The 57,671-nt window shown below is 36.7% G+C and carries 51 protein-coding genes and 1 pseudogene (1 of these 52 running past the window's edge); 19 read left to right on the top strand and 33 right to left on the bottom strand.

Annotated elements, in window-relative coordinates:
• Both ACFQU5_RS17965 and ACFQU5_RS17960 read right to left on the bottom strand, forming a co-directional pair.
• Window positions 1-1,358, bottom strand: partial view of a bifunctional diguanylate cyclase/phosphodiesterase gene (locus ACFQU5_RS17965; RefSeq protein WP_390290985.1) — the 5' portion only. The gene continues 670 nt to the left of window position 1, outside the view; the window shows 1,358 of its 2,028 coding nt (coding positions 1-1,358); it begins with the start codon at window positions 1,356-1,358; its stop codon lies off the left edge, out of view.
• Between the two features lie 250 nt (window positions 1,359-1,608).
• A complete protein-coding gene (locus ACFQU5_RS17960; RefSeq protein ID WP_390290982.1) occupies window positions 1,609-1,833 on the bottom strand; it encodes a DUF1540 domain-containing protein in 225 nt (74 codons plus the stop codon).
• Window positions 1,834-2,245: 412 nt separating this feature from the next.
• Between ACFQU5_RS17960 and ACFQU5_RS17955 the strand changes: the two genes are divergently transcribed.
• Window positions 2,246-2,785: an ECF transporter S component gene (locus ACFQU5_RS17955; protein ID WP_390290979.1), complete on the top strand. Its 540-nt coding sequence runs from the start codon at window positions 2,246-2,248 to the stop codon at window positions 2,783-2,785.
• Between the two features lie 202 nt (window positions 2,786-2,987).
• Here the strand turns inward: ACFQU5_RS17955 and ACFQU5_RS17950 are convergent, their stop codons facing one another.
• On the bottom strand, window positions 2,988-3,596 hold the full coding sequence (locus ACFQU5_RS17950) for a GNAT family N-acetyltransferase (RefSeq protein WP_390290976.1): 609 nt from the start codon (window positions 3,594-3,596) through the stop codon (window positions 2,988-2,990).
• 255 nt (window positions 3,597-3,851) lie between these two features.
• Between ACFQU5_RS17950 and ACFQU5_RS17945 the strand changes: the two genes are divergently transcribed.
• The 3 genes from ACFQU5_RS17945 to ACFQU5_RS17935 all read left to right on the top strand — a co-directional run bounded on the left by ACFQU5_RS17945 (window position 3,852) and on the right by ACFQU5_RS17935 (window position 9,205).
• Entirely contained in the window at window positions 3,852-5,072 is a 1,221-nt protein-coding gene (locus tag ACFQU5_RS17945; protein WP_390290973.1) for an ATP-grasp domain-containing protein, read from the top strand.
• A gap of 15 nt (window positions 5,073-5,087) precedes the next feature.
• Window positions 5,088-7,130: a hypothetical protein gene (locus ACFQU5_RS17940; protein WP_390290970.1), complete on the top strand. Its 2,043-nt coding sequence runs from the start codon at window positions 5,088-5,090 to the stop codon at window positions 7,128-7,130.
• 251 nt (window positions 7,131-7,381) lie between these two features.
• On the top strand, window positions 7,382-9,205 hold the full coding sequence (locus ACFQU5_RS17935; protein ID WP_390290968.1) for a hypothetical protein: 1,824 nt from the start codon (window positions 7,382-7,384) through the stop codon (window positions 9,203-9,205).
• Between the two features lie 206 nt (window positions 9,206-9,411).
• Here ACFQU5_RS17935 and ACFQU5_RS17930 read toward each other — a convergent pair whose 3' ends face one another.
• From ACFQU5_RS17930 to ACFQU5_RS17920, 3 genes are all read right to left on the bottom strand, one after another.
• Window positions 9,412-11,013: a gamma-glutamyltransferase family protein gene (locus tag ACFQU5_RS17930; protein ID WP_390290965.1), complete on the bottom strand. Its 1,602-nt coding sequence runs from the start codon at window positions 11,011-11,013 to the stop codon at window positions 9,412-9,414.
• Window positions 11,014-11,351: 338 nt separating this feature from the next.
• Window positions 11,352-11,630 (bottom strand): DUF2564 family protein, encoded by a 279-nt coding sequence (locus ACFQU5_RS17925; protein ID WP_390290962.1) that lies wholly within the window; start codon window positions 11,628-11,630, stop codon window positions 11,352-11,354.
• Window positions 11,631-11,930: 300 nt separating this feature from the next.
• Window positions 11,931-12,545 carry an NUDIX hydrolase gene (locus tag ACFQU5_RS17920; RefSeq protein ID WP_390290959.1) on the bottom strand — a complete coding sequence of 205 codons (615 nt, stop codon included), beginning with the start codon at window positions 12,543-12,545 and terminating at the stop codon, window positions 11,931-11,933.
• A gap of 362 nt (window positions 12,546-12,907) precedes the next feature.
• Here ACFQU5_RS17920 and ACFQU5_RS17915 point away from each other — a divergent pair, with 362 nt between their 5' ends.
• The gene (locus ACFQU5_RS17915; RefSeq protein WP_390291077.1) at window positions 12,908-14,344 is read left to right on the top strand and encodes an anion permease; all 1,437 of its coding nucleotides are present in this window, start codon (window positions 12,908-12,910) and stop codon (window positions 14,342-14,344) included.
• 341 nt (window positions 14,345-14,685) lie between these two features.
• On the opposite strand, the gene ACFQU5_RS17910 is transcribed toward ACFQU5_RS17915, so the two are convergent.
• The 3 genes from ACFQU5_RS17910 to ACFQU5_RS17900 form a co-directional block, all read right to left on the bottom strand.
• On the bottom strand, window positions 14,686-15,168 hold the full coding sequence (locus ACFQU5_RS17910) for an LURP-one-related/scramblase family protein (protein ID WP_390290956.1): 483 nt from the start codon (window positions 15,166-15,168) through the stop codon (window positions 14,686-14,688).
• 189 nt (window positions 15,169-15,357) lie between these two features.
• A complete protein-coding gene (locus tag ACFQU5_RS17905) occupies window positions 15,358-15,975 on the bottom strand; it encodes a hypothetical protein (protein WP_390290953.1) in 618 nt (205 codons plus the stop codon).
• Window positions 15,976-15,987: 12 nt separating this feature from the next.
• Window positions 15,988-17,160 (bottom strand): Alp7A family actin-like protein, encoded by a 1,173-nt coding sequence (locus tag ACFQU5_RS17900; protein WP_390290950.1) that lies wholly within the window; start codon window positions 17,158-17,160, stop codon window positions 15,988-15,990.
• 656 nt (window positions 17,161-17,816) lie between these two features.
• On the opposite strand from ACFQU5_RS17900, the gene ACFQU5_RS17895 reads away from it, so the two are divergent.
• Entirely contained in the window at window positions 17,817-18,119 is a 303-nt protein-coding gene (locus ACFQU5_RS17895) for a GNAT family N-acetyltransferase (protein WP_390290947.1), read from the top strand.
• Between the two features lie 136 nt (window positions 18,120-18,255).
• Window positions 18,256-19,209: a UV DNA damage repair endonuclease UvsE gene (gene uvsE / locus ACFQU5_RS17890; protein ID WP_390290944.1), complete on the top strand. Its 954-nt coding sequence runs from the start codon at window positions 18,256-18,258 to the stop codon at window positions 19,207-19,209.
• A 216-nt stretch (window positions 19,210-19,425) separates the two neighbouring features.
• Here uvsE and ACFQU5_RS17885 read toward each other — a convergent pair whose 3' ends face one another.
• The gene (locus ACFQU5_RS17885) at window positions 19,426-19,791 is read right to left on the bottom strand and encodes a carboxymuconolactone decarboxylase family protein (RefSeq protein WP_390290941.1); all 366 of its coding nucleotides are present in this window, start codon (window positions 19,789-19,791) and stop codon (window positions 19,426-19,428) included.
• Between the two features lie 156 nt (window positions 19,792-19,947).
• Between ACFQU5_RS17885 and ACFQU5_RS17880 the strand changes: the two genes are divergently transcribed.
• The 6 genes from ACFQU5_RS17880 to ACFQU5_RS17855 all read left to right on the top strand — a co-directional run bounded on the left by ACFQU5_RS17880 (window position 19,948) and on the right by ACFQU5_RS17855 (window position 27,136).
• Window positions 19,948-20,199, top strand: coding sequence for a transcriptional regulator SplA domain-containing protein (locus ACFQU5_RS17880; RefSeq protein ID WP_390290938.1), 252 nt, complete (start codon window positions 19,948-19,950; stop codon window positions 20,197-20,199).
• The gene (gene splB, locus ACFQU5_RS17875; RefSeq protein ID WP_390290935.1) at window positions 20,196-21,224 is read left to right on the top strand and encodes a spore photoproduct lyase; all 1,029 of its coding nucleotides are present in this window, start codon (window positions 20,196-20,198) and stop codon (window positions 21,222-21,224) included. The genes ACFQU5_RS17880 and splB overlap by 4 nt, the downstream gene beginning before the upstream one ends.
• 335 nt (window positions 21,225-21,559) lie before the next feature.
• Window positions 21,560-22,123 (top strand): alkyl hydroperoxide reductase subunit C, encoded by a 564-nt coding sequence (gene ahpC / locus ACFQU5_RS17870; protein ID WP_301138417.1) that lies wholly within the window; start codon window positions 21,560-21,562, stop codon window positions 22,121-22,123.
• Between the two features lie 15 nt (window positions 22,124-22,138).
• Complete coding sequence (gene ahpF, locus ACFQU5_RS17865) at window positions 22,139-23,668, top strand: alkyl hydroperoxide reductase subunit F (protein ID WP_390290931.1); 1,530 nt, start codon at window positions 22,139-22,141, stop codon at window positions 23,666-23,668.
• Window positions 23,669-23,983: 315 nt separating this feature from the next.
• Window positions 23,984-25,249: an S-adenosylmethionine decarboxylase related protein gene (locus ACFQU5_RS17860; protein WP_390290928.1), complete on the top strand. Its 1,266-nt coding sequence runs from the start codon at window positions 23,984-23,986 to the stop codon at window positions 25,247-25,249.
• Between the two features lie 702 nt (window positions 25,250-25,951).
• Window positions 25,952-27,136 carry a NupC/NupG family nucleoside CNT transporter gene (locus tag ACFQU5_RS17855; protein ID WP_390290925.1) on the top strand — a complete coding sequence of 395 codons (1,185 nt, stop codon included), beginning with the start codon at window positions 25,952-25,954 and terminating at the stop codon, window positions 27,134-27,136.
• A gap of 87 nt (window positions 27,137-27,223) precedes the next feature.
• Here ACFQU5_RS17855 and ACFQU5_RS17850 read toward each other — a convergent pair whose 3' ends face one another.
• The 6 genes from ACFQU5_RS17850 to fabF form a co-directional block, all read right to left on the bottom strand.
• Window positions 27,224-28,072 carry an MBL fold metallo-hydrolase gene (locus tag ACFQU5_RS17850; protein ID WP_390290922.1) on the bottom strand — a complete coding sequence of 283 codons (849 nt, stop codon included), beginning with the start codon at window positions 28,070-28,072 and terminating at the stop codon, window positions 27,224-27,226.
• A gap of 368 nt (window positions 28,073-28,440) precedes the next feature.
• A complete protein-coding gene (locus ACFQU5_RS17845; protein ID WP_390290920.1) occupies window positions 28,441-29,193 on the bottom strand; it encodes an amino acid ABC transporter ATP-binding protein in 753 nt (250 codons plus the stop codon).
• A gap of 3 nt (window positions 29,194-29,196) precedes the next feature.
• Window positions 29,197-29,862 carry an amino acid ABC transporter permease gene (locus ACFQU5_RS17840; RefSeq protein WP_390290917.1) on the bottom strand — a complete coding sequence of 222 codons (666 nt, stop codon included), beginning with the start codon at window positions 29,860-29,862 and terminating at the stop codon, window positions 29,197-29,199.
• Between the two features lie 32 nt (window positions 29,863-29,894).
• Window positions 29,895-30,677 (bottom strand): transporter substrate-binding domain-containing protein, encoded by a 783-nt coding sequence (locus ACFQU5_RS17835; RefSeq protein ID WP_390290914.1) that lies wholly within the window; start codon window positions 30,675-30,677, stop codon window positions 29,895-29,897.
• A 186-nt stretch (window positions 30,678-30,863) separates the two neighbouring features.
• Window positions 30,864-31,805, bottom strand: a complete 942-nt coding sequence (locus ACFQU5_RS17830; protein ID WP_390290911.1) for an ATP-grasp domain-containing protein — start codon at window positions 31,803-31,805, stop codon at window positions 30,864-30,866.
• 454 nt (window positions 31,806-32,259) lie between these two features.
• Entirely contained in the window at window positions 32,260-33,495 is a 1,236-nt protein-coding gene (gene fabF, locus ACFQU5_RS17825) for a beta-ketoacyl-ACP synthase II (RefSeq protein WP_390290907.1), read from the bottom strand.
• 119 nt (window positions 33,496-33,614) lie between these two features.
• Between fabF and ACFQU5_RS17820 the strand changes: the two genes are divergently transcribed.
• Complete coding sequence (locus ACFQU5_RS17820; RefSeq protein ID WP_390290904.1) at window positions 33,615-34,469, top strand: helix-turn-helix transcriptional regulator; 855 nt, start codon at window positions 33,615-33,617, stop codon at window positions 34,467-34,469.
• A 98-nt stretch (window positions 34,470-34,567) separates the two neighbouring features.
• Here the strand turns inward: ACFQU5_RS17820 and ACFQU5_RS17815 are convergent, their stop codons facing one another.
• Both ACFQU5_RS17815 and ACFQU5_RS17810 read right to left on the bottom strand, forming a co-directional pair.
• Window positions 34,568-35,695 carry a M24 family metallopeptidase gene (locus ACFQU5_RS17815; RefSeq protein ID WP_390290901.1) on the bottom strand — a complete coding sequence of 376 codons (1,128 nt, stop codon included), beginning with the start codon at window positions 35,693-35,695 and terminating at the stop codon, window positions 34,568-34,570.
• Window positions 35,696-35,699: 4 nt separating this feature from the next.
• On the bottom strand, window positions 35,700-37,118 hold the full coding sequence (locus ACFQU5_RS17810; protein ID WP_390290898.1) for a sodium:solute symporter family protein: 1,419 nt from the start codon (window positions 37,116-37,118) through the stop codon (window positions 35,700-35,702).
• A 137-nt stretch (window positions 37,119-37,255) separates the two neighbouring features.
• Here ACFQU5_RS17810 and ACFQU5_RS17805 point away from each other — a divergent pair, with 137 nt between their 5' ends.
• Window positions 37,256-37,636 (top strand): LysR family transcriptional regulator, encoded by a 381-nt coding sequence (locus ACFQU5_RS17805; RefSeq protein ID WP_390290895.1) that lies wholly within the window; start codon window positions 37,256-37,258, stop codon window positions 37,634-37,636.
• Entirely contained in the window at window positions 37,637-38,152 is a 516-nt protein-coding gene (locus ACFQU5_RS17800) for a LysR family substrate-binding domain-containing protein (protein ID WP_390290892.1), read from the top strand.
• 348 nt (window positions 38,153-38,500) lie between these two features.
• Here ACFQU5_RS17800 and ACFQU5_RS17795 read toward each other — a convergent pair whose 3' ends face one another.
• Window positions 38,501-39,061, bottom strand: a complete 561-nt coding sequence (locus ACFQU5_RS17795; RefSeq protein ID WP_390290889.1) for an LOG family protein — start codon at window positions 39,059-39,061, stop codon at window positions 38,501-38,503.
• A gap of 52 nt (window positions 39,062-39,113) precedes the next feature.
• On the opposite strand from ACFQU5_RS17795, the gene ACFQU5_RS17790 reads away from it, so the two are divergent.
• Window positions 39,114-39,428 carry a MazG nucleotide pyrophosphohydrolase domain-containing protein gene (locus ACFQU5_RS17790; protein ID WP_390290887.1) on the top strand — a complete coding sequence of 105 codons (315 nt, stop codon included), beginning with the start codon at window positions 39,114-39,116 and terminating at the stop codon, window positions 39,426-39,428.
• Between the two features lie 111 nt (window positions 39,429-39,539).
• Here ACFQU5_RS17790 and rlmH read toward each other — a convergent pair whose 3' ends face one another.
• The 9 genes from rlmH to ACFQU5_RS17745 all read right to left on the bottom strand — a co-directional run bounded on the left by rlmH (window position 39,540) and on the right by ACFQU5_RS17745 (window position 49,329).
• Window positions 39,540-40,019, bottom strand: a complete 480-nt coding sequence (gene rlmH, locus ACFQU5_RS17785; RefSeq protein ID WP_390290884.1) for a 23S rRNA (pseudouridine(1915)-N(3))-methyltransferase RlmH — start codon at window positions 40,017-40,019, stop codon at window positions 39,540-39,542.
• A gap of 231 nt (window positions 40,020-40,250) precedes the next feature.
• Window positions 40,251-40,415 (bottom strand): CxxH/CxxC protein, encoded by a 165-nt coding sequence (locus ACFQU5_RS17780; RefSeq protein ID WP_390290882.1) that lies wholly within the window; start codon window positions 40,413-40,415, stop codon window positions 40,251-40,253.
• A 179-nt stretch (window positions 40,416-40,594) separates the two neighbouring features.
• Complete coding sequence (locus ACFQU5_RS17775) at window positions 40,595-41,884, bottom strand: S1C family serine protease (RefSeq protein WP_390291074.1); 1,290 nt, start codon at window positions 41,882-41,884, stop codon at window positions 40,595-40,597.
• 131 nt (window positions 41,885-42,015) lie between these two features.
• Window positions 42,016-42,804, bottom strand: coding sequence for an MBL fold metallo-hydrolase (locus ACFQU5_RS17770; RefSeq protein WP_390290879.1), 789 nt, complete (start codon window positions 42,802-42,804; stop codon window positions 42,016-42,018).
• Window positions 42,805-42,808: 4 nt separating this feature from the next.
• Window positions 42,809-43,681 (bottom strand): two-component system regulatory protein YycI, encoded by an 873-nt coding sequence (locus ACFQU5_RS17765; RefSeq protein WP_390290875.1) that lies wholly within the window; start codon window positions 43,679-43,681, stop codon window positions 42,809-42,811.
• On the bottom strand, window positions 43,668-44,969 hold the full coding sequence (locus ACFQU5_RS17760) for a YycH family regulatory protein (RefSeq protein WP_390290872.1): 1,302 nt from the start codon (window positions 44,967-44,969) through the stop codon (window positions 43,668-43,670). Before ACFQU5_RS17760 ends, ACFQU5_RS17765 begins: the two co-directional genes overlap by 14 nt.
• Window positions 44,966-46,792 (bottom strand): cell wall metabolism sensor histidine kinase WalK, encoded by a 1,827-nt coding sequence (gene walK / locus ACFQU5_RS17755; RefSeq protein WP_390290869.1) that lies wholly within the window; start codon window positions 46,790-46,792, stop codon window positions 44,966-44,968. The genes ACFQU5_RS17760 and walK overlap by 4 nt, the downstream gene beginning before the upstream one ends.
• A 5-nt stretch (window positions 46,793-46,797) precedes the next feature.
• Entirely contained in the window at window positions 46,798-47,508 is a 711-nt protein-coding gene (gene yycF / locus ACFQU5_RS17750; protein ID WP_390290866.1) for a response regulator YycF, read from the bottom strand.
• Between the two features lie 342 nt (window positions 47,509-47,850).
• Window positions 47,851-49,329, bottom strand: coding sequence for a peptidoglycan DD-metalloendopeptidase family protein (locus tag ACFQU5_RS17745; protein ID WP_390290863.1), 1,479 nt, complete (start codon window positions 49,327-49,329; stop codon window positions 47,851-47,853).
• A gap of 540 nt (window positions 49,330-49,869) precedes the next feature.
• Between ACFQU5_RS17745 and ACFQU5_RS17740 the strand changes: the two genes are divergently transcribed.
• Complete coding sequence (locus tag ACFQU5_RS17740) at window positions 49,870-50,685, top strand: YitT family protein (protein ID WP_486395323.1); 816 nt, start codon at window positions 49,870-49,872, stop codon at window positions 50,683-50,685.
• A 93-nt stretch (window positions 50,686-50,778) separates the two neighbouring features.
• On the opposite strand, the gene ACFQU5_RS17735 is transcribed toward ACFQU5_RS17740, so the two are convergent.
• From ACFQU5_RS17735 to ACFQU5_RS17715, 5 genes are all read right to left on the bottom strand, one after another.
• A complete protein-coding gene (locus tag ACFQU5_RS17735; protein WP_390290857.1) occupies window positions 50,779-52,065 on the bottom strand; it encodes an adenylosuccinate synthase in 1,287 nt (428 codons plus the stop codon).
• 258 nt (window positions 52,066-52,323) lie between these two features.
• Window positions 52,324-53,685 carry a replicative DNA helicase gene (gene dnaB, locus ACFQU5_RS17730; protein ID WP_137730452.1) on the bottom strand — a complete coding sequence of 454 codons (1,362 nt, stop codon included), beginning with the start codon at window positions 53,683-53,685 and terminating at the stop codon, window positions 52,324-52,326.
• 12 nt (window positions 53,686-53,697) lie between these two features.
• On the bottom strand, window positions 53,698-54,144 hold the full coding sequence (rplI, locus tag ACFQU5_RS17725) for a 50S ribosomal protein L9 (RefSeq protein WP_390290852.1): 447 nt from the start codon (window positions 54,142-54,144) through the stop codon (window positions 53,698-53,700).
• Window positions 54,141-56,114 carry a DHH family phosphoesterase gene (locus ACFQU5_RS17720; protein ID WP_390290849.1) on the bottom strand — a complete coding sequence of 658 codons (1,974 nt, stop codon included), beginning with the start codon at window positions 56,112-56,114 and terminating at the stop codon, window positions 54,141-54,143. The genes rplI and ACFQU5_RS17720 overlap by 4 nt, the downstream gene beginning before the upstream one ends.
• Window positions 56,115-56,126: 12 nt before the next feature.
• Window positions 56,127-57,068 carry a YybS family protein gene (locus tag ACFQU5_RS17715; protein ID WP_390290846.1) on the bottom strand — a complete coding sequence of 314 codons (942 nt, stop codon included), beginning with the start codon at window positions 57,066-57,068 and terminating at the stop codon, window positions 56,127-56,129.
• A 348-nt stretch (window positions 57,069-57,416) separates the two neighbouring features.
• Here ACFQU5_RS17715 and ACFQU5_RS17710 point away from each other — a divergent pair.
• Window positions 57,417-57,566: pseudogene (locus ACFQU5_RS17710) on the top strand (TerC family protein); the annotation flags it as partial.
• Window positions 57,567-57,671: the final 105 nt, after the last annotated feature.

Below are 57,671 nucleotides of genomic sequence, written 5' to 3'. Positions count from 1 at the left end.
CCAGACACTTTTTTTGTATGGGATTGCACTTTTGGTTGATAAACTAAAAACAGCTCGTTATTGACCATCGCTTTTTCAATATCTTCAACAATTTGCCTATCCATATTATATGTATGTATTTCCGGATTGAATTCAATTACATTTTGTTCATAATTACTGGCAGGATCATGCAGTACAGCTAGATTATTTGATAAAAGTCCTAAGACACTTTCTTTATTCCTTGAAGAAGAGATTGCACAAACTATATCTACCACTATTGGATAATCGTCAATTTGGAGCGGCGATTTCAAATTAGCAGTGATGCTTTCCATTAAATCCTTTAATATCTCTATACGCTGGTCATTAAAAGCATAAATAGCAAATCGATTTCCTTCTATTCGATAAACTTTGTAAGAATGCAGTTTGTTCTTCTCGATGACCTTCCCAACGGCTTTAATCACCTTGTCACCAAATACATATCCATACTGGTTGATCCATTTTTCAAGATCTTGTATTTGAAGAATCGAAAGACTCCCTGTTGTTTTTAGATTATTTGTATCCTTTTCGAACTGACGCTGGTTCGGGAATAACGTTAGGGCATCATAATATTTCAAGCGGTAATCTACAAACCGCTCTAGTAGACCCGTCAATCCTACTATAACAAATAAAATGCCAACAGCAACTAACACAACAACCGATAAATCCATATGGAAAAAATGATTATGGTCAACCGCCTTTAATGGTCCTTCTACATAGAAAACCATTGCTGCCATTCCTGTATAGTGCATACTGGAAATTGCAAAACCTAATATTATGGCTGTAATGATTCTGATTAACTGATTGCTCATATATTTTTGTAAAGTAGCAAACACATACATTGCAATCATGGACACTACAATTGCAATGACGATAGATAGGATAAATAAACCTGGTTTATAATAATACTTTGCTTCGGTTTTCATGGCCGCCATTCCTAAATAATGCATGGCAGCAATCCCTAAACCCATAACACTTCCCACAAAAGAATAGGGTAGAGCGGATTGTTGTGATTTATTAGCAAAATCAAATGCGATATAAGATGCAATAATAGCAGGCAGAATCGAAATAATTGTTAACAAGGGGTCATTTTCCATTGGTAAAGGGAGCATAAAAGCACTCATGCCTATGAAGTGCATCGACCAAATCCCTAGCCCCATAGCTACTGAAGAGAGCAATAACCAAAATGCCTTTGGGAAAAATCCATTCTCTTGTATTCTTTTGTTCATAAATAATGCAGTGTAAGATGCACAACATGCGATTAAAACGGATAAGACTACTAAAAGGACCGAATACTCACCATGCAAGATGGAAATGTTCTGGGAATCAGGTATAGAAAACATGATAGAACCTCTGCTCTTCTTTAATTTGTTCTTAAATTATAGCTGAATACGACGAATTTTAATATATTAAGTTACTTTCCAATAAAAGTAATAATTTTCTGTAAATGAGGGATTTACCACAAAATTATGCATAAAGACATAGACTAAAGGGTACCCTTTAGTCCATGTCAGGTAACAATCATATGGTTCAAACAGCCTTGCCTTCATGTCTTAGCATTGAACAAATAACCTACTTGAATAGTTAAATTATTTATTCACCACGTTCATCTTGAGGTTTGAACGTTTTACAGCACGTATCTCGGGAATTGCTTGCTTCTTCCGAAACTTTCTCGAAATCAAAATCCGAAGCAAACTCTGTATTTTTGTTTTTAGAGTGGTAATCCATATCTATCTGGATTTTATCAGCTCCACAAAAGTTCCCCTTTTTATGGAAAACACAGTTCGATACAGCACAGCCTACTTCTACATTTGGCATAGCTATCCTCCTCATGGATTGTCATGAAAAGTGGCATTGAGAATATGCAAAGTCCTCAATAGCACTCTTCGGCTTTTATTCTGTCCAAATTACAGAATTTTATTTGAATGGATATGAAGTTTAATAACTAACCCTGTAAAATTCGAAAATGCTTGTCTTCCAAGGTACTTAGATACGTTTAGGTAAGGAGATAAGTGAGGCGGGATAAGCTACAAAAAAATTTTTTGAGGGTTTCAACTCGGCAATTACCTTAAGTCCTTTTAACCATATGGTTCGTTTAAGAGCCTTCTAGTGATTAAGCAGCTTCATTCCAAACTGGCCCCTAATTTTTTTAAAAATGTGATACTTTTTTAAATACCAGCCCTCTGCTATTGTTATCTTTAAATTCTTAATAGTAAGGAAGGTATTTTAAATGCAAAAAACACAAAGTTATTCAAGCCCCCGCACTCAAACCTTTGATTTAATTGTTTCCGCATTACTAATCGCGCTCGTATTTGTTGCTACAGTCTTTTTAAATATTAAGTTACCGATTGGCGGAAATGGCGGTCTAGTTCATCTTGGTACTGGCATGCTCTTTATTGCTTCCATTTTGTTTGGCCCAAAAAAGGGTGCAATTGCAGGCAGTTTAGGGATGGCATTATTTGATTTAATGTCAGGATGGACAATTTGGGCACCGGGTACATTTATCGCTCGGGGTCTGATGGGATATATCGTTGGGAAAATTGCTTGGTCAAATGGCAAAAGTGGTAATAGTGCTGGATTAAATATACTTGGAATGGTCGTTTCAACTCCTGTGATGTTAGTAGTCTACTATCTTTATGAATCAATTATTTTTGGCAACTGGATTGTGCCCCTAGGTTCAATACCCGGAAACCTTATACAAATCGCTGTAGGTATGATTGTAGCAATTCCTGTATGTATCGTCTTAAAGAAAACTCCGCTATTCAAATAAGGGTGGGACAAAACCCAAAATCACCATTCTCCTCAAGTAGGAAAATGGTGGTTTTTTTGATGTAGCTAAAATTAATTTCCTTTGCAAAAAAAACATTCCTCTGTAGCGAAAGGCAAAGCCGACAGCTACTCGACCTGGAATGAAAATCAATTCATGAGAATTAATTTCTTAATAAGAATTCTTCTACTTCTTTCTGCCTCGCTTAATTTACGTTTTGTAAACTCTTTCTTAACCAAAGCACCTCGGCTGCTGATTGAGGTTCTACTCCGTATAATTCTTGCGTTCTATAAGCATGGACATTTGTATAGATTTCGCTCATTTTCTCCAATACCCAGTCTTCGGCCGGCTTTGCCCCAGACCAGCAATAGACATCCATTTTATTTAGTTCCTTAGATACATTATGAATTCTTTCATAGCCGATATTTTCCATTTTGACGAAACCATGTCGTTCATAAAAACGGATTCTCTTCTCGGAGTCAGGATCCTCCATCGTAACTGGTTCCACTTCCAGGATAATTGCCTTCCCTTCCTCTTTGAACAGATCCAGCACCTTACCCCCAATTCCCTTGCCTCGGGTATTTCCCGACACTAAAATATAATCTATAAATATATAATCCAGTTGTTCAAAATAAACAACTACGTAATCATCTGCTTCCATTACTTGATACATTTTGTATTTATCTTTGAGAAGTGTATCAAAATGTTGTTTCGTTTTCATTTCTCTTTCTGGAAAGTATTCCTTTAACCTTTCATACCAATCTTTTTCCCCAAATAACTCTCCAACAATACTTTCTCTTCTCTGAATTAGCAATTTAAATTTCTCCCTTAGTGTCAAATTTTTTCTCTATTCACAGAAGCCTGAAATTTTAGCCATTCACATTTTATCATTAGGACCATCGACAAATACATAGGATATAATGTAAAAAATGTTAATGTTTTTAAAATATTTAGAATATTTTGTCGAAACGATTTCAATTCCTATTTTTTCTAGTAAAATAAAGTTCGCAAAGATTTCTTTTGCCTTAGCAAGGAAAAATATTTTCAAGAGACGGGAGATTTACGGAGAATGAATGCAAATCACAACCAAACAACTGCACTACTTGGATGGAGTCTACAAGCAATCGAAGCAATCGATAAAATGGGGCGTCCATATGTTGTCGTTGGACCACCTGAATTTCAATCTTTTGCTGATAAAAACGATATCCTATTTGTACCATGGCAGTTCAATGTCCCAATTGAACAATCATTTGAACTATACGAAAAGTTAAAAGAATTGAATGTCAAACTGACGGTTCCAATATATGAGGAAACCGTGGAATGGGCTGGCATGATGAATTCTTTACTCTTAGAAAATCCTAAACTATTTAATAAATCCCTACTATTGCGTGATAAAGGATTGATGAAGCGACGTGCACACTTAGCAGGTCTGCGAGTAGGCATATTTGAAGAAGCCTATAGTAAAGAAGATATCGCAAGATTTTTCAAAAGAATCAATCAAGCACTAGTAAAATTAGATGATGATCAACTTGAACCAATCCACGTAAAACCTTTTGATAAGGCTGGTACTGTTGGACATCGAATGATCAGAGAAGAAAAAGATATCGAAGAAATTGACGATGAGGAATTCCCGCTTTTAATGGAAAGTCATTTAGAGGGACAGGAGTTTTCATGTGAAGCCTTCATCCATAATGGCAAAGTGAAATTTTTAAATATAACTGAATATGTAAAGCTTGGTCACTCTAACTTTGTTCCTGCCTCACCTACACTTGAAAAGTGGAGACCTCAAATTAGAGAAGAGATCGAAAAGCTTGTAAATGCTTTTGAAGTAAACCACGGCATTATTCATCCTGAATTTTTCATCACTCCGACTGGCGAAATCTTCTTCGGGGAAGTAGCGAATCGTATTCCAGGTGGCCATATCTTTGAGCATATCGAAAGAGCCTATGGTTTTAGCGCATATCAAGGACAAATTCTTTGCTGTGACCCTGATACTACAGAAGAAGAGCTGAATGCCTTTTTCCCGGAAGAAGTCGTATCAGCAAAAGGACATTCTGGTAATCTAATGGTTTACCCAAAAGTAAAAGCTATTTCAAGACTAAATATCCCAAGTGAGCTAAAAGAACACCCTTATTTTGTAAAACATAATATGTTTATTCCTGCCTCATCTAAAGTAGCTGAACGCGTTGGTTTTGGTAACCATTACGGTTCTATAAACTTTTTCGGAGAAGATGCTCATGAAATGAGAAAGCTTTTAGAAGAATTTGAGAAACATAATTTCTACTTATAAGGAGTGAACAAAAGGATGAGTCCTACTTTAACAACGGAAAAAAAGACAACTACCAATGCGAGAAAAAGAGCAGCTGGTACCTCTAGAACAAGAAAAACAACGAAACCAATCGACCTTCTCGAAGTTAAATTTGAAGGTGCCTTAAACATTCTGAATCAGGCAAAGCCTTTTGCTAAAAGTCTTTATCAAACAGACGTTTTCCAACTAGCAAATGAACTAGCATGCACAGATGGAGGAATGGCTATTCTTGATAAATATGCCCATCAATTTGACCAAGCAGGGGTTTTCCTTTCTGGTGACTGGGAAGATCCAACTAAACTACAGCCTCCATTCGTTGGAAATTCTTTAAGATTAAGAGGCATTTATTCGATTCTTGAACTACTAAGTGAGATGCGTATGCTTGCTATTGCCAAGGGAACTTATACACATGAAAGCATCAGCAAAGAGGAAGCTTGTGCATTTTTAAATGAGGTAGTCGCACTAAATCTGGACCTTTTATCCCCTCAAGAAACAGCTGACGAAACGACTCCACCGGAAGAACATCTAGTTCGAGCACACAATTTATTTACGTATCTTGGTCAGGAACTATCTTTTAAAGAGGTAGCTGACCAAATGATTATCGAGATTGACCGTTTAGCCGTGCAACGTCCAATCATTACTCGTCGCATTTTAGAAATGATTCATTTATCGCAGCAATTAACAACAAGCGAGCTTGATGAAAATACGCGAGAGGCTCTAGAAAAATATACACAAGCTGTTGATGCTCCAACACCATTAAGTAAAGAAGCAACCAATCAAAGGGATTATCGCCTGAAATTAGAGCAGGCCACGGTGGAGGAACTTACTGCAGAGGCAAATTTGTTCGCTCAATCGATGAACGAGACCGGTCTTGTTTCACCTTTCCATGCAGTGCTGCTTCGCTTTTTGAATCGAAAAAATCCTGATGTACTTCCAGCTGCCCTTTCTTTAGCAGAAGCAGGCAGTGTGAGCTTTAATGATAATAAAAAAACAATTCATGATATGATCCAGATTGCAATTTATCCCGAAACAAGACAGGCTATTTACGGTCTTTCAAGAATGTTAAATCGCGGTGTATTGAAGATTGATTTTCTAGCACCTTCTATTCAACAATTATTTGAGCTTCCAATTCACGCTGAAGTACGAAAAGCTCTTTCTATTTTTGCAAATGAACAAAGTGGAATCAGTATGAATGGACTTCTTATTGCTGGAGCAATAAGTGTGCTCGGACAACCGCTAGGGGTAGGTCAAGGGCAAAATCCAATTTGCCAATCCGCTAGAGCAATCTCACTTTGGGCACAATTTGAGCCTGTTCAATTGTTAAATTATATAATGCACGCCGCACAAAATAACAATATCGAGATGACATTTGAAGGTGAACCAATCCATTCCAACCTACTAATTGAAGGGATTGCCAATGATATTCAACGGGACTTAGATATCGTTTCAATCCTGCTGGTCCCACATCTTGATAAAGTTTATAACGAGATGGTTAAACGAACACTTCTTCGTGGTGAGGATGGCCATAAGTGGGTAAATCGCGAGTTTTATGGTGAGTGGATTCCGAGCGGTTTCATTAATATCATCGATCAACTTACATTAAACGTTACAAATTATTCAGCATTTGTAAAATTGTTTTATGCCACACATCATCCTGAGTATAACGAAGGTTCAAAGTTGATCCACCCAAATCCAGTAGGCATTTTCCTTACAAACGTTCACGGGGAACTCCTTGGCCTTCATGCCGTTTCGATACAAAGAATTGAAAGTGACCAAAACGGGGATTACCGAGTTTACTTCTATAATCCAAATAATGATAGTACTCAAAATTGGGGGCAAAGCATTAAAGCAAGTGTTTCAGGCTTTGGCGAATTAGAGGGTGAATCTTCCCTGCCATTCCACGAATTTGTATCTAGAATGTATGCCTACCACTACAATCCTTATGAACAAGGTGACACTTATATGGTGGAAGATTGCTTAGTTGAAAAAATTGAGGCTCTTGCTAAGGTTAGTTGGGGCAAAAGCTACGTTTGGGCATAGCTCTACAGATGCGTCCTAATAAAAAGCAATAGAAAACTTGACTTATCGAAAGACCCGAAATTATTTTTCGTGGTCTTTTACTTTTGAGCATATGCTCTATAGTAATAATTTTATTTTCATGGTACATTTATCAAAATTTTAAATATTCTAATAATAATACACCTGCACCCTTTTTTCACCATAAATGTTTAAAAACCGTCATTTATGTTAATTGTAATTTATAGGAAATACGCTGAAAGGAGTATGAATTTATGGGACTATACCTTTTCTCATCAGAGAATGCATTTCAAAAAGCCTTTCAACAATTATTACAAGCACCCTTATTTAGTAAAAAACTATATCAGGAAACGGTTTTAAACGAAGCCATCAATCTTCTTACAGAGCCTAATGGTTTAGACAAACTTTATCAATATGCCCCTCTTTTAGATCAAGCTGGCCTATTCTTGGGGAAACCTTGGGAAAATGTCCGAAAACTTGATGCCACTTTAGTCAGAGGGACACTTCATGCAGGAGGCACCACTGCTATGGCGGAATCGTTAAGTGATTTAAGAATCCTTGCTATTGCGAAAGGTGATTATGTGCACCCCAATCTGTCATCTTATGAGGCTGCAGAGTTTTTAACAAAAGTTTTGGCTTTGAATATTGATTTATTGATTATGAAGGAAACAGAGGAAAACCGAGTCAAACAACTTTATAAAGACGAACAGGCATCTAAGCTCTTATATTTTATCTCCGAGCATTGTTTTTCATCTCGCGTTTTTGAAAACCTCTATCAAGAGGTGGATAATCTTGCTGTTCAAAGGCCCATTGTCACAAATAAAATTTTGAAGCTTATTGCCAGTGCACAAAAGTTAGCTGGAGGATTGGATGAAACAAGTTCAAAGCTAAAAGAATATGAGAGAGCTGTTTACTCCCCATCGGATTTGGCGACAGGTCCATTAGAAAGCTATGAGCAGAAATTAAAAACCTGCAATGATGCGACTTTAACGAAAGAAGCAGAACAATTCCGTTTTACTATGGTACAAACTGGGTTAGTTTCTCCTTACCATGTTGTACTTTTACACTATCTTAATAATGAAAAGCCACATCTGTTAAATGAGATGCTTGCTGTTGATGAAAAGGCAAAAAGTAATTTACAGTTGAATTTAGCCCTGGTATCTTCATTGATCAATTCTTGCATTACCATAAAAAATAGAAGAGCCATTTATGGTTTGCTTCGATTTTTACAAAGAGATGTTTTTACTCCTGAGCTTATAAAGGAATTAGGGGATTTAATGAAGGCACCTATTCTCGAAAATGTTGAAAACAGCCTTTCTTCGGTTCATCAATTAACAAATAAAGAGGCTTTATCCGCTCTTTTAATATCCGAAATGGTGAATATATTAGGAACGCCTTTAGGAATTGGGCAAGGTTTTAATCCTACATGCCAATCTACAAGAGCTATTAGTTATTGGGCACAAAAGGAGCCGGTTCTGCTCCTGAAAATGTTGAATGCTTTTTTAAGGTCAGGTACGCTCACCTTTACTTTTGAAGGAAGAGAGATTTCCACTAACACGATTTATCCGGTTCCACTTGAAGATACAACGAATATCGATGCCATCTCCTTACTGTTAGTACCACACCTAGATGCAATTTATTTTGAGTTGTTAAAATTGGCCGACGGTCGCGGGCAAGATGCCCATAAATGGATTAATCCCGCCTTCCATATGACTGGCGTATGGTCCGGTTTTTCAGATGTATATACGGATTTAGAGTTTCAAACGAATTTCCGTCGTTACTACCATCCAATATACAACCCGAACGTCAATGAAGGCCTTCCACAACCAGCAGGGATTACTATTTACAATCGTTCAGGTCAAGTGCTAGGGGCTCATGCCATTCTCATTCAAAGGGTAGCTGTTGATCCATCAGGCATAATGCGCGTCTATTTTTACAATCCAAATAACGACAGTCTCCAAATTTGGGGGACTTCGATTCAAACGAGCGTTACAGGAAATGGAGAGCAAGAAGGCGAGTCGTCCCTTCCTTTTGAAGAATTTATAACGTTTTTATATGCATTTCATTTCCCGGTATAGCTTTAACATCTTAGAGAGTGGGATTTATTGGGTTAGAATATTGGGTCTAAATAGATCCCACTAATTATTTTAAATACCTTGTTTAGATGGATTAAATTCTCCCTTAATACATCTAAATGAGGTATTTTTCATTTAAAGAAGCTAAAAGGAAATGAATATATCACATTCCCTTCTGCTTTAATTTTTTGCTAATTGTGGAGCTTGGGCTACCAAGCTGCAACCATGCCGTCTGTTCTTGATTCAGTTCCTCCTGCGAGCACTCCAGTTTGCGCATTTCTCCATATAATTTGCCCACGCCCGAAGCTGCCACCGTCTGTTTGAACTTGAATTTCATGCCCTTTTCTTTCCAGTGCTTGAACTAAATAACCTGGAAACTCCGGCTCAACATGGACTTTCTTTCCACCAACCCATTGCCATCTAGGGACGTCCAAAGCAGCTTGTGGGTTCAGAAGATAATCGATTGTATTTATGACTACCTGGAAATGCCCTTGGGGCTGCATATAGCCACCCATTACACCAAATGGCCCGACTGCTTCTCCATCCTTTGTTAAAAATCCTGGGATAATTGTGTGATAAGTTCGTTTTCCAGGTTTTAAATAGTTAGGATGACTTTCGTCCAAGGAGAAATCAGCCCCTCGGTTTTGCATACTAATACCCGTTCCCGGAATGACAATTCCCGAACCGAATCCCATATAGTTACTTTGGATGTAGGAAACCATGTTCCCTTCATCATCTGCAGTGGCTAAATAGACTGTTCCACCCTTCGGTAACTCATAAGGAATCGGATCAATTGCCGTTTCATTAATCTCTTTTGCGCGTTGTGATGCATATTCCTTCGAAAGTAGATGTTCAACACGGATTGGCATTTCATTCATTTCTGTAATATATGCCTGTCCATCTGTAAACGCTAATTTCATGGCCTCGATTTGCTGGTGATATGTATCGACATTCTGCCATTTAGGTGTGTCTTGCTGTTCGAATATATTCAAGGCCATTAAAGCTACCATTCCTTGACCATTCGGCGGTATTTCCCATACATCGTAACCACGATAATTCGTGGAGATTGGTTTTACCCATTCAGGTTTATAAGAAGCTAAATCGCCTTTTCTTAAGAATCCTCCATGCTCGACCATAAAGTCTTCAATTCTTTGAGCTAATTCACCTTCATAAAAATCTCGAGCATTCGTCTTAGCAATGGTTCTCAACGTGTCTGCATGAGCCTTTGAGCTCCAGATTTCTCCGATTTCAGGAGGACGGCCATTGGGTGCAAATGTCTCAAACCAATGTTCAAATTCTTTTCCCTCTAATTTTTTATAGGCATTATAGGCTTTGCGCCAATACTTTCCGAGAATCGGTGATAAAGGATAACCTTCCTCAGCATAAGTAATGGCAGGCTGCAGCGTCTCTTCTAGCGATAATCTACCAAACTTTCTAGAGAGCTCCGCCCAAGCAGAAGGTGCTCCAGGAACTGTAATTGGTTCGAGTCCCAACTTTGGCATCTTGTCATAACCAAGAGCTTTGACTGCCTCAGCAGTCAATAATTCAGGAGAGGGACCTGAAGCATTTAATCCATGAAGTTCTCCCTTTACCCACACCAGGGCAAAGGCGTCCCCACCAATTCCATTTGAAGTAGGTTCCAATACAGTGAGTGCAGCTGCAGTTGCAATGGCTGCATCAATGGCATTACCGCCTTTTCGAAGTATTTCTAGCCCGGCTTGAGCTGCTAGTGGTTGTGATGTTGCAACCATTCCTTTTTTCGCAAAAACTGTATGTCGTTTTGATGTAAATGGATGATTTAAGTAATCCACCTGAATCTCTCCTCCCTAGATTAACGGCTATCTATCTATGTTTCTATTAGCGCATAACTGTACATATTTCGAATTACGACAGATATGCTAGTAACTTTTCCTTTATTTGCTATCGTATATGATGATAAACACCCAAAATCCCTGTACTACATTATTTCGACTTCCTAATTACTTTTTCCTTTATTTTGATGAATTTCGAATTCTATTCCTGTAGGCTATTTAAAATCACAGCTCATCAGACTGTTTAAATTTGCAGGTTTTTGATTGATATACCGAAGATATTATCAGAAAAATCAAATAAAAATAACCCCCAAAAATTATGGGGGTTATTGATTATATTACTGCTCGTCTACTATTTGTTTGACTTCGTTTAATTGTTGCTTTGCTTGCTCTAAGAGCTCTTTATTTTGCTCTACAGTGTCCATATGTTCATTATGTTGCTCTGCATTTAACAATGCATTTTCTGCATGTTCGATTGAATTGAAAGCATGCTCAACAGCTATTTCCTGTGGATGGGACATCGCTTGTTTAACAGCACGATCTGCCCTTTGAACAGAATTACTAAATAACGTACTTGGATGGTCTTGCTTCCAACTTGTATCTGAGTGCTTAGCCAATTTTGCATCTTCCCTTCATAAGGATTCGATAACACAATGTTTATCTAGATTTAGTATTGTAATAAGTCCAAAAAATATGCACATCCTAAAGTCATGAAAAATATGTGTACACGTCATAAAAAGGCAAAATGATTGGTGACCTTGACAAAAGATGATTTAATACCAGAAGGGAATATATGACAATTCATTGATATGCAATGATGAATTAATGACCAAATTACCATACCCTAAAATATGAAAAATCCTTATCTCACAACAAGAGATAAGGATTAAGTTTCTGTAGAAATTCCCATTTTATGCTTATTTCAATCGCTCTATAAAATATTTTAAAATTCGAGCTGTCAGTCCCCAAATTGTATAGCCTTCATAATCAAAAAACCATTCTTCAATGGAGCGTGCTCTCCACTGATATTCGGCACCGTTCATAATTTTATGAAATGGAAAATCTGTAGAAGGCCGTGGTTCAATTGAAACTAAATGACAATATGGATCACAATTCAATAACCAGTTAAGCGGTATGGTGAACACTTCTTCCACCTCATCTTTATTGTAAGATTGAAGTGAATTGGAATGAAGAACAGCAACAAATGGGTACACGACAAACGAAGAAGAAGTGACAAAAGGACTTAAACTAGCAATCATTTCTATCGCTTCCGGTTCAATCCCTAACTCTTCATGTGTTTCCCTTATAGCAGCTTCAAGCGGCGATGCATCTGTGGGATCGATTTTGCCGCCAGGAAAGCTAATATCCCCGGGCTGTTTTCTCATCTTTAAAGAGCGTACTTCAAAAAGAATATGCCATTCTTCTTCGACCAAGACTAATGGAATCAACACGGCTGAACGAAAAGCCGTTTCCTCTCCTATAAAAAGAGGCTGATCTTGATTTAATTGCTCCTTTAATTTATCTAGACCCATAACGTTTCCCCCAAATTTTCTCTTACTATTTTTATCGTATCATGACAACTTAATCGTTAGAAGATGTTCTATTATTTAATATATTCTCTTCAATCTGAAATTCCCATATATCCGATATACATACATTTCTTAAGTTATGATAGAACGTTCTCTATTATCTATACTGCTTTCTACTTAATGTATTACTCGTACCTTTTCTCTAAGCAAATAGGTCGCATCAGTCGACTAATCTTGGAATAATGATAAACAAACAAATGAATAACCCCATAGACATTCGGGCATCTTATTTTATAAATTCTACCCTTTGTTCTGAGAGTTTATAAGGTGGCGATGTGTACAACGCCGCCTATTTTGCTTGTTTAATAAGGAGGTTCAAGAAATTGAATCAAAAAAAAGAAGTAAAAATCATTCCTTTACTGGTCATTGTCCTGATAGGTGCAATTATTTGGTTTATCCCCCCTCCAGGTGATTTACAAATTCAGGCATGGCATTTATTTGCCATCTTTGTTGCAACCATTATCGGACTTATAATAAAGCCTATTCCAATGGGAAGTATGGCTATTTTAGCTTTAACCGTTATTACTGTGACAAAAACCTTAACACTTGAGGAAGCGTTAAGCGGATTTCAAAACTCGACGATCTGGTTGATTGTTATTGCTTTCTTCATCTCCAGAGGTTTTATTAAAACCGGGCTTGGTACACGAGTAGCCTATCTTTTTGTCCGATTGTTTGGGAAAAAAACTTTAGGATTATCCTATTCATTGATTGCCAGTGATTTAATTCTTTCCCCAGCCATGCCATCGAATACAGCACGTGCCGGAGGAATTTTATTGCCGATTATTCGTTCATTATCGGAGACTTATGGGTCGCGCACTGGCGATGGGACGGAAAGGAAAATTGGAGCATTTTTAACAACAACGTCTTTCCAAGCGAATATGATTACATCTGCTATGTTCTTGACGGCCATGGCTGCCAACCCACTAGCCGCCAAAATGGCAGAAGAAGTTGCAGGAGCAACAATTTCTTGGGTAGGCTGGATGGTCGCAGCAATCGTACCGGGATTGATCAGTCTAATCGTAATACCAATCGTGATTTATAAACTCTATCCACCAGAGATTAAAGAGACTCCTTCCGCAGCAGCGGAAGCGACGAAAAAGCTTGAAGAAATGGGTCCCATAAAAAAAGAAGAATGGTACATGATCGGTATTTTCATTCTCTTGGTTGTATTATGGATTTTCGGAGCTAGCATCAACCTGGATACAACAGTTACGGCATTTATCGGTTTAGTACTGTTACTACTAACACAAGTATTGTCTTGGACGGATATTAAGCAAGAAGAAGGAGCATGGGATACTTTAATTTGGTTCTCTGTCTTAGTTATGATGGCCATGTTCTTAAATAGTACAGGCATGATTCCTTGGTTCAGTGAAATGGTACAGGGGTTGATCGGCGAAACGTCCTGGATGCTAGCGTTAATTGTACTGGCGATTGTCTATTTTTATTCGCATTACTTTTTTGCAAGCAATACCGCGCATGTGAGTGCGATGTATGCTGCATTTCTTTCGGTAATGGTAGCTGCTGGTGCACCACCATTGGTTTCAGCCCTAATACTTGCATTTTTCAGTAACTTATTTGGCTGTTTAACGAACTACGGTAGTGGACCCGCCCCTGTTTTCTTCGGGACAGGCTATGTCACGCAAGAAAAATGGTGGGGACTTGGACTTGTGATTTCCATCATTCACATAGTCATATGGCTTGTTATTGGAGGACTTTGGTGGAAAGTCCTCGGCCTCTGGTAAAAAGGATAGTCTGCAAAAGTATTGGTGAAACGCACTTTGGAGTAGTTTCTTAAACGCTTGTCGTAAAGAATACCGGGGAGGCTACTTCGATAACAAATGAACAAGCGGTCACATATGTGGCAACTGGAGTGGTACCACGGGAATTTATGCCCTCGTCTCTGAATATAGAGACAAGGGCTTTTTTATATTTGAAGAGGTTGTGGATGTGAAAACAAATCTTGCAATGGGGTTCCCTTTAAATTTCGAATAACAGTTCTAGTTAGCTTATTTTACCGGACACAATAGAAGAGCCTATTCGAGGAATAAGCTTGAATAGGCTAAGTCTATTAGATATTCGCCTTTCAAGAAGCAGCTGCTTGGTCAGCCTTTACACAATCAATGGCCACTACCAATGCAATAATGACGGCCTCCATCGCGTCATCCAATATTTGAACCTCGTAGCTATCCCCCCACGTGAACCACTTCTTGCTCACAGTGCCGACGATTTCTCCATGCTGCAATATCTGAAAATCCATATCCCACCAATTCCCCTGTACTTCAATACCTGCTGCATCAATCGTATAGCGTGGTTTAAAAAAGGAAAACTCTTTCTTAATCGTTATCGCCTCTTTGCCATTTACTTCAACAAAAAATATCGGCAAGAAACTAAAGACCTTTTTCGTAATGAGGGCAACTTCATCTCTTGTTGTATTCATAATGGAGAAAGTCTTCGGGATTTGCATAAAACTGCCTTCCACATAATAAACATCATTTTCCTGCTGATCCTTCACTGTAAACTTTCCGCTTAAACTAAAAACCTTTTGTTTGATATACAACTGCTTCATTCTGTGCCTCCCTTGATTAATCAATCCATATACCATCACCAAATTATTTATCTTTAGTATTGTATACGAATCTAATATCGCAAAGGTTCTGTTATTATCGAAATACTTTTAAAACTAGAATTTCGAATGCGCAAGCAAAAAAAATCCGCATTGTTTCCTTCTAACAATGCGGACTTCATATTAATCGTACTACTTATTCATTTTATTAAGGAAGTCCCCTAGCAGACTGTCTAAATCCAATTCTTCATCTTCTTCATGTTGCTCTTCAGTATCTGCACTTTGGTTTTGTGATGCTTTTTCCCAATCAAAGGCGTCTAAATCATCGATTGTTTCCAAAGCATCGGAAGCAGACGTTTCTTCAATAGAATGGACAATATCATCAACTCGGTATGTTTCTTGCATATCAGGAAGCTCTGCATTTGAACCTTCTTCTTGCAAATACAAGGCTTCATTAATGTCTAGAGAGCTGCTATTTAATGATGCAAGCAAGGCTGTGGCGCGAACTGGATCTACTAACAGTTGGTAAAGTATTGTACCCAGCAGTGCCTCCGAATGCTCGTGCTTTAACCAATCTCGCTGCGATTTACTTAGTTTATGGGGTAGAGGAATGGTGATTGTTTCCCGTTCCTTTGAAAATGACTGTCCGACACCCTGAAGCACAAACTCGGCCATCTTACTCGAAAAATTCCTTCTCTCTGTTTCCTTTAGTTTTTGTAAATGCCTTAAAAGATGGTCAGGAGTATCTGAAGGAATACGAAATGAAATGGCTTGCCCTCTCTTAATCTCATTCTCCCTCGAGCTTTTCATATCATCACCCTATTAATTCTTCACAGGTTGTGGAGACTGCTTAGGCTTTTCCGACTTTCTAATAAAATCGCTAATGAGCTTATAATAAGCATTGGCCATCATCCAAATGCTTTCTTTCTCATCTTCAAAGAAATCAATATTATAGCCATCCAAGTTATTGTTTAATGTTTTAATATATTCTTTTAAAACGTTCGCTCCTCCACCAACAAAATAGCAGATTTCTGTTTGCGAATTTTTCTGCCATACATTTCGTAATAAACGATACTGTTTTTTAGCAAGTTCAAGTAAGATTCGATCTGTAATATCATGGACACTTGTCCGACTTCCTTTAACCATAATGTGATTTCGATCATTTTTTCTTGTAATAATTTCAACCACATCACGACGGCTGTCCAATTCTATGCCATGTCTCGACCTGATTTCTTCTCTTATTGCTTCTAATGATTCCGATACGCCCAGGTTAAATCCTTGAGCCTTATCATCATCCACATTTCGATTCTTAATGACAGCGATATCTGTCGATAAACCACCTATATCTTGAATAATAATTCGTTTATCAATTAAATCCTTATTGATGATTTTCAGCTGATTATCCATTACTAGATTAATATAAGCCGCAAAACCTTCTGGATAAATCTTTACTTCATTAAATTTGATATTCACTTTTAATCCTTGGTATTTCGGTGTAACCAGGAATTCCACCTGATGGACGGAGCCTACCAATTTAGAGCGGTAGCCAGCATCCTTCCCTTCCTTCACTTCACGTAGGGGGAGGCCTGTTCCAAGTGTATAATTTGCATCGATTACATTTTTTATTCGTGGGAAATTACTTGTATTTTTTTCGTTAACAGCATCTAACGCTAGAGTAGCAAAAAGCATAATCAATGTTTGATCTTCCTCAGATTTAGCGCTTCCCGGATCTAATTCAGTCGCATTGCTGCTCTTTGTCGCCAAGTTGCCTACTCTATAGATGGCATTGTTTTCTTTCAATGCAGGGGAGTGCACCTTGATATGAATTCCTTCTAGCGGATTTTTAGTATCCAGTTCTTCTATTCCAATAACCGGACGATCTTCTGTATCCCTTGCAACAATATTAGGAATATTTAATTCGTATTCTACTTCACCAAAAATCGCCTTAATAGAGTCATTACCCACATCTACAGCTGCCGTTCGAGAGCTAACCATGAAATCATCCCTTTTCATTTTATTGTTAGATTTTTAAAGGATAATACTGTAAAATCCCTTATACCTATTTAAAGGTTATAAGAGTTTACTTGATTGTTCAATGAGGTTAGCCTAAAAGAAATACAACTGTAAACACTTCGTAAACTGCGGTTATTTGTAGACATTTCCGTAATCTTTAGTAACAAATCTGTATACATCCGGCAGATTCAACATGTATACATCTTTGTTTACTTGTATACATAATCGTTTACCATTTGTTTACAACTGGTGTACATGTACACCAGTTTGTATACCATTAATTTCTGCAAATAAATATGGCGGCAATTTTTAAAAGTCCCCTTCTTTCTACGTTGTTTGGAAAAAAGAGAGCGCACTTTAATTAAGAGACTATTTTATTTCGGATTCTTCTTAAAAGGATTTTTGTTCTATTTCTAGAAGGAGTAAATTATGAATAGATTAATAATTATTAACGTATTAAGAAAGGAAAAATAGCTATACTACAATTACATACCATCACAAAGGATAATTGGCTGAAGGCGATATCGCTACGTGTTCGTGAAGATCAGCTGAAGTTTGTTGCAACTAACGCGGTATCACTAGCCCAGCTAAATTTCCTTGAAGGTTTTCATGCTAAAGGAATCTACTACGGAGAAGAAATGGTTGGTTTTGCACTTTATGGAATAGACGAAGACGATCATGAGTACTGGATTTATCGCATGATGATTGATCAAAAGCACCAAGGGAAAGGATATGGGGTGAAGGCTGTCAACCTCATAATCGAAGATATCAGGAATATAAAAGAGGAGCACCATCAAACTATCACACTTTCATATGAGCCAACAAATGAACATGCCAAACGAATCTATGAAAAAAGTAGCGGGATTGATCATTGCAGACGAACAGGTCTCCCGCTTCACATTTTAATATTGCGCAGTAGAGCTAGGGAGGTTTCTTCCTAGCTCTTATTTGTTGATAACTTATTTTTAAAGGCCATTCACGTTATCTGCATACTGTAATGGATTTAGGGGAAAATAAATTATTATTAGCTTGTTCCTATAAAAATATATTTCAATTTTGGATTAAGGAGAATAGTAGATGAAAATACGGTTCGGTTATGTAGCAAATGCATTAGGCTTATGGGATGCAAGTCCATCAAAAACTTTAACTTTTTCTCGGTATTCGATGCTTCCAAAGGATGAGCGAATGGAAAAGTTGAAATTGATTACAGCACAAAACTTACGTCACACGAAAAGAATTTTGTACTACAATATCGCCCATGAAATTGAATTATATCGATTATCCAGCTCTATTGTCCCTCTAGCAACCCACCCGGAAGTAATGTGGGATTTCTATACTCCATTCAAAACTGAATGGGCAGAGCTTGGGGAAATCATACAACGATTTAAGATGAGAGTAAGCTTTCACCCAAATCAATTTACGCTATTCACCAGTCCAAGAGAAGAGGTAACAATGAATGCTATAAAAGATATGGAATATCACTACAGGATGCTCAAAGCCATGAATGCTCTTCATATGGGATTAATTAATATCCATATAGGTGGTGCATATGGGGACAAAAGCAATTCACTAAACCGATTCCATCAAAACCTCAAGCAGTTGCCACAGGAAATTAAAAAGCATATGACACTTGAAAATGATGATAAAACATATGATGTTCCCGAAACACTCATGACCTGTGAAAAGGAGAGCATTCCAATGGTACTCGATTATCATCACCATATGGCGAATAAAGATGAAGATGACCTTCATGTTTATTTACAGCGCATTTACAACACATGGGATTCTACAAATGTTGTACCGAAAGTTCACATTTCTTCCCCAAAATCTGAACAAGCCTTCCGTTCACACTCTGATTTTGTTTCTTTAGATTTTGTCCTCCCCTTCTTAAAGATGGCAAAGGAATTAAATCAAGACTTTGACATAATGATAGAAGCAAAACAAAAGAACCTTGCGATGCAGAAACTTGTAGAAGACATCTCTGCTATTCGAGGAGTCAAACGTATTTCGAGTTCATCAGTGGAATGGTAATTGCAAAAATGCCTTGCTTAGTACTGGGAAGCTGCTTACTGGACTCGACGAGTGAGCCTCCTCACGCAGGAAAGGACACGCGACCTCGATGGCTGGGCACTGAAGCTAGCTAAGTTATTACACAGCAAAATTTTATAATTGCCTTAACAAAAAAAGATGAAACCTTTCGATTTCACCTAGAATGTCTTACTATCAATCCCTATTAATATGAAATATTTACTGTTTCATATCATTCATCTCATTCATACAATCCAGAACAAGTGTAACTCCCTGACTAACAGAAGCACCACCACCTAATGCCGCACTCACACCTATAGCTTCAAGAATTTCTTGCTCTGAACATCCATGATCAAGACATCCTTTTGTATGGTAAATAATGCAGTACTCATCTTGAGCATGGATGCTGATTCCTAATGCAATTAGGTGTTTCTGCTTTTGATTTAATGCACCGTCTTTAAAGCATTCTTCCGTAAATGCATTAAATTGGCTGACAAACTCGCGCATTTTCTCGTTAAACACACCGAGTCCTTTTTTATATTTAATCAGTGCCGCTTCAGTAGGATTTCCAGTGTTCAGTTCCAACTCATAACCAACTCCCTCTTATTTTTTACAGCAAATTTATTATGAACCAATGAGAAAACATTTATTTATTGCCGTTTTCACTTACCAAAATTAAGAAATCATAACTGTAGCAATAATAGGGATAATAGTAAGGACTATTAGAATGAAGGTGATGGAATGGAGAACCAAGAATATCAAGCTGGAGATATTGTCTATGTTTTTTACAGAAATCCACATACTCAAGATGTAGCGAATGTTCAATCAGCGGCAGTGGTAAATAACCCTGAGAAAGAAGATGAATTAGCTTTGTTTTTGTATGAAACCTATTACCCTCTATCAAATGAAATGGCTGTTTATTCTACAGAAGAAGAAGCAAACCAAGCCTACAATCATTACTATGGGGATGATTCAGAAGGACTTATACAGTGAATAATCCATTTACACCAAAACTTGTCTATTTTGAACCTGCTGCACTAGAGTATCCTTTAGGAATTGAGTTATATGAAAAATTCAAAAAGATGGATATTGAAATTCGGGAAACTACTTCCCACAATCAAGTAAGAAACCTACCCGGCGATAATGACTTTAAAAAATACCGCGTTGCCAAATCAACACTTGTCGTAGGAATTCGAAAAACGCTTAAATTTGATACTTCCAAGCCCTCTGCAGAGTACGCGATTCCTTTTGCAACGGGCTGCATGGGTCACTGTCATTATTGCTATTTACAAACTACGATGGGAAGTAAACCTTATATCCGTACATATGTCAATGTAGAGGAGATTCTTGAAGCTGCCGACAATTATATGGCGGAACGCGCACCAGAAATCACTAGATTTGAAGCTTCTTGTACATCAGATATTGTAGGAATTGATCACCTAACTCATACTCTGAAAAGAGCAATCGAACATTTTGGAAAGTCTGAGCTCGGCAAATTAAGATTTGTGACAAAATTTCACCATGTAGACCACTTGCTTGATGCAGAGCATAATGGAAAAACAAGATTCCGTTTCAGTGTGAACGCTGACTATGTCATTAAAAACTTCGAACCCGGCACTTCTCCTTTAGAGAAGAGAATTGAAGCCGCAGGAAAAGTTGCAAGGGCTGGCTATCCACTCGGATTTATAGTTGCACCAATCTATCTTCATGAAGGATGGAAGGACGGCTACTATAAAATGTTTGAACGTCTGGATGCGGAGCTGCCCTCTGATGCCAGGGAAGACCTTACCTTTGAGTTTATTCAGCACCGGTTTACAAAGCCTGCAAAGAGAGTAATTGAGAAAAACTACCCCATGACAAAATTGGAATTAGACGAAGAAAAAAGAAGATACAAATGGGGGAAGTATGGAATCGGGAAATATATTTATCAAAAAGAAGAAGAAGAAGATATAAAAAAACATCTGTACATGTATATGGAGAAGTTCTTCCCCAATGCAAAGTTGGAATATTTCACTTGAAGCTACAAATTAAATCTTTGCTTCATTATAAAGGGTGAGTCTTTTCTCACCTTTATAAATTATTTAAATTCTCATTTATAAACAGATTTTTAAAAATAGTTGATAATATTAGAATTAATAAGTTTAAAAATCCGTATTTAGATCTAAGATTATATATGACTATATCGGTTAAAATGCCAAAATAAGTCATATTTTTTTATTTTTGGACAAATTTAGTAACGTTTTGTGTCATTCCTTGACAAGATAATCATTTGTATATGAAAATGTATACATAATTATAATTATTATAATATAGTTACACTTTCAAAAATTAAATTTCTAGGAGGAAATATAATATGTCTTTAATCGGAAAAGAAGTACAAGCATTCTCAGCAAAAGCATTCCAAAAAGGTGAATTTATCGATGTATCTGAACAAAACTTTAAAGGTCAATGGAGTGTTGTTTGTTTCTACCCTGCAGATTTCACATTTGTATGCCCAACTGAATTAGAAGACCTTCAAAACCAATACGCAACTCTAAAAGATTTAGGAGTTGAAGTATATTCAGTTTCAACAGATACTCATTTTACACATAAAGCATGGCATGACAATTCAGAAACAATCGGCAAAATTGAATATATTATGATTGGTGACCCTTCTCAAAAAATCTCTCGTATCTTTGACGTATTAGACGAAGAAGAAGGACTTGCAGATCGTGGAACATTTATCATCGATCCAGATGGTGTTATTCAAACTGTTGAAATTAACGCTGGTGGTATCGGTCGTGATGCAAGCACGCTTGTAAACAAAATCAAAGCAGCACAATATGTACGCAACAATCCAGGTGAAGTATGCCCAGCTAAATGGGAAGAAGGGGCTGCTACACTTAAGCCAAGCCTAGATCTTGTTGGCAAGATTTAAGGAGCACGATTTATAATGTTATTAGATGCAGATATCAAAGCACAATTAGCTCAATATCTTGAATTGATGGAAGGCGATGTGCTACTTAAAGTCAGTGCGGGAAATGATGATATTTCTCGAGATATGTTAGCTTTAGTAGATGAATTAGCTACGATGTCTAACCATATTAAAGTAGAAAATACCCAATTAAATAGAACACCAAGCTTCAGTGTGAATCGCATCGGAGAAGATACTGGCATCACATTTGCAGGTATTCCACTTGGACATGAATTTACATCATTAGTATTAGCGCTTCTTCAAGTTAGCGGAAGAGCACCAAAGGTAGATCAAAAGGTCATTGATCAGATTAAAAGTATTCAAGGTGAATACCACTTTGACTCTTATATCAGCCTGACTTGCCATAACTGCCCTGATGTTGTTCAAGCGCTTAATGTGATGAGCCTTCTTAATCCCAACATTACGCATACCATGATTGATGGGGCTGCGTTTAAAGAGGAAATCGAAAGCAAAGACATCATGGCTGTACCAACAGTATTCCTAAATGGGGAATCTTTCGGCAGCGGTCGTATGACATTAGAAGAAATTCTAGCTAAAGTTGGCAGTACTCCGGACGCATCTGAGTTTGCTAACAAAGAACCTTACGATGTTCTTGTTGTTGGAGGCGGTCCTGCTGGTGCAAGTGCTGCAATCTATGCTGCACGTAAAGGGATCCGTACAGGTATCGTTGCGGAACGCTTTGGTGGCCAAATCATGGATACACTAGGCATCGAAAACTTTATTGGTACGAAATATACTGAAGGGCCCAAACTCGCAGTAAGCTTGGAAGAGCATGTTAAAGAGTATGAGATTGATGTAATGAACCTTCAGCGTGCTAAACGTCTAGAAAAGAATGACCTAATTGAAATTGAACTCGAAAATGGTGCAGTTCTAAAAAGCAAAACAGTTATTCTTTCAACTGGTGCTCGTTGGCGTAATGTGAATGTACCTGGAGAAGCAGAATTCAAAAACAAAGGGGTAGCTTATTGCCCTCATTGTGATGGTCCATTATTTGCCGGTAAACGAGTAGCGGTTATCGGTGGCGGAAACTCAGGTGTTGAAGCTGCGATTGACCTTGCAGGAATTGTGAAACATGTAACAGTTCTTGAATATTCGAATGCTTTAAAAGCGGATTCTGTTTTACAAGATCGTTTAAACAGTCTGCCAAACGTAACGGTTATCAAAAACGCTCAAACTACCGAAATTACTGGTACCGATAAGGTAAATGGTATTTCATACAAGAATCTTGAAACAGAAGAAATCCATCATATCGAGTTAGAAGGAATTTTCGTTCAAATCGGTCTTGTACCAAATACTGACTGGTTAGGTGCAGAAGTAGAACGTACACGTATAGGTGAAATTATTGTAGACAAACATGGGTCTACAAGTATCCCTGGTGTATTTGCTGCTGGTGACTGTACAGATAACCCATATAAACAAATTATTATCTCAATGGGGTCAGGTGCAAATGCAGCTCTAGGTGCTTTTGACTACCTAATCCGCAACTAATAAAAAATAGCAGCTTCCGTTTTTAAAAGCGGTTGCTGCTTCTTTATTTCAGACCTTTTTATAGATAGCATTATCGTTTAATAATATATAGTTGCAACAAATCATTTCAAAGATGTGAGCCGCACTTTCTTATGTATAATTCTCCGCAACAGATTTAAGTTAGTACTTTTTCTATTAATTTATTCCAATTTAATAGCTTATTTCACCTTAAAATAAGTTTTTATGTTAACTTTCGATTGAAATTAGTAGTTTTACACAAGCAACTCCATTCTATAGCTCATAAGCTATGTTAATTACAAGAAAGGATGTTATGCCATGGAACTACTAAAACAATATACAATCACTATTCTCGGAAGTATGGGTGGTGTTGCAAAGTCAATTCTATCAATCCTTAATCATTCTGCTATAGATAAAAATGACCCAATTCACCATGTTATAACAAATTCAAAGTTTTATTTAATAGATATGAATCAAGGTAATATGGATTATTATAAGCAATTGTTTCCAAACCTAGTTGATAAATTAACTCTCTTACAATTCGACCTCAGTGATACAGCCAAATTTACGGAACACTTAAAATCAACAAATACTAAATTAGTTATTGATGTATCATGGGCTGATACAATCGAAATGATAGATTGCTGCAACAAGCTTGGTGTTCATTATATCAATTCAGCATTGGAAAATACTGAGGTTGATCAAGATGCGAGTTTATATGGTTTTCCACTAACTGAACGGTATAATCGATTTAATGATAAAAAGCCGAACTATACAAATACAAGAGCGATTATAGGCTCGGGTATGAACCCCGGTGTAGTTCAATGGATGGCAATTAAACTACTGCGAGAAAACCAAGGTAATCCTCCTATAGCTTGCTACATTATTGAGCATGACAGTTCCTTTTACAAAGACAAAAAGCTTATACAACCTAAAACTATTTATACTACCTGGTCGGTAGAGTGTTTTCTGGATGAAGCCATTTTAAGCTATCCAATGTTTGTCCGACATCATTTACCACTTTATTTATATGATGATGTCTATGCAACTGAATTTAAGGTAACTTTAGGTAGTAAAGAATTCTATGGATGTCTTATGCCCCATGAAGAAGTACTAACATTAGGTGAACTATATGATTTTGAACTTGGATTTATCTATCGAGTTAATGAATATACAACAGAGTTAATCCGAGAAAATCTAAGTGATGTGGATGACCTTTGGAATTGGAAACAAAAGCTAATTAATCCGTCTGATGGGGAGGTAGAAGGAGAGGATCTTGTAGGTGTTCTTTTAGTATACAATGATAAGGAAATTTATATGTATAACACTATGAAAAGTAGTGAGATATACCAAAAATATAAAACTAGCGCAACGTATTTCCAAGTAGCTTGTGGAATATATGCGGGAGCTGCGAGTTTAATATTAGATAATATTCCTTTAGGTGTATATTATGTCGATGAATTATTACTTAATACGCAAAGTGACTATGGTAAATATTTAACTTACTATATGCGAGATTTTGTCTTTGGTGAGAATAACAGTTCGGATGGTTTATTACATCAAAGAATGAAAAGAATTGAATAATAGCAATTGAAAATGAGTCTGGGACAGAAGTAGAAAATTCTTTGAATGATGTAAGAATCTAGAATTAAAGAATTGATATTTTAAATATTGATTGAAGTGGAGGGACACTCCTTGGGGAATAGCACGAGGGAGAGACTACATGCTCGATTCGTGCCCGTGGATAAGCGTCCTTTGCAACGGAAATCAATTTAGGAATAAGCAAAAAATCATCAAATTTCTCATTGAGAAATTTGATGATTTTTATTTTGTCCCATCCTCACTTATAAAAAGAAATAAGCTTATTTGATAATAAGAAGAAAAATATGTGAATTAGTTATTTTATTCTACTGATTTTTGGGAATATAAGCTATATCGTTTAATAACCATTCTGAAAATTTAACAAACATCCCAATAGATATAGTCAATTAGAAACTTATTTTGATTGCAAAAAATCTTGGATTTAAGCGTCTAATTTTCTCATTTACCTCCTGAGACCCATACAGAAAATAGTCTATAATCTTTTTTTTGCTTTTTTAGCAATTTTCTAGTAACATCTTTATGTTTCCACTACTATGCAAAGCTTTTTTAATAACCTATGTACGGTTCTTTTTTATTAAATATGGACAAGATATTCATACAATCACTAGTAAAAGAAGTTACTATACGAAAAATAAGTATATTAAAAAGCCGCATCAAATGTTTTAATTCATCAGGAGGTTACAAATGCAATACATTATTTCTATTTTAGGTATTCTTGTTGTATTGGCTTTGGCTTGGTTGGCCAGTTCCAATCGAAAAGAGATAAAATTCAAACCAATTATCATCATGATTGTCATTCAAATTCTTTTATCATTGTTACTGTTAAATACAAAATTTGGTTTAATCATCATCAAGGGAATTGCTACTGTCTTTGACAAACTACTCGAATACGCAAACGAAGGAGTTTCCTTTGTGTTTGGCGGCATGGCGAACGAGGGAGAGGCTCCATTCTTTTTAACTGTATTACTGCCAATTGTATTTATTTCAGTTCTAATTGGTATTCTTCAGCATCTTAAGATTCTGCCATTCATCATGAAGGGAATTGGGTGGGTTTTAAGTAAAGTAAACGGCATGGGTAAACTTGAATCATATAATGCTGTTGCTTCATTGATGGTTGGACAATCAGAGGTCTTCATCACACTAAAAAAACAACTTGGCCTGCTTTCGACTCAGCGTTTATATACTCTATGTGCGTCGGCAATGTCAACTGTATCAATGTCCATAGTTGGAGCTTATATGACCATGCTCGAACCAAAATATATTGTTACGGCTTTAGTTTTAAACTTATTTGGCGGTTTTATCATAGCTACTATTATTAATCCGTACGAGATTGATCCAAGTGAGGATATATTAGAAATTGAGGAGAATGAAAAGCAGTCCTTTTTCGAAATGCTCGGCGAGTATATCCTTGATGGTTTCAAGGTAGCCATTATCGTCGGTGCCATGTTGATTGGGTTTATTGCATTAATGGCTGGATTCAATAATGTGTTTGAGCTATTGTTCGGTATTTCTTTCCAGACTATATTGGGCTATCTCTTCGCTCCAGTTGCCTTCATCATGGGGATACCCATGTCAGAAGCAGTTAGTGCCGGGTCCATTATGGCAACTAAACTGGTGACCAATGAATTTGTGGCGATGTTGGATTTATCCGGAGGCAATTATAATTTTAGTGAACGAACAATGGGAATTCTTTCTGTATTCCTGGTTTCCTTCGCCAATTTCTCATCTATTGGCATTATTGTCGGGGCTGTCAAAAGTCTGAATGAAAAGCAGGGGAATTTCGTTGCACGTTTTGGGTTGAAACTGTTATATGGTGCCACACTTGTAAGCATTCTTTCAGGAATCATTGTTAGTCTTGTTTTAAAATAACCATGGAAAACAGCGGTGAATAGTTAAATTTTGAATTCCAATCATTATTACTTAGAAAGGCAGTGGTGCGAACCACTGCCTTTAAATTTAAAAACCATTTACAAAGTCGGATATCATTTCTCTTTCGTCTTCTGTAAGTTCCCTATTTACGTGCTTTTTGTATTCCTTAATAATTTTCTGGTAATCTCCACCGCAACTCTTTGTATACTTTGCAATCGTTCTAAGCATGACCACTTCCTGATTAAATTCCTCTTTTGAAAGCGGCATTTGATGCGAAAGTATATATGTATCTGCATCAAAATGCTCTAATTCCTCTAATAGCCGCAGCGTTTCCTCAATTGTATAGTTTATTTTTGGGGAGTAAAGATTTGGATAAATGCAATCACCAAGAAAAAGAATCTTTTCTTCCACGATATATACAATCACCGAATCTGAAGCATGGTCCCCTCCAACGTGTTGTACAATACAGGTTACCCCGCCCAGGTCAATTTCCAATCTTTTTTCGAAAGTTACATCCGGCAAAACAATCTTGATATCTCGATGGTCCTTGAACTCCTCCTTAATGGCCTTGGCGCAAAATTCAATTTCAATTCCTTCTTTCACTCGCTCAGCCAATGCCTCGTCTGACCATGAAAATGGGATTAATTTCTCTATTTCTTCTTTTGTTTTCTTGGAAGCAATGGAAACTGTATTCGATAATGCCGAAAGGCCGAAGATATGATCCCAATGCCAATGGGTAAGAACAACCATATCTGTACTTTTGACTCCCCTATTTAAAAGTTCCTTCTGAAAATAATTTGCATGATCCTCCGAGTTACCTGAATCAATCATTAATGTCTTTTTGTTGCCGACCACCAATCCCAGAATAGGACGGTCGGTTTCCGATACTGGAGTGATATACCAAAAACTGTTGCCAATTTTGTTTATTGAGTGCATAAGTGCTCCCTCCTTTTTATAGTAGTTTAATTCAAAAAGAGGTAATTTTCCTTCTAAAGGATTATTTTTTTGATGGGATGCAGCAGTTATATTGTTTAATCGAAGGAAGTTTTCAGTTGAGCGAGTTACTTATCACTCCTAACTTATAGACATCCAGCCTGTGAAATCATTTTCCACTTATTACCGTGCTCATGTTGATGTCTATTACATTAGGGAAATTTATAGCATTTAATTTATATATATACATGAGTTGGATATACCTTAATTTATAGAATGAAAGACAATTAACAGGATTTATTAGGACTAATAAATCCCTGTACAATAAACTACGAGGTCCTGCCTAAACATATAGACAGGACCTCGCAGTTTCATTTAAGCATTGTCGATTTTAAAAATTCCCTAGTTCTCTCCTCTTTCGGATGGTTGAAAAATTGCTCAGGTGTGCCGCGTTCAATAATTTTTCCATCATGCATATACACAATCCAATCCGCTACTTCTCTAGCGAATCCCATTTCATGGGTTACAACAACCATTGTCATTCCTTCTTCAGCCAAGTCTTTCATGGTTGTTAAAACCTCTCCCACAAGCTCGGGGTCGAGTGCCGATGTTGGCTCATCAAAAAGCATAATATCGGGTTCCATCGCAAGTGCTCTAGCAATCGCCACCCGCTGCTTTTGCCCCCCCGATAGTTTACTAGGATAGACATCCGACTTATCCTCCAAACCTACTTTTTTCAGTAATTGTTTTGCTTTGATGATAGCCTTCTCTTTGTCAATACCCTTTACCATGATAGGTGCTTCGATAATATTTTCCAAAACCGTTTTGTGTGGGAATAGGTTGAAATTCTGAAACACCATACCTACCTTTTCCCTAATCTTGTTAAGGTCATCGTTCTTTGGATTGACTTCATTTCCTTCAATTATAATATTGCCGTTATCCTTTCTCTCTAAAAAGTTCAAACAGCGAAGGAGGGTGCTTTTCCCTGAGCCGCTCGATCCTATAAGACAAACAACATCGCTTTCGTAAACTGTCATGTTAATATTCTTCAATACATGTAAGTCTCCAAATGATTTATTCAATTGATCTATTTTAATCATTTCCTTCGTGTCCAATCTTTTCATCTCCTATCTATCACTTACTGCTAATTTCAGTTCAGTTCGGTTCACTACAAATGTCATCAGTGCTACTAGCAATAAATAGTAGACTGCTACAATAAGTAAATAGGTCATTTCGTCGAAATTATTTGACCCTAGTGTTGTCGCCACATTAAACAGCTCATTCATGGAGATAAATGCAGCTAACGAAGAATCCTTTAAACTTATGATAAATTGATTGCCTAAAGGGGGCAACGCTCGACGGAATGCCTGTGGAAGAATAATCCTTCTTAATGTCAGTGTCTTTGTCATTCCCAAAGAGCGTCCTGCCTCAAACTGGCCTTTATCGACTGACTGAATTGCTCCTCGAAGGATTTCGGAAATATAGGCTCCATTATGTAACGCTAGAGCAAGTGAAGCAGCCCAAAAATCAGGAAGAAGGAAAATTCCGCTAATCCCGAAGTAAAGGATAAATATTTGGACAATCAGCGGTGTTCCGCGGACCAAATAGACATATATATCTGAAATTAGTTCTAAAATTTTTATATTGGAAATTTTTAATAAGGCAAAGACAAGTCCAATGACGATTCCAAGTAAGATAGAAACCACCGTCAGCTCTAATGTTAAAAGCATAGCTTTTAAGAATACACCTTTTGTTTCTATTAGTATGTCGAAAAAATGCGAAAAACTTGGCAAAGTACTACTTCCTTTCTTTCCATGGTATTCGTTTATTCCGGTTTTTTGGTAATGTCTTCACCAAAATATTCGATACTGATCTGAGTTAGTGTCCCATTTTCCCGGAGCTGTTCCAAAGATTCATTTACTCGCTTCAATAGCTTCGGATTATCTTGGGGCAGCACAATCGCTTGTTCACTGCGATTAATTAATTGCCCAGCCTGAATCTTAAATCCTTCCTTTTGAGCAGTTTTCCCAGTAACAAAATCTGTGATTACCGCATCATGACGTCCGCTGCTCAGCGCTTTTAAAGCTGTAATATCGCTGTCATAGGTTTTTACTTTATCGGTGTACTTGGAAGCTGTATCGGCATATGTCGAACCTTTTGCTACTGCAACTTCCTTTCCTTCTAAATCCTTGACAGTCTTAATTTGACTATCCGGTCTGGTGAAGATTTGCGGGCCTGAATAATAGTACGGTGTAGAGAAGGAAACATGTTTGCTCCGCTTCGGATTAATCGTGTGGCTAGCAACGGCTGCATCCGCACGTCCTGTTTTTACCCCTTCTACAATCCCTTTGAATTTGATTCGCTTCTGAACAGGTTCAAGGCCCATTTCCTTTGCAATCGCTTCACCAACCTCAATATCAAAGCCTGACATGGTGAGATCGTCATTTATATAGCTAAATGGCTTAAATTCACCAGAAGCAGCAAAAACAAATTGATTATTATTTATAAGTTCAGATCCGTCATCAAGCTTCTCCTTCTCGGCACATGCAGACAAAAAGCAGACGATGATTATACTAAAAACTAAGATTAACTTTTTATTCAACAACATGTTGGCTATTACTCCTTTTCCCTTTCATTTATTCCTGCGATTCCTCTTGCTATATATCTTGCTTATGAAAGTTAATACCCTGTTTAATATCTATAAAACAAAAAGTGTCAGGCACCTTTAATAGTGCCTGACACTTTTTGCTTAGCATTTACGCTATATACAACTCTTTTAAGTCACTTTTTTTACTTAATTCAAATTTTCTAACTCTCTGCCTAACATCTTTGCAAGTTCTAACATACCGAATTTTTGAGCTTCTTCTTCAGCGTCGGAGTTGTAGTTTGTGTTTGTGTTTACGTCATAAGTGTATACAGTGCCTTCACCATTGACGATAAATTCGATACCTGCAACATCAATGCCATTCTCTTTTAAGAACTTTTGGTATTTTCCAATTAGTTCTGTACGAGGGTTTTCAACAATTCTAAATTTCATTTGATCTTTTGGATCTTCTCCAACCGGGCAAAATAGATCGCCAATTTGACATGCGTCTGCCGGGCATAATTCAAAGCCTTCGGAAGTATCGACTCTTACGGAGTATACATATTCTCCACCAACGAATTCTACACGAGTGATTGATTGGTCAGGAGATGTTACATATTCTTGTACAAGAGTAATACCATCTACTGAATCTTCAAATGTTGGTTTATCTAAATGTTCTTGCAGCGCTTCTAGAGAGTAGAATAATTGAACCCCTAACCCTTTACCAGCACGGTTGTGTTTTGTAATGAACGGTACAGTATCTAAAGCTTTCGCTGCTTCCATGATTTGTTCTTTTCCAACAGCTGCAACTGTTTTTGGTACACGAATGTCGAATTTTTCTAATTGTGTATATTGTTTTACTTTACTTAATTCAAGACGCAGTGCATTTGAGCCGTTTAATACCCTTTTACCATGGAATTCCAACCAATCTATAACTGCTCCTGTTAGTTCTGGTGCAAAACGGTGATTACGTGTATGGGATGATGCACTCATACGATTGTAGAATACACCTTCTGGCGGTGCTTCATTTAAATTCACAATACCTTCATCTAGATGCCAAGTTTCAAAAGGTAAGTTTAATTCTTCTAATCTTTTTATTAAATGGCTTGTCCAATCCTCATTTTCATGGATGACATAGATTTTTTTTGACATGCTAAATACCCCTTTGCTTAATCTTTTTGATTTAACTTATCTATTATTTTACTAATAACTGGCCACGTTCACTAAGGAAGCATACAAGCTCTACATTTTTGCTGTATCTCCAGTCAATTGTCTTGAAGCAACTGAGCAAATTTCTACATCAGCACTTAAAATAATAATCTATGAATCATTATTTTGTGAAACTAAATACTTTAACGAATATAATGTTACGACTTGACCAGCTTTCATACAATAGATTTCCGGACTTCTTGCAATATCCACTTCAATATTTACAGCACTGATTCAAAAACCTCATTTACTTATGATAAAGTTCACCGTAACTAATGTAAATGCGGTTTTAAATATACATTCATCCATCCATATATCTCCAATTCCTATAAAAGCTTAGCATGAAATAAACTTACCAGTTTCTTTAAGAAACTGGTAGATTAACATGAGAGTATAGTCACTCGTATTTCTTTAAAACAATAGCTGCATTATGGCCTCCGAAACCGAATGAGTTTGATAGACCCATAGTTAAATTTATATGGCGGGCAACTGATGGTACATAATCTAGATCACATAATGGATCAGTAGTTTCTAAGTTAATGGTTGGAGGAATGATCCCTACTCTTAAGCTCATTGCTAATGCAATTGCTTCAACTCCACCAGCAGCCCCTAACATATGACCAATCATCGATTTATTAGCTGTTACTGGAATCTGATATGCTTGATTTTCAAACAACTGCTTGATAGCCATCGTTTCAGAGATGTCCCCTACTTTTGTACTTGTCGCATGTGCACTAATTACATCAATTTCTTCAGGCGATATATTAGCACTTTTTAAAGCTGATTTCATTGCAAGATAAGCTCCTTTACCTTCTGGATGTGTGGCTACTATATGGTGTGCGTCTGAACTTGCTCCATATCCAATAACTTCGGCATAAACCTTTGCCTGTCTTCGTAAAGCATGAGATAAAGATTCTAAAATTAGAATTCCAGCACCTTCTGACATGACGAATCCATCTCGATTTTCGTCAAATGGACGGCTAGCTTTTGTGGGATGTTCATTTCTTGTAGATAATGCTGTAGCATTACTAAAGCTTGCGACTGATAAGTCTGTTATAGCTGCCTCTGTACCACCTGCAAACATTACGTCAACTTCTCCAGAACGAATTAGTCGAAAGGCTTCCCCAATAGCAGTATTACCAATTGCACAAGCAGAAACAGGAGACATAGTTGGTCCCATCGCCTTCCATCTGATACTAATTTGTGCTGCGGCTGCATTAGACATCATGGCAGGCACTAGCGTTGGACTTACTCTTCTGGGACCCTTTTGTCTAAGTGCATCAATATTCTCTATTAAGGTCTCAATTCCTCCTATCCCCGAACCTACGTATACGCCTAATCTTTCAACATCTATCGAATCGAGGTCTAATTTAGCATCTTCCCAAGCTTGTTCAGCTGCAGCCAAAGCAAATTGAGTAAAACGGTCTAAACGCCTTGCTACATTCTTTCCTAAAACTTCATCTGCATCAAAATCTCGAACTAACCCTGCAATTTTAGTTTTATGATTATTCACGTCAAATGTATCAATAGTGGATATCCCTGATTCCCCCTTTACCATATTGTTCCAAAATTTTTGAATATCATTTCCTATAGGAGACACTACTCCCATGCCGGTAATTACAACTCTCTCCACTTTTACCCCTCCAAATCAATCATTTACTTATATTTTTACCACCTTCTTATCCTATTACAAGTGACTATTTATCCTGTTATAATTACTAATAGGTTAAATGGGTAAGGAGTTTTTTTACAATGAATGATAAATCTAGGCGTGAAGCGTTATCCGTATTTTTAAAAGCGAAACGTGCTCAAATTAAGCCAGAGTCGATTGGTTTGCCTGCAGGAACCCGGAGAAGGACTCCTGGTTTAAGAAGAGAAGAGGTTGCACAATTAGCAGGAGTAAGTACCACTTGGTATACCTGGCTAGAACAAGGAAGAGATATAAAAGTTTCCTCAATTGTACTTGAATGTATTTCTACCGCTTTGCAATTAAATAAGGATGAAGCAGATTACTTATATAACCTGGCATTGGAGTCAAAATTGGAAGTAACACATCCAAAAAAAGAGCAATCTGACCTTAGTCCTTCCTTAAAACGAATACTAGCTGAACTAAAATATTGTCCAACAATCATTACCGATCGACATTGCCATATTGTGGGCTGGAATCAAGCTGCCGCTCATGTATTTTTGGATTTTGAACAAATACCGAATGAAGAAAGAAATTTGATTCGTTTGGTATTTACAAGAAAAGAATTCAAAGCATTAGCCGTTAATTGGGAGCATTTTGCAAAAGGATTTCTTGCTATTTTTCGTACTTATTATGGTCATTATTTAGGAGATGAATGGTACAACCAGTTTATTCATGAAATGAGTCATTCACATTCAGAGTTCCAGGCTTTATGGCAAGAAAGTCAAGTAAGTAAAGCTCCAGAAATGATCATCGAGTTCAGACATGCGAAAGCAGGCAAAATGCTATTTAATCTAACCTCTCTTCAAGTACAAGGTGATCAGGATTTGCGGTGCAGTATCTATACACCAGTTGAGGAAACGGACACAGAAAAGAAATTAAAACGAGTGATGAAGAGGATCTCTGTTGAAGAAGACTAATGGGTTTTCTCCTTCATGGAGCTCCTTTCTAAAAAACGAATGTAGACAAAGCCAAAATGACTTTGTCTACGGAGATTGAGCCGTATGGTTAATTTTCATTAAAAAATTAAATCTTTTAAGTCTCTAGGATAATCAGTAATTAGTAGATTTCCACCATCTTTTAAGATAACGGTGTCAGAGTGTCTAAATCCACCCAATCCCGGAATATAAATTCCAGGTTCAATGGTATACGCCATTCCTTCCTCTAAAACAAGGTCATTATCGTAAGAAAGATATGGGGGTTCATGAAGAGAAACTCCAATGGCATGACCTGTTCGGTGTATTGCATATTCTGCATAGCCTTCCTCTTTTAAAATTCCCCTAGCCACTGCATCAACTTCTGATGCTTTCACACCAGGTCTAATAAAATCTAATGCAGCTTGTTGTGCTTTTTGCATCGCTAAAAATGCATGCTCTTGCAGTTTAGTAGGCTCCCCCATTATTACTGTGCGTTCTAGTTCAGCACGATATCCATTTAACGAAACTTGCCTTGTATGAATAATGACATCTCCTTGTTGTATTTTCCGCGTATTGGAATATACATGCGGTAAAATACTCCGTTCAGGTCCTGATGGTGTCATAACGAGTAAATCTAACGTGGCATTTGGATAATTCTCAGACGCTGTTCGATAGATGAGTTGATTTCCAATGGCATCTATTTCTAATTCAGTTGCACCAACCTGACAATGTTTAAGTGTTTCACTTACACCTAAATTTACTAGCTTTCCAGCCTCAATCATTGCTAAAATTTCTTCATCATATTTGATTGATCTCATTTTTTCTATTTGTACACTTAAATCGATGACCATCGACTTAATACTTTGAATTTCATTGATTATTTTCCCAGGGGTATAATTCATATCAATTCCAACAGCACTACCCCCTTGAGCTTTTAACTCGCTTTCCAGAACTTCTAAATATGTTTTCGCGATGTTTGCTTTCTCAGGGTGTTCATAGTATGGAAGAATACGATCCACATTAGCATGTTCACGAGCATGAACCTCTTCAAGCCCTGGCACTATCAAACTACATTGTTCGAGTGTTATGAAGCAGATAATGGGTCTTGAATAGATTAGTGCACGAAAACCAGTTAAATAAAATTGATAGTCAGGGCTCATTACCACCGCTGCTTGAAGATTATTTTCCTTCATAAATTCCCGAAGCTTATTCACTCTTAAATTAGTCATTTTCTTACTCCTCCTTATCTTTGATGGATTGTTCCTGTTCAATTTGAACTGTATAATTCGGCGTTAGTAAGCTTACTACAATCAGTGCAATAATAGACAACGGTAATGCGATTAGAACACTATTCCATCCCATTGGTTTTTGTAAAACTAATTCCCATACTAGCGTTGCTACACCACCAGTGACAATCGATGCGAAAGCACCAGGTCCATTTGCGCGCTTCCAAAGGAAACTAGCTAATATAGCAGGAGTTAGTGCTGCACCATACATTGTGTAAGAATACATTTGAATCGATAGGACATCCGGGAAGAACGCTCCAAGTATATAAGCAATTCCACCAAGAGCGAATACAGAATATCGATTGATCTTTAGTAAACTCTTATCTGACATATCAGGCTTCACTCTTTGTACAATATCATACGTAATGTTTCCAGCTGCTGATAATAAGAAGGAATTACCTGTTGTAATAAGAAATGAAACCGATGCTGTTAAAATTAGCGCACCGACAATAACCGGTAATCCTCCATTATAAGCAAGTTGTAAAATCGCTGTATCTGGTTTGATGTCACTGAATAGTGCAAGCGAACCGATTGTCAATAAGATTACGAGACCAAATACAGCAATTGATGAAATGAAGAATCCTATTGTTGAACGCCTAGCAGTGTTTGCATCTTTAGCAGAAGCTAATCGTTGATACATGTTTTGATCTGCTAAAACTAATAGGAATAATGGTAAAAAGTATCCGATTATTTGCGGAATCGTTAAATTGCCAGTCCATGTAAAATGTGATTCCGGTAAAGAGGTGATGATCGTGTCAAAACTCACAACGTTCGTAATTAAGTAGAAGAATCCTAGAATAAATCCTACTAGAATAAGTAAAGAACTGATAAAGTCTGTATAGGCAACCGAGAACATACCGCCAATCGTTGCAAGAAATATTACAATAAAAGCAGTTATTATCGTTCCTGCTTCAACAGAAATACCTGTTGTTAAATTTAATATGTAACCCCCTCCAGTAAATTGGTAAGATGCAATCCCAATATAAGCAAGAATAATGAATATAGAGGAAATCGTTCTTGTCAGTTTTCCATATTTTATTTCTAAAATTTGAGGAATCGTATATTTGGAGAGCATCCATGTTTTTCCTGCAATAAAATACAAAATAATTATTCCTATTGGTACACCAGCAAAGTAGATGATGCCCGCGAATGGCCCTTGTTGATAAATAAAGCTAGCACCGCCAATTACCGTTCCCGAGCCCACAAAAGTCGCCAACAAAGTACCCACTAGCACTATATTTGGTAATGATCGACCAGCTAACATATAATCTTCCGTATTATTTATTTTACTTTTCCCTATCAATGTTCCGGCTACAACCATTAAAAAAATGTAGCCAATAATTGTAATCAACAATATCGTGTTCATGTTAAACCCCCTCTAAATTTAATTTATAGATTATTCCCAATAGTATTAAAAGTAAATTTACAGCAATTTTTACTCTTTGTATAATATATATATTGAATGATACTAAGACGTTTAACATATAAGTGAGGAGGATTACCATGATAGAATTTCGTAGAATACTATATTTTATAGCAGTTGCCGAAGAATTGAACTTTACAAAAGCCGCAGAACGACTGAAGATCTCTCAACCTCCTTTAAGCCAACAGATAAAAATATTGGAAAAGGAAATGAATGTAACATTATTCAATCGAAATAAACGAGTTGTAGAATTAACAGAAGCAGGAAAATACTTCTTAGAGAAGGCAAAAAATATTGTCCAAAATCTGGAATTAGTTTATGAAGAGACGAAACAGATTGAGGGGGGGAAATTTGGGAAACTCTCCATTGGTTTTACAGGCTCTGTTACATATGATTTATTACCGAAGCTGATTCAAACCTACCAACAAGCAAACCCAAAAATCAATATCATTTTAACGTAGATGTCTTCTGCAAGACAGGTGGAAGCCCTAGAAAACAAGGAAATCGATATTGGCATGTTAGTGCCTCCTATTGAATCCAATTCATTAAAGTTAAAAACGTTACGGAGCGAGCCATTTATTATAGCGATTCCTAGTAACCATCCATTGGCCAATTTAAAGGAACCCGTAAGTTTATTTAATTTCAAAAATGAGCCATTTATCTTTACTGACCGGGATGTAGGCCACGGTTATTACGACGCAATAATCAGCCTATTTTATGAAGTTGGATTTAGCCCCATTAAATCTCAACAAGCCAATGAACTCCAAACCATAGTTTCATTAGTAGCATCTGGAGTAGGAAATGCGGTCTTACCAGCATCCATCATGAATTATATTAATAATAAAGTGACCTATTTAACACTAACTGAAAACAACACTTCCTGTACTTCTTCAATGGCCTGGAGAAAAGACAACTACTCTGCAACATTAAAATCTTTTGTCAAACATGTTGATCATCAGAATCTTTGTTTAAGTTAATTCAGTATAATTTGAATAGAAGTTAATGGTATACCTTTAACTTTTCGAAATCATTGATAAAGAAATTCTTAATGTAAAAAGTTCCGCTTAATTGGAGAAATTGAATTTAACGGAAAGCAAATCAGCAAATATTGCTGATGATATTTAAATCTTACAAATGCTATTCGATTAGATGGAGATTGATGAATATGAGTTAGTAATTGAAATTGAGAACACTCACTTATTCACCAATCAAAACTATAGCACCAATCCTATTATGGAGTGGTGCTGATTGCTAAAACCCGCATTTACTTGTGATAAGGTTCTCCGTAACATTTATACATTTATAAGTGCGGTTTTACTATTGGATTAATATGTCCGAACTATAAGAGGTGCATAATTCGATATATATTGTTCAATTTCATTGAAAGAGTCAGTAAATAACATCGCCTTTTTATCTGCTTCAGTTAAAAAACCGCTTGTCACCATATCATCATAAAAATCTTTTAATTTATCATAGTAGCCACCTATATTGAATACAATACAAGGATTTTGGTGTTGTCCAATTCTCGCCCATGAAATCGCCTCGGAAATCTCCTCTAGCGTTCCAGGTCCTCCAGGCAGTGCTATATAGCAGTTTCCTAATTCAATCATCTTGTTTTTACGTTCAGACATGGAATTAACAATTGCTAAATGGGTTAAATTCGGATGACTTAACTCCCTGTCGACTAAAAATGTTGGAATAATACCGATTACTTCACCGTTATGTAATAAAACTTCATCTGCAACCACACCCATCAGACCAGCCTTGCCTCCACCATAAACTAAAGTATGACCATTTTTGGCAATCCATTTCCCAAGTGATTTAGCAGCCTCTACATATAAATCGTTGTTACCTAAACTCGCACCGCAATATACTGAAATATTCAAATTATCTACCTCCTCTATGCTATTATTATAAAAGTATAAGGAGTGATTTTCATTGAATATTTTCGAATATCAAAAATGGATAACAGAATTTTATAAAAAACGAGGATGGTATGATTTAAACGCTTTTATTCGTGTAAACTTTTTAACGGAAGAGATTGGCGAAGTTTCCAAAGCAATTCGAACGATTGAAATTGGTCGTGATCGTCCAGATGAAGTAACTCTTTCAAAGGAAATCCAAATCGAGAATTTAAAAGAAGAACTAGGCGATGTACTTGATAATTTATTTATTTTGGCAGATAAATATGAAATTGATTTAACAGAAATTATGTTAAGCCATAAAGATAAACTTACAAAAAGATATCAATAAAATAATGCATATAACCTTAAAAAAGTTAGATTATATAAGATTCAGATTATAACATTACCACCTAAACCGCTGTTATATCAGCGTTCTAGGTGGTATTTTCCATACATCTACTTACTTATGATACGGTTCACCCTTAATAATTCTAAAACTGCGATAAATCTGCTCGACCAGCACAAGCTTCATGAGCTGATGTGGGAGAGTCATTTTGCCGAAGCTAAGTTTTTCGTCAGCACGCTTAAGTACATCGTCATGAAGCCCGAGTGAACCGCCAATGACAAAGGCGACCTTGCTTGTACCATATGTCATCAGTGATTCGAGATCTTGGGCCATATTTTCTGAGGATTTCATTTTCCCATCGATTGCGAGGGCAATAACATGCATGCCATCATTAACTTTTGCTAGTATTCGTTCGCCTTCCTTACGTTTCACGATTTCCATTTCCGCTTCACTTAATTGTTCGGGGGCTTTTTCATCCGGGACTTCCACTATTTCCACTTTGGCATAGCCACCGAGACGTTTCACGTATTCGTCTATGCCCATCTTTAAATACTTTTCTTTTAACTTTCCGACCGAAATGATCGTGATATTCACAGATTTTCCACCTTTACATTCCATTCATAAATTAATAATCACCAATCAATATCTACTCAATTGTAACTCAAATAAACAGCTTCAATGCTCACTATATATAGGTTTCATTATTCATTTTAATTAGAAAATTTAAATACAAACAATTTATCCACCTTAATATTTTATTTACAAACAACTTATCCACAAAAGTTATACACATATCCACATGTTCGTTCTATATATTGTGTAAAGTTATTTACTTGATACAATATATGTTGCATGCTCCTCACAGTAAGAACATTTTGTGGATAACTTTTCGCCATCCGGTAATTTGTCCATAATTGGGAACTCTTTTGTTTCCGCCACGAACATGTCTAATGCGTGATCTATATGGCTTTCACAGCTATAAACTTTCATTATTTAGCGCCTCCTTTTTTTCAGAAATTTTAACAAACTTATTCACAGTTTATTCTATGTTATCCACAATCTATTGTAGCAAACAAAAAAAGAGTAGGAAAGAAAAGGCTTTTCTTTCACTACTCTTTGTGCATATTTTGTTATAAGTTATCCACAATTTTGATACTTATCTACACTTTTTACACTGATGTTCCTTCTGTCAATGTTAAATTTAACTCCATTAACTCACCTTGACGATATACTTTAATTGTTATATTATCACCGATATCTGTCTCGTTGTATAAGTATTGACGAAGATCAATGGCGTTTTCAACTTTTTGCCCGCCCATTTCAACAATCACGTCATATTGTTCTACACCAGCATTACCCGCTGCTGAACCTTCCACAACTTCTGATACTACAACACCAGTTGTTACTTCCTCAGGCAGACGTAACTGTTGTTGTTGGTAGAATGCCGGTACATCTGTTAAATCTAATAAGCCAATTCCCATCGTTGGGCGTTTTACTTCACCATTCTTTTCTAGCTCTTCAATAATTGGAATGACAGTATTAATTGGAATCGAGAAGCCTAATCCTTCAACCGTATCTTGGGCAATTTTCATGGAGTTAATCCCTACTAATTCACCAGCAATGTTAATTAATGCACCACCACTGTTCCCTGGGTTAATGGCAGCATCTGTTTGCAGTACTTCTGTTTCCCAGTCCTCCGTACCATCAGCATTTAAGTCAACCGGTACAGATCTGTCAGTACCTGAAATAACCCCTGTTGTCACGGAACCATAGAAATCTAATCCTAGAGGATTCCCTATTGCAATGACTGATTCACCTTGTTTCAGTACTTCTGAATCTCCAAACTTTGCAACTGTTTTAACCTTTTCACTACTAATCGAGACAACTGCTAAATCTGTCCAAATATCACTACCAACTAATTTCGCTTCTTCCTTTTGTCCATCCGCTAGCGTAACTTCGAGTTGTTTCGCTCCTTCAACTACATGATAGTTTGTAATGACATAGGCAAGATCATTGTCGACTTTATAAATAACACCAGACCCACTACCAGCTTCAGCAGTCGCTGCTTGTTGATTCCAGAAATCACTTACCTCTTGCATATTTGTAATCCCAACCACTGCATCTGACACTGATTCAACAGCGGTTGTAATATCCGTTGTTACTTCAGTTGCTGTTTGTGTAATTGTTGATTCTGAGTCGTTGTTTGTACTTGTTGAGTGATTAGAACTAGGAAGCTGATTCGACATAGAAGGCACTAGTAACCATATTAATAATGCACCGATAATGACACCGGCAAGCCCGCTTAAAAAGTAACCAGCCTTACTACCGCTACCCTTTTTGGAGCGTCGCTTATTTTCTTCTTCCTGCTCACGTCTTAAACGTTCTTGCAGAGGTGAGTATGAATTTACTGATTCGTTTTGTTCTTGCTGTTTATGTTCATCTTCATTATAATTACTCATCTTCTTCATATCCTTTCGTTCTCTTGTTGTCATTATGATACAATCCGAACATTAAAATTACATGAAAATTAAATAAAACAAAATTAAAAAAGAAGATATGACAAATGAAATTTTGTCATACCTTCATAAAACTAAACCGTTACTAATAAAGTTGGCTCTTCTGCGTCTGTATCATGGATATTCACGTATTCCCCAGCAATAATACCACAGGATTGTAGAGTTTGTGTTACGCTCATACGTGCTAAATCTTTCATATTATTATCTTTGCTTAAATGAGATAAATAAATTTGAGTTGGTTTTTCAAAAACGACTTCACTCATCGCAATCGCTGCATCTTCATTTGAGACATGTCCAACATCACTTAAGATACGTCGTTTGATAGACCAAGGATAACGTCCCATTTGAAGCATGCCGACATCATGGTTACTTTCAAACACAAAGGAATCGGCACCTCGTATAATGCCCTTCATCCGATCACTGACATAGCCAGTGTCTGTAATTAAAACGAGCTTACGTCCATTCTCGTGAAAGGCATAAAACATCGGATCTGCCGCATCATGCGAAACAGCAAAGGATTCAATATTCAAAGAACCAAAGGATTGTACAGTTTCCATATTAAAAACAAATTTTTGTTCTAATGGGATGTTTCCAATGTGCCCCTCCATTGCTTGCCATGTTTTTTCGTTCGCATAGATTGGGACATTATATTTTCGAGCCGCTACACCTAGGCCTTTAATATGGTCGCTATGTTCGTGTGTTACTAAAATTCCTGATAATTTTTTCATATCACGATCAATTTTAGCAAACAGTTGCTCCATTTTTTTGCCACTTAAACCGGCATCGACTAGAAATGCATGTTCATCGTTTTCGACATAGATGGCATTTCCAGTAGATCCACTTGCTAAAACACTAAATCGCATACGATTACTCCCTACTTTTTTCTAATTCAGTTTCTAGATCAATTTCATTATTGTCTAACGTGGTATCTCCCTCTTCATCTGCTGTTGATGCATCATCTACCAAATTAAGTATTACCCCTTCAACAGCATTAACAAAGTATTCTTTTACTTCTTCATTTTCTGTTTCAACTCGAATTTCCCATGTTGGAACCAGTACTTGTTGTAACTGTAATAGTGTGGAATAGCCTAAATTTACTTGGGTAATTTTAGAGTTTGATTCCAACAGCCCTTTATTATAAAGCAACGTTATTGCATTCAAAGGGGTTGTTAATGTTTTTTCTTCCTCATTAGCTTCTAAATCTTCTAATAGAGTTTGCTCATATCGTATTATTTCGTTCTGATCATTCCAGTGTACTGTAACAGAGCCATTCTTAATATAATAAAGAATCCTTGAATTCATTGTCTGGAAGAAGGTAGCATTTCTGTTTTCCTTATCAATTTGCCACAAAGTATAAGAAGTTCCATTATAAACATTTAATTTTAAGAATTCATTATAGGATGTTTCTTCATCTAAATTTTTTATTTCAAAGGGTTCTTCTAAAGTGACGACGAGTTTATTCTTATCAATTTTAATATCTTCGGCGTTTTCAAGCGAAAGTTCCTCGTCTTCAAAGTTCTTTGCTTTCCCTGAAATATATGCTGCTTTTACAATATTAGTAGGCAGCATTCCATACGTAATATTATCATCCTTTAGACGATCTTCAATATTTCTTTCTCCCCACGATTCATTCTGAACTAGTTGTGATTCCGTATGACGGTTTAAAAAAAGCGAGTATAAAAAGACATCCAAAATCAAAAATACGACGATGAAAATAGATTTCGATTTACTCCAATCCATACTGCGCCCCTCCCACTGGTTTAGTCGTTAAGGGTACCGGATTACCATCCCGAATGGCAAACCAACTAGGTTCAAGGGAATATACTTTAGATTCAGGTGAATCAGGTGTTAAATAATAACCCAAAACCAACTCTTCAATATCGTCTAAATTTTCAATTGTGTCAATTATTTCTGGTCCTGACGGTAATTGCCAGGGGTTAGATACAGATATTCCAAATAAATAATAGGGTCTTGTATATTCGAAAACCTGATTATCTCCCCAAGTAATGGCTATTCGAGTTGATATACTACTGCTGTATACAGGCAGACCGTGCAGGAATAATTGATATTCGATATAACGATTCGCTACATTACTATAATTATATCTGTAATCTCCTGTTAAGCCACCATGCTGGTTTATAAAATCATAGCTATCTTGTAAGAGCTCCGAAGGTTCTATTTCAGGTATTTCAAATATGCTATCAGATTGAGGATATACATAGCTAATCGTTTTTTTCCTTGAATCAGGAGTCATCATTGCCGTTCCATCCGTATAAGAGTTACTCTCGATGTTCTTTCGAACTAAATTTGTATCTTTAAACAAAACATTTTTAAATGTTTCTGGAGAAATTTCGTCAATATAGTACGTGTACTGGAACAAGTCCACCGGGTTGGATGGTACATATAAAGAGAGTTCGTTAGGTCTCTCTATTTCCTCATAAGGTACCGATTGTTGAACTGCCTTCATAAAAGTAGAATTAAATTGTTCCTCACTAATAGCAACAACTGTTGTGTACATTGTTTGATTTTCTTTACTAATTAAAGATAAATCCAAGATTTTATTTTTCAAGTTGCTCCAATCAACCAATATATAACTAAATGTAAAGTCATATAAATCACCTTGAGTAAATTGGAACACGGAACGAAATGCATTAATCGGTACTTCCGAAGAAAAGAAAAGTGTCATTTGGTTTTCCGAATGAATCTTATTATTTATCTCTTCTTCCGATAACCTTTGCATACTAGTCAATTCCGTTGCATTCAACCCCTTAAAGGCATCCATTACATCTTTACTAGCTGTTGCTGAGCCAGTTCCTAAAAAACTCCCATTTTGATGCGAGAGAATACGGTATGGTTTTAACACTTCTTGTATTGATTCCTTTTGCTTTCCAATCTTGACTTGCTGAACGGTTGAATCCTCTATACTTTCATAATTTGGCGTATATGTCCATATTGAAAATGTTAGTATAAGGCTTAAAACAACGAGAAGAAACAAGACCAATGATTTGATTTGTTCTACATGCTTCATTCCCAATCACCTGCCTCATCCAACTCATATGGCAATGTGAAGAAAATCGTTGTTCCTACCCCTTCTTCACTTTCAGCCCATATCTTACCGCCATGTGCCTCAATCATTTCTTTGGCAATAGCCAGTCCTAATCCTGTACCACCCATTGCACGCGATCTGGCTCGGTCAACGCGATAGAATCGATCAAATATTTTTGTTACATTTTCTTTAGGAATTCCCATGCCGTCGTCGGAAACCATTACTTTTAACATATTCTCTTGTACAGTAAAGCCAAATCGGATATTTCCCCCATCTGGAGAATACTTCAATGCATTTGAAATAATATTATCAATTACCTGAGTCAGCTTATCTGTATCCACCTCGACAAAATAAGAAGTATCCGGAATATATCGATCAAACTTAACATTTTGTGATTTAGACATTTCAAATCGATCAATTATTCGATTGAAGAATTTATTAAACTCAACAAATTCCTTATTTAACTTATAATCTCGACTATCCATTTTCGATAGATTCAGTAAATCATTTACAAGACGAATCATGCGCTCTGTTTCAGTTTGTGTAACATTTAAAAATGTAGGCGCAATATTTTCATCTCTCCATGCCCCGTCTGCAAGTGCTTCCAAATAACTTCTCATTGTTGTTAATGGTGTACGTAATTCATGGGAGACATTTGCAACAAATTCTCTTCTTTCCATATCAATCTTTTCTTGTTCTGTAATATCGTGAATTACCGTTATTAACCCGTTAACGAATCCTGTTTCCTTTTGTATAACAGAAAAATTCGCTCTTAAAATAAATGGGTTATCTTGTGTACTGTAATCTAGGTTAATAGATTCCTTCATGTGAATTAAGTCTTCAAAACTATATTCTTGATCTAATCCTAATACTGAAGCTATGGGCCGACTTAAAGTGGTTTCACGTGTAACCTCTAAAAAGTTAAGCGCAGGATCATTGATAAGAATGACTTTTCCCTTCCGGTCGGTCGCAATTACGCCATCCGTCATATTACTTAAAACTGAAGCAAGTTTTCTTCTCTCTGCTTCTGTAGTAGATTGTGCTTCTTGTAATCGATTTGTTAAATGATTAAAGGCAAGAGCAAGTTGGCCAATCTCATCGTCCCCATATACCCGAACCTTTCTTGAATAATTTCCTCTCGACATGGCCTGTGCTTGTCTGCGCATATCCAGAATAGGCTTGGTAATGGTTTTGGCAAATAATATTCCGAGAATAACAGTAATAGCAAGAGACATAGCGATACCAATAGCGAAAATTTGGTTAATTTCCTTCATTTGTTCGAAAACACTTTCAATATCTGCTTTGATATAAAGTACACCGGTATCTTTTTCATTTGGATTTAAGGTATCCCTGATAGGAGCAGCAAGAACCCATACTCGCCTTCCGGATTCCAATTTAATATTCTCTGCATACTCTCCGGATGAAAGAGCTCTTGTTATTGTATCGTTGTAAAACTTCTGCCCTACAATAGATTTGTTGTCTGGATCCGCGGTAGCTTGAACTGTATTCTTATCAACAATTAAGATTTCGTTGATATCTTCATTGGCAAATTCCAATAAAATAATACCTAAGCTATCTTGCAGTGTAGGTGTTGTATCATCACGATCCTTGTCCCATTCTTCTTGAATGCTATATTTTACTAAGTCAATTCGTTGCGTAATGGATTGTTTGAAGTTGTCTTTTAAACTTTCCTCCAATTTAGAAGAGAAATAGATCCCGATAATTTGCAATGCAATGATAATCAGCAATACATAGATTAGAACAATTTTTACGTGAATGGACTTAAAAAAGCTCACTTTGTGCATTTGGATTACTCCTGTTCAGGATTTCGCAAATAATAGCCTACACCACGACGTGTGACAATCCAGTTTGGATGACTTGGGTTGTCTTCAATTTTTTCACGTAAACGGCGAATTGTAACATCCACTGTTCGCACATCTCCAAAATAATCATATCCCCATACTGTTTGAAGTAAGTGTTCTCGCGTCATTACTTGGCCAATATGTTTCGCTAGATAATGTAACAACTCAAATTCGCGATGTGTTAACTCGATCGTTTCACCGCGTTTTAAAACTAAATAAGCATCTGGTTGAATAATTAGAGTACCTACCGTAATGTCGTTTGTTTCTTCTTTTACTTCTTCTGCTTGATTAGACACTTTTAAACGACGCATATTCGCTTTTACACGGGCAATCAGCTCACGTGTACTGAATGGCTTCGTTACGTAGTCATCTGCTCCCATTTCCAGACCTAAAACTTTATCAATTTCAGAGCCTTTTGCTGTTAGCATAATGATTGGGAAATCATATTTTTTACGAATTTCACGACAAACTTCCATTCCATCTCTTTTAGGAAGCATAATATCTAGCAGCATTAAATCCGGCTGCGATTCTTCCACTTTTTCTAGTGCTTCATCGCCGTCATAGGCACAGATTACCTGGTATCCTTCTTTTACTAAATTAAATTGCAGAATGTCTGCAATCGGCTTTTCATCATCACAAATTAATATTGTTTTTGTCATCAGTTTCTCTCCTCTTTATCATCAATTCATCTATTGTACGTTTAAATAATATTCGTAAGTTATTACAGATAAATGAGAAGCAAAACCTTGCTCATTACGACTTCTCATTTGTATTAATCATGAATCACATAAACAAATATATTTATGCATAAAGCTATTATACCAAATAAAGACCCTTAATAAGTATTAGAAACCGTTAATCTATTAATCAGTATTATCTAAATAGGTTATTTTCTTTCACGAAAGAAATTTATTTATTTTCTGGGAAATATTTCGACAAATTTAGTCATGCGTTTTTAATAAAAAAGACAGTCCTTGTAAACTTGGACTGTCTTGCTTATTCTAGTAGTTTAAATAAGATAATGGATTAACTAGTGCTCCATTCTTATGCATTTCAAAATGTAAATGAGTGCCTGTTGATCGACCTGTCGAACCCATTATTCCAATTACAGAACCCTGAGGGACTACTTGCCCTACACTTACATTTATTTCTGAAAGATGTGCATAGATTGTTTCATAGCCATTGTTATGGTTAATAATAATTCTTTGACCATATGTTCCATCCCAACCAGTTGCAGTAACAATTCCATTGTCAGATGCTTTTATATCATAGTTGGATGGGCGAGCAATATCAATTCCTCTATGGTAACTCCCCCAACGCGAACCCATTTGACTTGAAATATAACCGCCAACTGCCGGCCATGCAAAATTGCCTGTACCGCGCGACGAAATGACTTTCGTTCCTTCAACAGTAATACTATCAACTGGTTCAGTTAAAACAGTTTCATTTGTAACCGTCTTTTCAACAACTGCACCATTTACTTGTGAGATTAAATAGGAGACTTCTTTCTTACCTTTAGATCCCTCTTGTTTAACAACGGTTTCACCTTTGAACATTGTTTCATCTTCTTTAACAATTTTTTCAAAAGGAATTTCCGCCAGTGTATTTTTCTCTTTCACTACTTCAACATTTACTAGTGGTTTTTCAACCGTAACATTTATTTCTTGGTCGATTTGTAACAATGAATCTTCTGTTAAACCTGGGTTTAACTCCATAATTTGTGCTGTAGAAAGATTATGCGCACTCGCAATTGTACCTAGTACATCACCTGGTTGTACGGCATAGGTCTCTTTTTCAAGCGAACCTGTTTTTAAATATTCTACTGCCTTTGTAGGTGTTACGATTTGATCTGGGCTAACCTTTGTTTCACCACCAGAAATCGCTTCTACTACTTTAATTTCTTTAATACGTGTTTCCTTTGCTGCTAAAGCGGGTAGTGTTTCAAGAGAAGCATTGGCCTCGTATTTTTGCAACTCTGCTTCTGTTACGTATTGAAGCTTTAATAAGCGCATTGTCTTATTGAAGTCAGCCTGATCCTTTAAGTAAACAATTGGCTTTCCATCAATTTGTAATGCATAGCTATCAGCTTCTACAATATTTTCTTCTTTTAACTTCGATAATGTTGTAGAATCATCTGTTTCATAGGAGAAAACTTGCTCAGGAACTAAAGTAACATTTGAATTAACATCAAGATTGTAATCTTGATAAAGCTTTTGTGCTTCTTGTTCTTTCGTTTCAATCATCTCTGTAACAGTTTCCTCATTTGAGACTGCTCCTAAGTATGTATCTCCTACATAAACGTGGTAGATTTTTTCAAAAGCATTTGTATTTGCTTCATTTGCGAATGCATAACTAGAACTAAGTGATGTGAATAAATAAGTAGTAATAGCTGCTTTTTTCAATATATTAGATTTACTAGATTTAAGACTTATAGTTTGTTTCTTTGTAAAGTCTCCGCTGACGTTCCATTTCGAACTCATGATAAAGCCCCTTCCAAAGACCACCCATTCACTGGGGTATTTTCCATGCAAAAATTTGCACTTTTTTAATGTACCATAATCTTTTTTCCTATTAAACCATTTGAGTCCTTTGTAATGAAAATGTATTATTTGAATATTCACTGTTACAAAATAGGAAATTTAAACTATAGGAGTGTAATATTTTTATGATAAACAAATATATTGATTGAATATTTATCAAATTTCTATAAATAAATCTTCGTTTGTTTTAATTTTTTGCTGTTTGTTTATATTATTTTTAATTTTCAGTATAATTAGATTGCCCTAGACATTCGCAGCCATTTGTTATTCTTCGACATTAGAGATACTATCCTCCCTCAATTTAATAGGTCATTATTCACACTTGGCCTAAAATCATTTAAATCCATTATTTTTTAATTTTATTGGTCACAAATTAATACATTTATAAGAGGAGATTGGGGGGAAAGGATGAATAAAAGTAAAGCCATCTACGCATCTGAAATCAATAAGGTAAGTATCGGAACTAAGGTACTACGTATTATGATGGTAATCATAGGAGCTATCATCTTTGCAGTTGGACTTGAGTTATTCTTAATACCGAACACAGTAATGGATGGAGGAATTGTTGGGATTTCCATTATTCTATCTCACTTAATGGGGATACCTACTGGAGTATTCATCTTCATTATTAACATTCCTTTTATATACATAGGTTATAAACAAATCGGGAAAACCTTTGCTTTAATGTCCTTACTTGGCATAACAATCCTTTCAGGGGCAACTATGATCATGCACCATATCCATCCTTTTACATCCGATCTACTACTAGCTACTGTATTTGGCGGAATTTTATTGGGGGTGGGTGTTGGACTGGTTATTCGTTATGGGGGTTGTTTAGATGGAACTGAAGTGATGGCCATTTTATCCAATAAAAAGCTTCCTTTTTCAGTAGGAGAGATTATTTTAATTATTAATCTAGCCATCTTTACCATTGCAGGGTTTGTTTTTACATGGGAACAGGCTATGTATTCTGTCATTGCTTATTTTATTGCATCAAAGGTTATTGATATTGTCGTGTTAGGAATGGAAGAGTCTAAATCTGTCTATATCATTAGCGACGAGATTGAGGAAATCGGTCAAGCTATTATGGCTCGATTAGGGCGTGGTGTAACCTATCTTCATGGTGAGGGTGCCTACACAGGGAATAACAAAAAAGTCATCTTCTGCGTCATCACTCGTTTAGAGGAATCGAAAATGAAAGAAATTGTGCGAACGATTGATACACAAGCTTTCCTAGCTATTGGCAATATTAGCGAGGTAAAGGGTGGCCGCTTCAAGAAAAAGGCCATTCACTAAGTATAAAAAACTACTAATGGCAGCCATTAGTAGTTTTTAAATTTATTCAAGCCTGTTTGCGCCTGTCGCAGGCTTTCGGCGCAGACAATATTGTTAATCCCAAATTGGATTAACAATATTAGTCTGTTCACGTGCTGGGCCTACTGAGAATGTCATTAGGTTGATGCCAGTTAGTTCAACTACGCGTTCTACGTATTTACGAGCGTTTTCTGGAAGTTCTTCTAAAGTACGCATCGCTGTAATATCTTCAGACCAACCTGGTAGTTCTTCATAAACTGGTTTACAAGCTTCTAGAACATTTAAGCTTGCTGGATACTCAGTGATTACTTCACCATTGTATTCGTAAGCCGTACAGATTTTTACTGTTTCAAGTCCAGATAATACATCGATTGAGTTTAATGCTAGGTCAGTAATTCCACTTACACGACGAGAGTGGCGAACTACAACAGCGTCAAACCAACCTACACGACGTGGGCGGCCAGTTGTTGTACCATACTCACGGCCAACTTCACGAATGTGATGACCAATTTCATCGAATAATTCTGTTGGGAATGGCCCATCACCTACACGGGATGTATATGCTTTACTTACACCAACTACACGAGAAACATGAGATGGCCCGATACCCGTACCAGTTGTAACCCCACCTGCAACAGGGTTTGAAGAAGTAACATATGGGTAGGTTCCATGATCAACGTCTAACATTACGCCTTGTGCACCTTCAAATAACACACGGCCACCTTCGTCCAATACGTCATTTAACACTTTAGAAGTATCTGTTACGTATTTTGCAAGTTCTTGGCCGTATCCGTAAAATTCTTCGAAGATATCCTCAAATTTTAAGCCTTCCACTTCGTAGTACTTTTCGAAAAGGCGGTTTTTCTTTTCTAAATTCTCGCGTAGCTTTTGTTCGAATACTTCACGATCAAGTAAGTCCGCGATACGAATCCCCATACGTGCAATTTTATCTTGATAACATGGGCCAATCCCTTTACAAGTTGTCCCGATTTTATTATCTCCACGTGAAGCCTCATCCACTTTATCTTGATGAATGTGATATGGCAGAATTACTTGAGCACGGTTTGAAATACGTAAGTTTGACGTATCAATTCCACGTTCTTGCAATCCTTTTAGTTCATTTACTAGAGATTTTGGGTTTATTACCATCCCATTCCCCATAACTGAAGATTTTTCTTTATAGAAAATACCTGATGGAATTAAATGCAATTTGTAAGTTTCATCGCCAATTTTAATTGTATGACCTGCGTTATCGCCACCTGAAAAACGAGCGATTATATCTGCTTTTTTAGATAGGAAGTCAGTAATTTTCCCTTTACCTTCATCTCCCCATTGTGTTCCAACAACTACAACTGATGTCATTATCAGCACCTCCGCTAGACTCAAGTACGTTTATTATTCTCATTAATAAGCAAAATATCCCATTAATTCCGCATGAACAACACGTACGATTATTATCTTAATTACTTAATAGTATTTATTTACTCATAAAATATTTCACTTTATCAAACAGCTTTAATTGTAACAGTGATTGCCAGTAGAAGTCAATGAAGAATAAGAAAAAACACGAACAAATGATTAGTGATTTTTAATCATTGTTCGTGTTCCTATTTTTGATCGTTAACCTGCATTCGCTGGCATCGGATGTTGCGACCAATCAATATTGATAAACTTATTGAATTCTTTTTTAAATGCCAAAGTAACCGTACCAGTCGGGCCATTACGCTGTTTAGCAATAATGATTTCAATCATGTTTTTGCTTTCACTTTCTTTATCATAATAATCATCACGATATAAGAAAGCAACAATATCGGCATCTTGCTCAATACTTCCAGATTCACGAATATCACTCATCATCGGGCGTTTATCTTGACGTTGCTCAACTCCACGCGACAACTGAGATAAGGCGATTACAGGAACTTTTAATTCACGGGCAAGGGCTTTCAACGAACGCGAGATTTCAGATACCTCTTGTTGACGGTTTTCGCCACTACGACCGCTTCCTTGGATTAACTGTAGGTAATCGATTAGTATCATCCCTAATCCATGTTCTTGTGCAAGACGACGGCATTTGGCACGAATTTCATTGATACGTAGACCAGGCGTATCATCGATGAAAATACCTGAATTCGATAGACTTCCCATTGCCATCGTTAACTTACTCCAGTGGTCTGCCGTAAGTGCACCCGTACGGAGTGCTTGTGCATCGATATTACCTTCTGCACATAACAAACGCATAACAAGCTGCTCAGCACCCATCTCCAGAGAAAAGATAGCCACGTTTTCACGTGCTTTGATGGCCACATTTTGTGCAATGTTTAAGGCAAAGGCGGTTTTCCCTACTGAAGGACGCGCTGCTACAATAATTAAGTCATTTCGTTGAAAACCAGCTGTCATATGATCTAAATCATTAAACCCGGTTGGAATCCCTGTTACATCGCCATCTCTGAATTGAAGTTGTTCAATATTGTCATAAGTTTGAACTAGTACGTCTTTAACATGCTTGAAGTCACCAGCATTTTTGCGGTTAGCGACTTCCATCATTTTCTTTTCAGCTTCTGATAAAAGTGCTTCTACTTCATCTTCCCGAGTATACCCGTCCTCTGCAATCTTGGTTGCTACACGGATTAATCGGCGTAAAAGTGCTTTTTCTTCAACAATTTTTGCATAATAGGCGATGTTTGCAGCTGTAGGAACGGCATTTGCAAGCTCTGTTAAGTATGAAAGCCCACCAACGTCTTCAAGTTCTTTTCTAACTGATAATTCTTCTGTTACAGTGACAACATCTATCGCTTTTCCTTGGTCACTCAAGTCTAGCATCGTTTGGAAGATTTTTTTATGGGCAATTCGATAAAAATCATCGGCTATTAGAATTTCAGATGCTGTTATTAAGCTTGTTGGTTCAAGAAATATCGCACCAATAACCGATTGTTCTGCTTCATGGTTATGCGGTGGAACGCGGTCCATAACGGAATCGTTCATAGACATCTCTCCTTAAGCCTCTTCAACCACATGAACTTTTAACGTTGCTTTTACATCATGATGTAATTTAACTGGAACATTTGTATAACCTAATGAACGAATGCCCTCGCAATCCATTTTACGTTTGTCAATCTTGATGCCATGTGTTTTTTGTAAGCTAGCTGCAATTTGTTTTGTTGAAATCGAGCCAAACAGTCGACCGCCTTCACCTGATTTAGCTTTAATCTCAACTTCTATGTTTTCAAGGTGTTCTTTTAAATCTTTTGCTGCCTGCAACTCAGCCGCTGCATGCTTTTCTTCTAGATTCTTTTGACCTTGTAATTGGCTAAGCGCTTGGTTTGATGCTTCTACTGCATACCCATTTTTAATCAGGAAGTTTTGTGCATAGCCATCTGCAACATTTTTGATTTCGCCTTTTTTGCCTTTACCTTTTACATCTTTTAGAAATACTACTTTCATTCTCCATTACTCCCTTCAACTGTTTCCAAAATTGCTTTGGTTAAACGACTCACTGCTTCTTCTATAGTCTCTACATCGATTTGACAAGCTGCATTTGTTAAATGACCGCCACCGCCAAGATTCTCCATAATAACCTGGACATTAATATCACCTAACGAACGTGCACTAATGCCAACTAAACCGTCTGGACGATGGGCAATAACGAAGGAAGCTGTTACATCCTTCATGGTCAATAAAATATCAGCTGTTTGGGCGATTAAAACAGAGTCGTAATTTTTATCATTTTCTCCTCTGGCAACTGCAATGCCTGGATATACAAACTTAACGGTTTGAATTAATTTCGAACGCTCAATATACGTATCAATATCTTCTTTTAATAATTGTTGAACAAGGATTGTATCGGCTCCATATGTTCTTAAGTAAGATGCCGCTTCAAAAGTACGGGCACCCGTCCTTAATGTAAAACTTTTCGTATCTACTATTATTCCAGATAACAGGGAAGTCGCTTCAAGTTTAGTTAACTTTTCATCTTCTGGTTGGTACTCGAGTATCTCTGTAACTAATTCCGCGGTAGAAGATGCGTAGGGTTCCATATACACAAGAGTTGGATTTTGAATAAACTCTTCACCACGCCTGTGATGGTCGATTACTACGACCTTATCAGATCGTTTCAGTAAACGTGCATCCATTACAAGACTTGGTTTATGTGTATCTACCACAATGACTAATGATTTCTCAGTCATTGTTGAAAGTGCTTCTTCAGGTGAAATAAAGTAACGATAGAGATCTGTGTTCTCTTCAATTTCATTCATTAATCGGTTAACACTACCATTAAGCTCATCAAAGTTGACTACAACATAGCCATTTACTTTGTTTTTCTGAGCCATTTTGCGAACACCGATTGCTGCTCCGATTGCATCCATATCTGGATTCTTATGTCCCATTATAAATACTTGATCACTTTCAATAATCAAATCTTGCAATGCATGGGAAATAACGCGAGCTCGAACTCTCGTCCGTTTCTCTACGGGGTTTGTTTTTCCTCCGTAGAACTTTAACTTACCACTTGGTTGCTTAATGGCCACTTGGTCCCCTCCACGCCCGAGCACCAAATCCAAACTTGATTGAGCCAATTCACCTAATTTAATAAGGGAAGAAGAGCCAGCTCCAACCCCAATACTCAGTGTAAGCGATAGATTTTTTTGAGCTGTTTTTTCACGGATATCATCCAGAATCGAGAATTTTTTCTTCTCTAAATCACCTAGGATTGATTCATTTAAAACCGCTAAAAAACGATCGGAGGATATGCGTCTTGCAAATATTCCGTGTTCAAAAGCCCACTCATTGATAATAGATGTGACCACCGTATTCGTTAAACTTCTTGATTGGTCATCCATTCCTTGAGTTATTTCATCATAGTTATCAATAAATAAAATTGCTAAAACAGTACGATCAGCAAAGTACTTAGACTCTATTTTTACTTGCTCTGTTACATCAAAGAAGTATAAAAGTTTCTCTTCCTGCTTATAGACCACTTTATATTTATGATCATTAATGGTAATTGTTTGCTCACGCTTTTCTTCTGATTTGGTCAAACTATATATTTCATCTGAAAGGTCAAAGATTTCTAATCCGATTAATGAATCTTCCTCGATAATCTCCGACATATACGGATTTGCCCATTCAATAACAAACTTATCATTTACAAGTAAAATTCCTATAGGCATTTCTAATAGAGCTTCTGAACCTACCTTTTTCATTCGAAATGACAGGGATTCTATATGTTTTTCAGTTTGTGAGAAGGTGATTTTTTCAATTTTCCATGCATATACTAACCCGATGGATGTGACTATTGCATAGGCTAAGCCAAACCAAATATTCCAAATGGTCAGTAGGATGGCACCTAGTAAGCCAATCATCGTTAGATACATAAGAGGGTGTCGAATCTGTCTCTTCCTATAAGTATCCATTTTATCAGCCCCCTACTTCTGAATCTTACCTTTGACAATTGAACGTATGTCAAAACCTAAATCCAATATTCCTATTAATACAAAGAAGGAATATAGCGGAATTGCCATTAAGGTTGCCAGCACTTTTAAAAACGGCGGTGAACCATATGCATCAAGGATAAAATGAATAAGAGAAATTCCTTGTAAGGTTAACAGCAACCATAGTATTAATGAGATGTTCAACGAAATGACGTAAAGTGCAGTACCACTTTCAGGGCTAATAAATAAATTAATCGACAATATGATTAAGTAATACCATAATACCGCTTTTGGCAAACGCATATTCTTAAATGAACGAAATTTTGGAACATTTATTCCAAAGCGTTTTAACATCGGTAAATTTATTGAAATAATGATAAATGTAGTGACAAACATCGCGATTGTAATAGAAGCTGGAATCATCGTTTCCATTGTTTCAAACATTCTATTAACTGTTTGTTCATCTAGAGGTGTTTGACCATTCAAGCTTTGTGAAAGTTCAATGGACTTTGAATACGTTTCTCGCATAATCGTCATTGATTCTTTTATAATGTCTATTTCAAATAGCTTTAAAGCGATAACATATTCGATGGCAAAAGTTATTAGCGCTGTAATTCCTGTAGACATTAGTAAAAATACTTTACTTCTTTTTAGTCGCAGTGCATCCCCTATAACAACCCCTGTTGCTGAATAGATCAGTGCAAAAGGAATAATCAGCAACCCTCCAATGAAGAAGGATGTAATACACCCTATCAATGCTACTAATAGCGAGGAATTCCGATCATATTTGGCACTATACCAAGCCATTGGTAGTGGAGCAAACAATGTTGCAACAATACTAATGATTGGAACATAAAATGCGATGGCAATAAAAATCGTAAAGAGTGCTATCATCATAGCACCATGCGCAAGCCTTCTGGTTTGATTATTCGGCATTTATAACCTTCCTTTGACTAATTAAAAAAATTCTTGTCATTCATATATTGTACCATCTTTTTATATAATGGACAAAATGCGGAGGGCAAAGGTCCATCTTAATTAGAATGAATAAGTCGTCAAAATCTAATAAGGATTTTGTTGGCTTTTATTATTGATTGTTTAGTTAGGTTAGCTTGCTTATTGTCAAAAAGGTTTCCTTTTTAGTCAAAATTAGTAGGTTTATAGCCTTTAACACTTGGTAATGTTTTCTATAGGCCATCAGGACTCTATATGAACTTTCCATCATGTCAATTCCAAAGTTTTAGCTAATCTAGTTAAATGTCAATTTCAATAGGAGGATCAGAATTGGATTTATCAATTTTAATGGAATACGGATGGGTATTGTTATTATTAGTCGCTCTTGAAGGATTGCTTGCAGCTGATAATGCACTCGTATTAGCAATTATGGTGAAGCACCTTCCAGAAAGAGAAAGGAAAAGGGCACTTTTTTATGGGTGAACTGAACCCCGAATAGTAGACACTTTAAAAAAAGTGCCCTATTCGGGGTTTTTTCTATGGAAAAAGCCCGTTATACTAAAACATAATTAATCTGAACGGGAG

Origin of the sequence: Ureibacillus sp. GCM10028918, from assembly GCF_042666115.1 — a bacterium.
In the GTDB taxonomy this organism is placed as follows: Bacteria; Bacillota; Bacilli; order Bacillales_A; family Planococcaceae; genus Ureibacillus.
Note: the sequence above shows the minus strand (reverse complement) of the source record. Positions and strands in the feature narration are given on the sequence as shown.

Excerpts from the sequence above, each read along its gene's own strand:
- ACFQU5_RS17960 (WP_390290982.1), bottom strand. The coding sequence starts at position 1,833 with ATGCCAAATGTAGAAGTAGGCTGTGCTGTATCGAACTGTGTTTTCCAT.
- ACFQU5_RS17955 (WP_390290979.1), top strand. The coding sequence starts at position 2,246 with ATGCAAAAAACACAAAGTTATTCAAGCCCCCGCACTCAAACCTTTGAT.
- ACFQU5_RS17945 (WP_390290973.1), top strand. The coding sequence starts at position 3,852 with ATGAATGCAAATCACAACCAAACAACTGCACTACTTGGATGGAGTCTA.
- ACFQU5_RS17940 (WP_390290970.1), top strand. The coding sequence starts at position 5,088 with ATGAGTCCTACTTTAACAACGGAAAAAAAGACAACTACCAATGCGAGA.
- ACFQU5_RS17935 (WP_390290968.1), top strand. The coding sequence starts at position 7,382 with ATGGGACTATACCTTTTCTCATCAGAGAATGCATTTCAAAAAGCCTTT.
- ACFQU5_RS17920 (WP_390290959.1), bottom strand. The coding sequence starts at position 12,545 with ATGGGTCTAGATAAATTAAAGGAGCAATTAAATCAAGATCAGCCTCTT.
- ACFQU5_RS17910 (WP_390290956.1), bottom strand. The coding sequence starts at position 15,168 with ATGAAGCAGTTGTATATCAAACAAAAGGTTTTTAGTTTAAGCGGAAAG.
- ACFQU5_RS17905 (WP_390290953.1), bottom strand. The coding sequence starts at position 15,975 with ATGAAAAGCTCGAGGGAGAATGAGATTAAGAGAGGGCAAGCCATTTCA.
- ACFQU5_RS17900 (WP_390290950.1), bottom strand. The coding sequence starts at position 17,160 with ATGGTTAGCTCTCGAACGGCAGCTGTAGATGTGGGTAATGACTCTATT.
- ACFQU5_RS17895 (WP_390290947.1), top strand. The coding sequence starts at position 17,817 with ATGGTTGGTTTTGCACTTTATGGAATAGACGAAGACGATCATGAGTAC.
- uvsE (WP_390290944.1), top strand. The coding sequence starts at position 18,256 with ATGAAAATACGGTTCGGTTATGTAGCAAATGCATTAGGCTTATGGGAT.
- ACFQU5_RS17880 (WP_390290938.1), top strand. The coding sequence starts at position 19,948 with ATGGAGAACCAAGAATATCAAGCTGGAGATATTGTCTATGTTTTTTAC.
- ahpC (WP_301138417.1), top strand. The coding sequence starts at position 21,560 with ATGTCTTTAATCGGAAAAGAAGTACAAGCATTCTCAGCAAAAGCATTC.
- ahpF (WP_390290931.1), top strand. The coding sequence starts at position 22,139 with ATGTTATTAGATGCAGATATCAAAGCACAATTAGCTCAATATCTTGAA.
- ACFQU5_RS17860 (WP_390290928.1), top strand. The coding sequence starts at position 23,984 with ATGGAACTACTAAAACAATATACAATCACTATTCTCGGAAGTATGGGT.
- ACFQU5_RS17855 (WP_390290925.1), top strand. The coding sequence starts at position 25,952 with ATGCAATACATTATTTCTATTTTAGGTATTCTTGTTGTATTGGCTTTG.
- ACFQU5_RS17850 (WP_390290922.1), bottom strand. The coding sequence starts at position 28,072 with ATGCACTCAATAAACAAAATTGGCAACAGTTTTTGGTATATCACTCCA.
- ACFQU5_RS17845 (WP_390290920.1), bottom strand. The coding sequence starts at position 29,193 with ATGAAAAGATTGGACACGAAGGAAATGATTAAAATAGATCAATTGAAT.
- ACFQU5_RS17835 (WP_390290914.1), bottom strand. The coding sequence starts at position 30,677 with ATGTTGTTGAATAAAAAGTTAATCTTAGTTTTTAGTATAATCATCGTC.
- ACFQU5_RS17830 (WP_390290911.1), bottom strand. The coding sequence starts at position 31,805 with ATGTCAAAAAAAATCTATGTCATCCATGAAAATGAGGATTGGACAAGC.
- ACFQU5_RS17820 (WP_390290904.1), top strand. The coding sequence starts at position 33,615 with ATGAATGATAAATCTAGGCGTGAAGCGTTATCCGTATTTTTAAAAGCG.
- ACFQU5_RS17815 (WP_390290901.1), bottom strand. The coding sequence starts at position 35,695 with ATGACTAATTTAAGAGTGAATAAGCTTCGGGAATTTATGAAGGAAAAT.
- ACFQU5_RS17810 (WP_390290898.1), bottom strand. The coding sequence starts at position 37,118 with ATGAACACGATATTGTTGATTACAATTATTGGCTACATTTTTTTAATG.
- ACFQU5_RS17805 (WP_390290895.1), top strand. The coding sequence starts at position 37,256 with ATGATAGAATTTCGTAGAATACTATATTTTATAGCAGTTGCCGAAGAA.
- ACFQU5_RS17800 (WP_390290892.1), top strand. The coding sequence starts at position 37,637 with ATGTCTTCTGCAAGACAGGTGGAAGCCCTAGAAAACAAGGAAATCGAT.
- ACFQU5_RS17780 (WP_390290882.1), bottom strand. The coding sequence starts at position 40,415 with ATGAAAGTTTATAGCTGTGAAAGCCATATAGATCACGCATTAGACATG.
- ACFQU5_RS17775 (WP_390291074.1), bottom strand. The coding sequence starts at position 41,884 with ATGAGTAATTATAATGAAGATGAACATAAACAGCAAGAACAAAACGAA.
- ACFQU5_RS17770 (WP_390290879.1), bottom strand. The coding sequence starts at position 42,804 with ATGCGATTTAGTGTTTTAGCAAGTGGATCTACTGGAAATGCCATCTAT.
- ACFQU5_RS17765 (WP_390290875.1), bottom strand. The coding sequence starts at position 43,681 with ATGGATTGGAGTAAATCGAAATCTATTTTCATCGTCGTATTTTTGATT.
- ACFQU5_RS17760 (WP_390290872.1), bottom strand. The coding sequence starts at position 44,969 with ATGAAGCATGTAGAACAAATCAAATCATTGGTCTTGTTTCTTCTCGTT.
- walK (WP_390290869.1), bottom strand. The coding sequence starts at position 46,792 with ATGCACAAAGTGAGCTTTTTTAAGTCCATTCACGTAAAAATTGTTCTA.
- yycF (WP_390290866.1), bottom strand. The coding sequence starts at position 47,508 with ATGACAAAAACAATATTAATTTGTGATGATGAAAAGCCGATTGCAGAC.
- ACFQU5_RS17745 (WP_390290863.1), bottom strand. The coding sequence starts at position 49,329 with ATGAGTTCGAAATGGAACGTCAGCGGAGACTTTACAAAGAAACAAACT.
- ACFQU5_RS17740 (WP_486395323.1), top strand. The coding sequence starts at position 49,870 with ATGATGGTAATCATAGGAGCTATCATCTTTGCAGTTGGACTTGAGTTA.
- ACFQU5_RS17735 (WP_390290857.1), bottom strand. The coding sequence starts at position 52,065 with ATGACATCAGTTGTAGTTGTTGGAACACAATGGGGAGATGAAGGTAAA.
- dnaB (WP_137730452.1), bottom strand. The coding sequence starts at position 53,685 with ATGAACGATTCCGTTATGGACCGCGTTCCACCGCATAACCATGAAGCA.
- rplI (WP_390290852.1), bottom strand. The coding sequence starts at position 54,144 with ATGAAAGTAGTATTTCTAAAAGATGTAAAAGGTAAAGGCAAAAAAGGC.
- ACFQU5_RS17720 (WP_390290849.1), bottom strand. The coding sequence starts at position 56,114 with ATGGATACTTATAGGAAGAGACAGATTCGACACCCTCTTATGTATCTA.
- ACFQU5_RS17715 (WP_390290846.1), bottom strand. The coding sequence starts at position 57,068 with ATGCCGAATAATCAAACCAGAAGGCTTGCGCATGGTGCTATGATGATA.